The 42,661-nt window shown below is 72.5% G+C and carries 38 protein-coding genes and 2 pseudogenes; 20 read left to right on the forward strand and 20 right to left on the reverse strand.

From position 1 onward, the window contains the following. The 3 genes from EAO70_RS27715 to EAO70_RS27725 all read right to left on the reverse strand — a co-directional run. On the reverse strand, positions 1 to 601 hold a 601-nt coding region (locus EAO70_RS27715; RefSeq protein WP_148005623.1), incomplete at its 3' end, for a GNAT family N-acetyltransferase. 33 nt (positions 602 to 634) lie between these two features. Then, positions 635 to 1,531 carry an alpha/beta fold hydrolase gene (locus EAO70_RS27720; RefSeq protein WP_187284071.1) on the reverse strand — a complete coding sequence of 299 codons (897 nt, stop codon included), beginning with the start codon at positions 1,529 to 1,531 and terminating at the stop codon, positions 635 to 637. A 251-nt stretch (positions 1,532 to 1,782) separates the two neighbouring features. Then, positions 1,783 to 2,253 carry an ATP-binding protein gene (locus EAO70_RS27725; protein WP_410091444.1) on the reverse strand — a complete coding sequence of 157 codons (471 nt, stop codon included), beginning with the start codon at positions 2,251 to 2,253 and terminating at the stop codon, positions 1,783 to 1,785. 172 nt (positions 2,254 to 2,425) lie between these two features. Here EAO70_RS27725 and EAO70_RS27730 point away from each other — a divergent pair, with 172 nt between their 5' ends. Continuing rightward, the gene (locus tag EAO70_RS27730) at positions 2,426 to 2,788 is read left to right on the forward strand and encodes an STAS domain-containing protein (RefSeq protein ID WP_315986251.1); all 363 of its coding nucleotides are present in this window, start codon (positions 2,426 to 2,428) and stop codon (positions 2,786 to 2,788) included. Between the two features lie 20 nt (positions 2,789 to 2,808). Here EAO70_RS27730 and EAO70_RS27735 read toward each other — a convergent pair whose 3' ends face one another. Further along, complete coding sequence (locus EAO70_RS27735) at positions 2,809 to 3,990, reverse strand: spore photoproduct lyase family protein (RefSeq protein WP_187284072.1); 1,182 nt, start codon at positions 3,988 to 3,990, stop codon at positions 2,809 to 2,811. 322 nt (positions 3,991 to 4,312) lie between these two features. On the opposite strand from EAO70_RS27735, the gene EAO70_RS27740 reads away from it, so the two are divergent. From EAO70_RS27740 to EAO70_RS27765, 6 genes are read left to right on the forward strand one after another with little or no spacing between them, the layout of a single operon-like run. Next, entirely contained in the window at positions 4,313 to 5,161 is an 849-nt protein-coding gene (locus tag EAO70_RS27740) for an STAS domain-containing protein (protein WP_148005625.1), read from the forward strand. Further along, the gene (locus EAO70_RS27745; RefSeq protein ID WP_148005626.1) at positions 5,158 to 5,535 is read left to right on the forward strand and encodes an STAS domain-containing protein; all 378 of its coding nucleotides are present in this window, start codon (positions 5,158 to 5,160) and stop codon (positions 5,533 to 5,535) included. Before EAO70_RS27740 ends, EAO70_RS27745 begins: the two co-directional genes overlap by 4 nt. Continuing rightward, the gene (locus EAO70_RS27750; protein ID WP_148005627.1) at positions 5,532 to 5,954 is read left to right on the forward strand and encodes an ATP-binding protein; all 423 of its coding nucleotides are present in this window, start codon (positions 5,532 to 5,534) and stop codon (positions 5,952 to 5,954) included. The genes EAO70_RS27745 and EAO70_RS27750 overlap by 4 nt, the downstream gene beginning before the upstream one ends. Beyond that, positions 5,942 to 7,003, forward strand: coding sequence for an ATP-binding SpoIIE family protein phosphatase (locus EAO70_RS27755; RefSeq protein ID WP_261993085.1), 1,062 nt, complete (start codon positions 5,942 to 5,944; stop codon positions 7,001 to 7,003). Before EAO70_RS27750 ends, EAO70_RS27755 begins: the two co-directional genes overlap by 13 nt. Continuing rightward, complete coding sequence (locus tag EAO70_RS27760; protein ID WP_410091447.1) at positions 7,000 to 8,832, forward strand: ATP-binding protein; 1,833 nt, start codon at positions 7,000 to 7,002, stop codon at positions 8,830 to 8,832. Before EAO70_RS27755 ends, EAO70_RS27760 begins: the two co-directional genes overlap by 4 nt. A gap of 11 nt (positions 8,833 to 8,843) precedes the next feature. Continuing rightward, positions 8,844 to 10,511, forward strand: coding sequence for a fused response regulator/phosphatase (locus EAO70_RS27765; protein WP_261993087.1), 1,668 nt, complete (start codon positions 8,844 to 8,846; stop codon positions 10,509 to 10,511). 17 nt (positions 10,512 to 10,528) lie between these two features. Here EAO70_RS27765 and EAO70_RS27770 read toward each other — a convergent pair whose 3' ends face one another. After that, positions 10,529 to 10,885, reverse strand: a complete 357-nt coding sequence (locus EAO70_RS27770) for an STAS domain-containing protein (protein ID WP_261993088.1) — start codon at positions 10,883 to 10,885, stop codon at positions 10,529 to 10,531. A gap of 481 nt (positions 10,886 to 11,366) precedes the next feature. On the opposite strand from EAO70_RS27770, the gene EAO70_RS27775 reads away from it, so the two are divergent. Together EAO70_RS27775 and EAO70_RS27780 are read left to right on the forward strand one after the other, a co-directional pair. Beyond that, positions 11,367 to 15,464 (forward strand): SpoIIE family protein phosphatase, encoded by a 4,098-nt coding sequence (locus EAO70_RS27775; RefSeq protein WP_261993097.1) that lies wholly within the window; start codon positions 11,367 to 11,369, stop codon positions 15,462 to 15,464. Then, a complete protein-coding gene (locus tag EAO70_RS27780; RefSeq protein WP_148005630.1) occupies positions 15,461 to 15,793 on the forward strand; it encodes an STAS domain-containing protein in 333 nt (110 codons plus the stop codon). The genes EAO70_RS27775 and EAO70_RS27780 overlap by 4 nt, the downstream gene beginning before the upstream one ends. A 67-nt stretch (positions 15,794 to 15,860) precedes the next feature. On the opposite strand, the gene EAO70_RS27785 is transcribed toward EAO70_RS27780, so the two are convergent. From EAO70_RS27785 to EAO70_RS27800, 4 genes are all read right to left on the reverse strand, one after another. After that, on the reverse strand, positions 15,861 to 18,179 hold the full coding sequence (locus tag EAO70_RS27785; RefSeq protein ID WP_187284073.1) for a PP2C family protein-serine/threonine phosphatase: 2,319 nt from the start codon (positions 18,177 to 18,179) through the stop codon (positions 15,861 to 15,863). A gap of 111 nt (positions 18,180 to 18,290) precedes the next feature. After that, positions 18,291 to 19,418 (reverse strand): hypothetical protein, encoded by a 1,128-nt coding sequence (locus tag EAO70_RS27790; RefSeq protein WP_148005632.1) that lies wholly within the window; start codon positions 19,416 to 19,418, stop codon positions 18,291 to 18,293. Between the two features lie 214 nt (positions 19,419 to 19,632). Next, on the reverse strand, positions 19,633 to 19,941 hold the full coding sequence (locus EAO70_RS27795; RefSeq protein ID WP_148005633.1) for a hypothetical protein: 309 nt from the start codon (positions 19,939 to 19,941) through the stop codon (positions 19,633 to 19,635). A 163-nt stretch (positions 19,942 to 20,104) separates the two neighbouring features. Beyond that, a complete protein-coding gene (locus EAO70_RS27800) occupies positions 20,105 to 20,446 on the reverse strand; it encodes a hypothetical protein (RefSeq protein WP_261993089.1) in 342 nt (113 codons plus the stop codon). Positions 20,447 to 20,567: 121 nt separating this feature from the next. Here EAO70_RS27800 and EAO70_RS27805 point away from each other — a divergent pair, with 121 nt between their 5' ends. Both EAO70_RS27805 and EAO70_RS27810 read left to right on the forward strand, forming a co-directional pair. Further along, positions 20,568 to 21,428, forward strand: coding sequence for a PhzF family phenazine biosynthesis protein (locus tag EAO70_RS27805; protein WP_148005634.1), 861 nt, complete (start codon positions 20,568 to 20,570; stop codon positions 21,426 to 21,428). A gap of 145 nt (positions 21,429 to 21,573) precedes the next feature. Further along, positions 21,574 to 22,371, forward strand: a complete 798-nt coding sequence (locus EAO70_RS27810; protein WP_148005635.1) for an SGNH/GDSL hydrolase family protein — start codon at positions 21,574 to 21,576, stop codon at positions 22,369 to 22,371. A gap of 118 nt (positions 22,372 to 22,489) precedes the next feature. On the opposite strand, the pseudogene EAO70_RS27815 reads toward EAO70_RS27810, so the two are convergent. Continuing rightward, positions 22,490 to 22,608 (reverse strand): annotated as a pseudogene (locus tag EAO70_RS27815). Positions 22,609 to 22,890: 282 nt separating this feature from the next. Beyond that, entirely contained in the window at positions 22,891 to 23,289 is a 399-nt protein-coding gene (locus tag EAO70_RS27820; protein ID WP_261993090.1) for a hypothetical protein, read from the reverse strand. A 260-nt stretch (positions 23,290 to 23,549) separates the two neighbouring features. On the opposite strand from EAO70_RS27820, the gene EAO70_RS27825 reads away from it, so the two are divergent. The 4 genes and pseudogenes from EAO70_RS27825 to EAO70_RS40475 all read left to right on the forward strand — a co-directional run. Continuing rightward, on the forward strand, positions 23,550 to 24,329 hold the full coding sequence (locus EAO70_RS27825; protein WP_148005637.1) for a restriction endonuclease: 780 nt from the start codon (positions 23,550 to 23,552) through the stop codon (positions 24,327 to 24,329). Between the two features lie 174 nt (positions 24,330 to 24,503). Further along, complete coding sequence (locus EAO70_RS27830) at positions 24,504 to 25,244, forward strand: hypothetical protein (protein WP_148005638.1); 741 nt, start codon at positions 24,504 to 24,506, stop codon at positions 25,242 to 25,244. 104 nt (positions 25,245 to 25,348) lie between these two features. Further along, complete coding sequence (locus EAO70_RS27835) at positions 25,349 to 25,855, forward strand: DinB family protein (RefSeq protein WP_148005639.1); 507 nt, start codon at positions 25,349 to 25,351, stop codon at positions 25,853 to 25,855. A gap of 183 nt (positions 25,856 to 26,038) precedes the next feature. Next, positions 26,039 to 26,188: pseudogene (locus EAO70_RS40475) on the forward strand (peptidoglycan-binding domain-containing protein); the annotation flags it as partial. A gap of 96 nt (positions 26,189 to 26,284) precedes the next feature. On the opposite strand, the gene EAO70_RS27845 reads toward EAO70_RS40475, so the two are convergent. After that, complete coding sequence (locus EAO70_RS27845; protein ID WP_187284074.1) at positions 26,285 to 27,718, reverse strand: multicopper oxidase family protein; 1,434 nt, start codon at positions 27,716 to 27,718, stop codon at positions 26,285 to 26,287. A 373-nt stretch (positions 27,719 to 28,091) separates the two neighbouring features. Between EAO70_RS27845 and EAO70_RS27850 the strand changes: the two genes are divergently transcribed. Then, positions 28,092 to 28,310, forward strand: coding sequence for a hypothetical protein (locus tag EAO70_RS27850; protein WP_261993091.1), 219 nt, complete (start codon positions 28,092 to 28,094; stop codon positions 28,308 to 28,310). An 83-nt stretch (positions 28,311 to 28,393) separates the two neighbouring features. Here the strand turns inward: EAO70_RS27850 and EAO70_RS27855 are convergent, their stop codons facing one another. Then, the gene (locus EAO70_RS27855; protein ID WP_187284075.1) at positions 28,394 to 31,516 is read right to left on the reverse strand and encodes a helix-turn-helix transcriptional regulator; all 3,123 of its coding nucleotides are present in this window, start codon (positions 31,514 to 31,516) and stop codon (positions 28,394 to 28,396) included. Positions 31,517 to 31,902: 386 nt separating this feature from the next. Here EAO70_RS27855 and EAO70_RS27860 point away from each other — a divergent pair, with 386 nt between their 5' ends. Both EAO70_RS27860 and EAO70_RS27865 read left to right on the forward strand, forming a co-directional pair. Further along, the gene (locus EAO70_RS27860) at positions 31,903 to 32,754 is read left to right on the forward strand and encodes a DUF6426 family protein (protein WP_148005643.1); all 852 of its coding nucleotides are present in this window, start codon (positions 31,903 to 31,905) and stop codon (positions 32,752 to 32,754) included. A 206-nt stretch (positions 32,755 to 32,960) separates the two neighbouring features. Beyond that, positions 32,961 to 34,397 (forward strand): carotenoid oxygenase family protein, encoded by a 1,437-nt coding sequence (locus EAO70_RS27865; protein ID WP_148005644.1) that lies wholly within the window; start codon positions 32,961 to 32,963, stop codon positions 34,395 to 34,397. A 10-nt stretch (positions 34,398 to 34,407) separates the two neighbouring features. Here EAO70_RS27865 and EAO70_RS27870 read toward each other — a convergent pair whose 3' ends face one another. From EAO70_RS27870 to EAO70_RS27880, 3 genes are all read right to left on the reverse strand, one after another. Next, positions 34,408 to 35,331, reverse strand: coding sequence for an NAD-dependent protein deacetylase (locus tag EAO70_RS27870; protein ID WP_187284076.1), 924 nt, complete (start codon positions 35,329 to 35,331; stop codon positions 34,408 to 34,410). Between the two features lie 134 nt (positions 35,332 to 35,465). Next, entirely contained in the window at positions 35,466 to 36,662 is a 1,197-nt protein-coding gene (locus EAO70_RS27875) for a PP2C family protein-serine/threonine phosphatase (RefSeq protein ID WP_261993092.1), read from the reverse strand. Then, entirely contained in the window at positions 36,659 to 38,263 is a 1,605-nt protein-coding gene (locus EAO70_RS27880) for an ATP-binding protein (protein WP_261993093.1), read from the reverse strand. The genes EAO70_RS27875 and EAO70_RS27880 overlap by 4 nt, the downstream gene beginning before the upstream one ends. A gap of 118 nt (positions 38,264 to 38,381) precedes the next feature. Between EAO70_RS27880 and EAO70_RS27885 the strand changes: the two genes are divergently transcribed. Next, positions 38,382 to 39,173, forward strand: a complete 792-nt coding sequence (locus tag EAO70_RS27885) for a response regulator (RefSeq protein WP_187284077.1) — start codon at positions 38,382 to 38,384, stop codon at positions 39,171 to 39,173. Between the two features lie 142 nt (positions 39,174 to 39,315). On the opposite strand, the gene EAO70_RS27890 is transcribed toward EAO70_RS27885, so the two are convergent. Then, complete coding sequence (locus tag EAO70_RS27890; RefSeq protein WP_148005647.1) at positions 39,316 to 39,594, reverse strand: GlsB/YeaQ/YmgE family stress response membrane protein; 279 nt, start codon at positions 39,592 to 39,594, stop codon at positions 39,316 to 39,318. 236 nt (positions 39,595 to 39,830) lie between these two features. Here EAO70_RS27890 and EAO70_RS27895 point away from each other — a divergent pair, with 236 nt between their 5' ends. Further along, entirely contained in the window at positions 39,831 to 40,127 is a 297-nt protein-coding gene (locus tag EAO70_RS27895) for a hypothetical protein (RefSeq protein WP_148005648.1), read from the forward strand. A 115-nt stretch (positions 40,128 to 40,242) separates the two neighbouring features. On the opposite strand, the gene EAO70_RS27900 is transcribed toward EAO70_RS27895, so the two are convergent. The 3 genes from EAO70_RS27900 to EAO70_RS27910 form a co-directional block, all read right to left on the reverse strand. Continuing rightward, positions 40,243 to 41,022, reverse strand: coding sequence for an isocitrate lyase/phosphoenolpyruvate mutase family protein (locus EAO70_RS27900; RefSeq protein WP_148005649.1), 780 nt, complete (start codon positions 41,020 to 41,022; stop codon positions 40,243 to 40,245). 158 nt (positions 41,023 to 41,180) lie between these two features. Next, positions 41,181 to 41,555: a VOC family protein gene (locus tag EAO70_RS27905; RefSeq protein ID WP_148005650.1), complete on the reverse strand. Its 375-nt coding sequence runs from the start codon at positions 41,553 to 41,555 to the stop codon at positions 41,181 to 41,183. Positions 41,556 to 41,683: 128 nt separating this feature from the next. Further along, positions 41,684 to 42,445, reverse strand: coding sequence for a DUF4239 domain-containing protein (locus EAO70_RS27910; RefSeq protein ID WP_148005651.1), 762 nt, complete (start codon positions 42,443 to 42,445; stop codon positions 41,684 to 41,686). Between the last annotated feature and the right edge of the window lie 216 nt (positions 42,446 to 42,661).

Below are 42,661 nucleotides of genomic sequence, written 5' to 3' on the forward strand. Positions count from 1 at the left end.
GGGGACGTGCGATGACGACGTCGGGGTGTCGCCGCTGCGGCGGAGGCTTGCGCCGGTCCTCCCATTCCGGGGCGAGCCAGTCGAAGACCAGGTGGTTGTGCCGGCGGCCTTCCTTCAGGTCGACCTCGCGGAAGAGGCCCTGGTGGCTCATTCCGAGACTGACGTAGAGGCGCCTGGCGCTGGTGTTGTCCTCCCGGCACATGCACCAGAACCGGTGCCGCCCGAGGTCGTCGAAGCAGAAGGCCGCGGTGAGTTGGGCCGCTTCGGCGCCGGCGAGGGGCAGGTTGCGCGCCCTCGGGTGCAGCACGAGCGAATGGACGTACGCGCTGCTCCTGCCCTCCAGGTTCACGGCCACGCTGCCGACGAGGACGTCGTCGTGCTGGGCGATCGCCAGGTGGTAGGTCCTGCGGTCGGGCGCGGCGGCCGAGAGCCGGGCTTGGCGGAGGGCTTCCGCGGCCTGCTGCCGCGTCATCGGTTCCGCGGTGAGGAAGCGCGTGGCGTCGGGGTCGCCCCACATCTCCGCCGCCCGGTCGAGGTCGTCCTCCGCCAACTCCCGCAGTACGACGAACCGTCCGCGCCGGTGCGCGGCCGCCCTAACCACGGGCGACCGGCCTGCGGAGGCACGGGAGTGGCGTCATGTGAGCTGCTCCAACCGTTCGGACGCGTCGAGCGGACGGCAGTGCGGGACGGTCTCGCCACGGTCGCCGAGGTGGGAGGCCACGATCTGCCCGTACAGGTCGGGGCGTTCGACGTGGATCATGTGGCCCGCGTCCTCGACGACGGTGAACCTGCCGTGCGGGTAGCCCATGGCCAGCCGGTGGGCTTCGTGGGGTGGCGTCAGGATGTCGTTGACCCCGGTGAAGACCAGTACCGGCGCTTCGGGCAGGGACGGTGCCGGGAGGGTCGTCGGGAACCACTGGCGGTAGAGGTGGCTTCTCAGGTCTTCCATGACGGCGGGGTCGAGCGATCCGATCCGGTCCCGGAACTGCGGTACGGGGCCTTGGTGCCCTGTCGCGTCTTCGTTCGCCGCCGGGCCGAAGAACAGGCGGGTCGCCACGTCGAGGAGTGTGGCGCGGTCGCCGCGGTCGCTGGCGACCTCGGCGCTCTGGAGCCCGGCCTTGAGCTGCGGGCCGGGCCAGGGCCCCGCGCACACGCCGGAGAGGACGACCCGGCGGACCTCCGGCCGGGCCTCACGCAGCATGTGCTGGACGACGAAGCCGCCGAGGCACTGGCCCACCAGGTCGTAGCGCGCGAAGCCCAGGCGGTCCACGGCCTGCCAGGCCGCCGCGGCGAGGAAGGAGGCGTCGTAGGACGCGGGCAGCGGGTCGGCCGCGCCGAAGCCCGGCAGGTCCACGGTGACGACCGTGGTGCGGGGCGGGAGGGCCTTCTCCAGTCTCCGGGCCCATCCGTGGTTGCGGTGCAGCGCGCCGCCGAAGAGGAAGACGGGTGCGGCGGTGTGATCGGGCCGGCGGTTGACACGGCAGGAGTAGCGGAAGCCCTCGTGCTCGAGCCGCAGGGTCTCCTCGCTCACCGGACCTCCCCGGGGGCGGACGGTGCGGCGGTGGCGGCGGCCGGCGCGTGGCGGCGGGCGGTCGGTTCCCAGGATGCGGCCGCACGGGGGGAGCGGCAGTGCCGTGTGGGCATGCGGGTGACGCTGGGGACGTTCATGCAGCGCCAACGAAAGTGATCCACAAAGGGATACGGGTGGCCGGTGTCCAGTCCTCGCCACGCTCGGTGATCTCGCCGCGGGGACGAGGCGCCGCGGAGTGTGACGACGAGGCCCTAGGCCGGGCTGGTGGCTCCCGTCAGGGACAGCAGGGCGGTGATGCGCTTGCCGTCCGGTCTCGGCTCTATGGACAGCCGGTCGGCGAGGGCCTGGATGATCTCCATGCCGTGCTGGCCGATCCGGCCGGGGTCGACGCCTCGCACCGCCGGGACCGCGGGACGGGTGTCGCACACGCTCACCTCCACGCTGCCGGCGTGGATCCGCAGCTCCATGAGGACGGGGCCGGGAGCGTACTTGTGGGCGTTGGTGACGAGCTCGCTCACGACGAGTGCGGTGAGGTCGCGTACGCGCTGCGAGATCGGCAGGCGGTGCCGGGTTCCGGCCTCACCGAGGAAGGTCGCCGCGTGGTGACGGGCGTCGGCGATGCAGCCGGCGTCGTTGCCGTCGAGCGCGTAGGAGGCACAGTGCACCCGTCTGTCCGCGTGTCCGAGCTGCACGGTGTCGTTCGTGCCTTCGAGGGGTTCCACTCGCCTGCTCCGTCCTCTGCCCCGTCCACGCGCGCCGCCGCCGCGTGTCCGTTCGGCCGCCGGAGCGGCCCCGTTCTCGGGGGACCGTCCTGGTGTACGCGGCCTGCGCCGGTGGGGCAGAATCACCGGCGGGCCCACGCCCCGGTAGGTAAGAGTAGGCGCTGTGAGGGAGATGATGACCAGCAACGAGCAAGCGGACCGGACCGGCCGACTGTCCGTACAGCACCGTGTGGCCGACGGGGTCCGTGTGGTGAGTCTGACGGGAGAGATCGACCACACGACCAAGGACGTCGTGCGGGACGCTCTCCAGGCACGGGAGGAGACGTCACGCGTCGTGGCGGATCTGGAGCACGTGACCTTCCTGGACTCCAGCGGCATCAACGTCCTGATCTATGTGAACCAGCATCTTTCGGACGTGGGCGGATGGCTGCGGGTCGCCGCGGCGACACCGTCCGTGAACCGTGTCATAGAGCTGGTCGGCATCGACGCGGTCATCCCCTGTCACCGCAGCGTGGAAGAGGCCCTGAACAGCTGACGCGCCCGGAAGGGCCGGGCTCAGAAGGCGTAGCGGACCCGCAGCCACGGGGCGTGCTCCTGGATCAGTCGGATCAGGGTGTCGACGGCCTCGGCCTTGGTGGCGACGCGGTAGCGGACGTTCCAGCTGCCGTTCTCCGAGCGCTTGGGCTGCTGGATGTCCTGCCGCCACAGGACGTCCTCCGCGCGCGGGTGCCAGCCGAGGTTGACCTGGTGCAGGTCCTGGTTGTGGGTCAGCAGGATGATCTCCGCCGCCGCCTGGTCCTTCACCCGCCGCGCGAGCACGTCGTCCATGGTCCGCAGCAGGTCGGCCCAGGCCTGCTCCCAGCCGGGGCGGATGACCACCGGGGAGAGGTTGAAGTGGACCTCGTACCCCGCGTCCAGGAAGTCCGCGGCGGCAGCGAGGCGGTCCGCGACGGGACTGGTCCGGATGTCGAGGAGCCGGGAGTCGTCGGGCGGCATCACGGAGAACCGGATCCGGGTGCGGCCCCGGGGGTCGAGCCGTAGCAGGTCCGGGTTGACGAACTTGGTCGCGAACGACGCCTTGGCCGTGGGCCAGCGCCGGAACGCCCGGATCAGGTCCGCGGTGTTGTCGCTGATGAGGTCGTCGACGGAGCAGTCTCCGTTCTCTCCGACGTCGTAGACCCAGGCGTCCGGGTCGCACTGGTTCGGGGTGTCCTTGGGCCCCGCCTTCGCGATGTGGCGGCCGATGGCGGCGAGGACGCGATCGACGTTGGTGAACACGGTGATCGGGTTCGCGAACCCCTTGCGGCGGGGGACGTAGCAGTACGCGCAGGCCATCGCGCAGCCGTTGGAGAGGCCCGGGGCGATCCAGTCGGCGGAGCGCCCGTTGGGCCGGACCCCGAAGGACTTCCGCTCGCCCAGGACCAGGGTCTCCCGCTTGACCCTCACCCATCGCTCCACCTGGCCCTCGTTCCCGTGCAGGTGCGGAATGCGCCAGTGGGACTCGGTCTCGACGACCCGGGCCGAGGGGAACCTCGCGATGATCTGCCGCCCCCGCAGCGAGTCCGCGGCGGCGGGCTCGGCGTAGATCCGCTCCACGTCGAGCAGCCTGCGGGCCGTGGGCTCCTCGCGGAACCGGCGGTCGGCGGCGGCCTCCTCCGGCGCGGCGGCGGCCGCGAGGTCGCCCATGCTGAACAACCCGTCGGGCTCGTCGCCCGGCTCTCCGCCACCCTGCCGCATCCCGCGCCACCGCCCTCGTGCCATCCGCCGTGCCCGCGCGACCGCCCGGATGCGGCGGTCGCCCGGACGTCTGACCCCACCCTACGGAGATCGCGGGGGCCGGCCCGCGGGGACGCCGGGACTGCCCTCCCGCGTCGTGACATCACCGCGGAGATCGAGGGTAGGGAGGCGGGACGGTGTCTGCGCGCCGGTCTCCGGGCCGTGCGCCGGCGGCTGCGCGGGGCGGGGAGTGCGGGTCGGACGCGCACGCTCAGCTGGGCTTTCGGTGCCGTATTGTCGACCGGGATAGTTGAGGCTTTGTGGGATGCGGAGGGGTACTGGGATGGACAGCGCGGATGCGAAGCGGCTGCTGGACCTGATGTCGTCACGTCGTGCCGATTTGCTCGCGCGGTGGGAGGAGGACGTCGCGCGTTCCCTGCACGGCCGGCTGAGCACCGTCGAGCTCGGGCGCGAGCTGGGCGAGCTGTACGACGCGATCACCGAGGCCCTGGCGACCGGTGGGTTCTCCGGCCGCGGCGAGGGCTACACGGTCGTGCGCAGTCTGCTCGTCGAGCTGTCGCGCAGCCGTGCCCGGCAGGGCTTCACGCCCTCCGAGACCGCGGTGAGCGTCTTCGCTCTCAAGCGGGTCGTGGAGCCCCTGCTCGTCGGCGGCTCCGCCGACGACGTCCACGGTTACCTCGAGTTCGCGCGCCTGCTGGACGATCTCGGTCTGTTCACCATGGAGGAGTACGCGCGGACCCGCGAGGAGATCATCTCCGCGCAGTCCCAGCAGCTGCTGGAGCTGTCCACCCCCGTGGTGAAGCTGTGGGACGGGGTCGTGGGCGTACCGCTCGTCGGGACGCTGGACTCCGCCCGTACGCAGGTGGTCATGGAGAAGCTGCTCCAGGCGCTGCTCGACTCCAACTCCGCTCACGCGATCATCGACATCACCGGTGTCCCCGCCGTCGACACCCAGGTCGCGCAGCACCTCCTGAAGACCGTCGTGGCCGCGCGGATGATGGGCGCGGAGTGCGTCATCTCCGGCATCCGGCCGCAGATCGCGCAGACCATCGTGGGGCTCGGCATCGAGTTCGGCGACATTCCCACCAAGGCCACCCTGGCCGACGCCCTGCGGCACGCCCTCACGGAGATCGACAAGGCCGCCGCGACCCGTGCGGAAGGTCTGCTGTGAGCGATCGCGTACCGGTCCTGAAGATCGGGGACGTCCTCCTCGTCTCGATCCAGCTCGACCTGGAGGACCAGATGGTCCTGGACCTCCAGGACGACCTGTCCCAGCAGATCGTCGCCCACTCCGCGCGTGGGGTGATCATCGACATCTCGGCGCTGGAGATCGTCGACTCCTTCGTCGGCCGCATGCTGGCCACCACCGCGGCGATCTCCCGGGTCCTGGGCGCGGAGACGGTCGTCGTCGGCATGCGCCCGGCCGTGGCCATGACCCTGGTGGAGCTCGGACTATCCCTCAAGGGCGTCCGGACGGCGCTCAACCTCGAACTGGGCCTGGGGTACCTGCGGCGTTCCCAGGCGACACGGCCGGGCAGCCGGTGAGAGAGTATCCGGCCGACGCGGCCACCCGGGAAGAAGTCCTGATCCAGGCCAGCGGTGACGTGGTCAAGGCGCGTCAGGCCGTCCGGCTGCTGGCGCAGCAGGCGGGCCTGTCGCTCGTCAACCAGACCAAGCTGGTCACCGCGGCGAGTGAGCTCGGTCGCAACACGCTGATCTACGGCGGCGGCGGGCAGGCGCACGCGGCCGTCGTCCGCGACATGGCGCGGGTCGGGGTGTGGGTGCGGTTCGTCGACACCGGCCCCGGTATCGACGACATGGAGCTGGCGCTGACCGACGGCTGGACCTCGGGCAGCGGCATGGGCCTGGGGCTCAGCGGGGCGCGGCGCCTGGTCGACGAGTTCGAGCTCGTCTCGGTGCCCGGTGTCGGTACGACGGTGACCGTGCTGAAGTGGGCACGGTGAACCCGCCCGCCGTCGGCGCGACCACCGAGGCGGAGGACGTGGTCTGGCTGCGTCTCGACACCGCCCTGGGGGCCGTCGCGCGCAGGGAGGCCGCTCGCCTGGCGCACCGCGTCGGCATGTCCGCGGACCGTGTCGCGGAGGTGGAGCTGGCGGTGACGGAGGCCGCCACCAATCTGCAGAAGCACGCCCGGGACGGGGCCCTCGCGCTTCGGGTGGTGACCCTGCCCGACCGCGCGGCCGTCGAACTGCTCTCCCTCGACAGCGGTCCGGGGATATCGGACCTGCGGAGCGCGCTCCTGGACGGGACGTCGAGCAGCGGGACCCTCGGGGTCGGCATGGGGGCGATCGCGCGGTCCGCCGACGCGTTCGACGTGTACTCGGTGGCGGGCAGCGGCACGACGCTGCTGGCCCGCTTCTGGTCGGTGCGTGAGGACGACGGGTCGGCCGGGCCGGAGCCCGCCGTGGCCGGGCTGACGCGGCCGATCAGCGGGGAGACGGTGTGCGGGGACAGCTGGTCCGCGCGTACGGACCTGGCTGAGGGCGGCCCCGTCGTCACCGCGATGCTGTGCGACGGTCTCGGGCACGGGCCGCTGGCGGCCCTGGCGGGCGAGCGGGCCCGGGCCGCGTTCCGGGCGAACGCCCACCGGTCGCCGCAGGAGATCCTGCGGGCCATGCACCTCCAGCTGAAGGGGACCCGGGGCGCGGCCGTCTCGGTGGCCCGCGCCGACTTCACCCGGGGCACCGTCGAGAACTGTGGCGTGGGCAACATCAGCGCCTGCGTGGTGAACGGCGACAAGCGGCAGGGGCTCCTCTCCCTGCCGGGCATCGTCGGTCACCAGATGCCGGCCCCGCGCAGCTTCCAGGGGCGCCTCGACCCCGGTGCCGTGCTCGTCCTGCACTCGGACGGGCTGAGCGACCGCTGGTCGCCCGCCGACTTCCCCGGCCTGTTCCGAAGGCGCCCCTCGACCATCGCCGGTCACATCCTGGCCCAGGCCGGCGTACGGCGGGACGACGCCGGAATCCTCGTCGCCCGGGCGGCCACTCCGTGAGACCGGTCGATCCGTACGACGTGGGCGGCTGCACACTGTCCGTCGACAGGGACGTGTTTGAACTCCGGCGTCAAGGACAGTCGCTGACCAGAGCCCTGGGACTGGAGGGGCACGAACGAGTCCGCGTGGTGACGGTACTGAGCGAGGTGGCACGTGATCTGTTGGGATCCCCGGAATTCCGGGTCCTCCTGCGGGCGGCGCCCGGCTCCGGCCAGGCCGCGCAACTGGTCGCCCGCTTCACCTGGTCCGGCGCACGCCGCCCCGACGCCTCGACGCTGCGGGCCGCCGAGCGGCTGCTCGACCGGTGCACGTACACCACGTCGGAGGAAGGAAACACGCTGACGGTGGGACAGCGACTGCCTTCCTCGCAGGACCTCTCGCGCGAGCGTCTGGAGCGGATCCGCGAGCAGCTCCACGGTCCGTCCGAGTTCAGCATGACCGAGGAGCTGCGGTCGCAGAACCGGCTGCTCCTGCAGGCTCTCGAGGAGTCCAGGGCGCAGAAGGAGGAGCTGCAGCGGCTCAACGCGGAGCTGGAGGAGACCAACAAGGGTGTGGTCGCCCTGTACAGCGAGCTCTCGGCCGAGCTGGAGGAGACGAACACCGGTGTCGTCGCGCTCTACGCCGAGCTGGAGGACAAGTCGCGTCAGCTGCGGCTCGCCAGCGAGGCGAAGACGCGGTTCTGGGCGAACGTGAGCCACGAGCTGCGCGCCCCGGTGAACTCCGTCATCGCGCTGGCCCGGCTTCTCCTGGCGCCCGACGCCGATCCCACGACCGAGGAGCAGCGTCAGCAGCTCTCCTTGATCGCCGGCTCCGGGAGCACGCTGCTGGCTCTCGTCGAGGAGCTGCTGGACGTCGCCAAGGCCGAGTCGGGGCGTCTCGAACCCTCGGCCGTGGACACGGATCTGCGGACGATGCTGCACCAGCTCCGGGGGACGCTGGGGGGCATGGCCCACGAGGGTGTCCGCCTCGACATCCCCGATCTCGCCGATCCCCCGTACCTGGTCACCGACGACGTCATGCTGACCCGTGTGCTGCGCAACGTACTGTCCAACGGCCTCAAGTTCACGACCGAGGGCGAGGTCCGGCTCACCGTCGAGTGCGAGGAGCGGGACGGGGCGAGCTGGCTCGCCTTCACCACGACGGACACCGGCATCGGCATTCCCGTGGACGAGCAGGAGCAGGTCTTCGAGGAGTTCTACCAGGTCCGGGGGACGCATCAGCGCGGGCATTCGGGCACCGGACTGGGACTGCCGTACGCGCGCAAGCTCACCGCGATCCTCGGTGGCACGCTCTCGCTGAGCAGCGCACCGGGCGAGGGAACCGTCGTCCGGGTGGAGATCCCCGCACGTCTCGACGCCCAGGGCGGGGATCCGGCCGGGCGCGGGGGGCCCGGGGAGCCGGAGGCCGGAGCGTCGGCGGCGCTGGGTTCGCTGGTCGTCGTGGACGACGACGCGACCTTCCTCGACCTGCTGCGCCCGACGCTGGCGAGCGTGGCCCAGGACGTCACGGAGATCGCGGACAGCGCCCGTGTGCTCGACGTCGTCCGCGGCTCCCCGCCCGACGCGATCCTCGTCGACCTCGTGATGCCCCCGCCCGACGGGTACGCGCTGCTCACGGCCCTGGCCCGGGACCCGCTGACCGCCCGCATCCCCGTCGTGGTGCTGACCTCCAGCGATCCCGGCGAGGTGGACCGCACCCGGCTCACGCACGCGCGGTCCGTGCTGAGCAAGACGCACCTGACCCGTGAGCGCATCCTGCTCGCCCTGGGCCTCGCTCCGTCCCCCACCGGCCGGACGACCCCGGTGGACGACGCCGCCCCCGAGAGATGAAAGACCACCGCGTGATCCCCGATCCGTCCAGTCCGGACTACTCGGACAACTCCACCGCGACCGTCCTGGTCGTGGACGACAACCCGACGAACCGCTACGTGCTGCGGACGACCCTGTCCCGTGCGGGCCACGAGGTCGTCGAGGCCGAGGACGGCACCCAGGCGCTCGCGATGCTCCGGACCGGGGCGTCCCTGCCGGAGGTGACGATCGTCGACGTGCGCCTGCCCGACATGACCGGCTTCGACGTGTGCGAGCGGATCAAGGGCGACCCGGCGACCGCGGCGCTCCCCGTCATCCACGTCTCGGCGTCCGCGATCACCACCACCGACCGGACCCAGGGCCTCAACCGTGGTGCGGACGCCTATCTGACGGAGCCGATAGCTCCCGACGAACTCCTCGCGACGGTCGGGGCCACCCTGCGCTACGCCCGCGCCCGTCGGCGGGCCGAGCGGCTCGCCGACCGCCTGCTGCACCTGAACAAGGCCACGCTCCAGCTCTACAGCGCGGAGGACGCCGCCGAGGTCGCCCGGGCGGCGGCCGAGGGCGCGGCCGTCGTGCTGGGCACCACCGCCGTCGCTGCTCTCGTCTCCCCGCACGGCGACCCCCTCTCGGCGACCGGGAAGGGCGGCCCGGGCCGGCCCGCCGGAGTCCTCCCCGGCGTCGCCGAGGACGGGGAGCCGGTGCCGGAGGGCGGCGCCCTCGTCGACGTACGGAAGCTGTCCCTGGCCAAATCCCTCGGCGACCGCGCCGGCTCGCGCCTCTTCTCGATGGAGGCCGACGCCTGGCCGGGCTTCCCCGCCGAACACGCGGGAAGCGGACTCGTCGTGGCCGCTGCGCGGGCCAAGCCGGGCCGGCCGCCGGTCTGCCTCGTGGTCCCCGCCGACGCGGTCACCACCCCCGACGACTCCCAGCTCCTCACCCAGCTCGCGCAGGCCTGCGCACTCGCCCTGGAAGCCCTGCGCAGCTACACCCAGGAGCACGACCTGGCCCTGACCCTCCAGCGGAGCTTCCTTCCTGACTCCCTGCCGCGGTCCGTCCTGGCCGAACTCGCGGTGCGCTATCTGCCCGCCAGTGAGCACGCCGAGATCGGCGGCGACTTCTACGAGGCCCTGCCCACCCGGGGCGGGCTGCTGCTGGCCGTCGGCGACGTCGCGGGGCACTCCCTGGACGCCGCCATGCTGATGGGACAGGTCCGGCACGCCCTGCGGGCCTACGCGATCGAGGGCCACTCGCCGCAGGCGATCCTCGAGCGGGTGGAGAACCTGCTCGCCGCCGTGGAGGCCCGCCTCACGCTCACCCTCTGCATCGTCTTCATCGAGGCGAGCACCGGGACGCTGCACATCTCCAACGCGGGCCATCTGCCGCCGCTGCTCCGCTCCCCCGACGGCGGCGTGCGCTTCATTCACGACCACGGTCCGCTCCTGGGCCTGGGGCTTCCGCAGCCGGCCCCGGTCCAGGTGGCGGCGGAGCCGGGCGCCGTGCTCGTCATGACCACGGACGGGCTGATCGAGCGCCGTCACGAGGACATCGAGGCCTCCCTGAAGCGTCTGGCGGGCGCGCTCGGCGAGCTGCCCACCGACGTGGAGGACATCTGCGAGGGGCTGCTGGCCGCGTTCCCCCCGGACGGCGAGGACGATGTCGCGCTCATGGCCGCGCGCGTGACGGGCCCGCCCTGCTGACGGTCCCGCCCGTGTCCTCAGGAGGTGGGCCGGCCGAGGGCCTCCTCCACCGTCGGCACCAGGGTGAAGACCTGGTCCAGGCCCATGATTCGGAAGACGCGCGACAGGTCGTCGTTCACCCCGGCGATCTCCAGCGCGCACCCGGCGGCCCGCGCCCGCTGGTAGGCGCTGAGCATGACGGTGATGCCGGTGGAATCGCAGTACATCAGCTCGGTCAGGTCGAGGACATACCGCGTTCCAGGAGCGAATCCCTGCTCCTCGAAGGCGCCGGAGAGGAGCGAAGCCGAGTGGTAGTCGAGATCCCCGCTCACGACGAGGACGCGGGCACCCGAAGCGTCGTCCTGCGTGCTGACGGTGAGGACGTGGTTGGTCACCGGATCTCCTGTGCGGCTCAGGGCGTACGGATGGCGCGGGTGCGGTACCGCCTGTGCAGTGGCCGGGGAAACTCTGCCACGCGAACCGTGTACCCACACCAGTCTGTGCAATTGCAGGCTTATCCTACGGATCATGCGACGATCTCGCGGTGCCCGGCCCCCGCGGCACGCCGCGGCCGGCCATCCCGTCCCGACGCGCCACGGCACGGCCCGGGAGAACACCGGTCCCCGGCCGTGACCGCCGGGATCCGAGAAGCAGGGGCGTGCCCGCCCGCACACAGGAGGTCGGCCACCCGTGAGCGATGACAGCGACGAGACCCGGACCCCGCGGACCCCGGTGCACGAGGTGTTCGCGGCCGACGAGGCGATCGGCCGGGACCTCTCGGCGGTCGACTGGGACGCCACGCCCCTGGGCGCGCCGGAGACCTGGCCGCAGAGTCTGCGCACCGCGGTGAGCATCCTGTTGTCGTCGCGGTTCGCGATGTGGATGGCCTGGGGTCCGCGGCTGACGTTCTTCTGCAACGCCGCCTACCGTCGCGACACGCTGGGCGGCAAGTACCCCTGGGCTCTGGGCCGCCCGGTGAGCGAGGTGTGGGCCGAGATCTGGCAGGACGTCCGCCACCGCGTCGAGCACGTCCTCGCCGGCGGCGAGGCGACCTGGGACGAGGGGCTGCTGCTGTTCGTGGAGCGCTCCGGCTTCGCGGAGGAGAGCTACCACACCTTCTCGTACAGCCCGCTCCACGACGACGAGGCCCGGGTGGCCGGTGTGCTCTGCGTGGTCAGCGAGGAGACCGACCGGATCATCGCCGAGCGCCGTATGAGCACGCTGCGCGACCTCGGTTCGGACCCCCGTGCGCTGCTGACCGAGCGCGAGATGGTCGCCTTCGCCGGGCGACAGCTGGACCGCAACGACAAGGACCTGCCCTTCACCCTCACGTACCTCTTCGAGGACGACGGCTCGGCCCGGCTGGCGGCGGCCAGCGGCATCGCGGCCGGACACCCCGCCGCTCCCCCGCGGCTGGAGGCCTCCGACGCCTCGGCGCCCTGGCCGCCGCAAGGGCCCGGGCAGCAGGCTCCGGCGCTGGTCGCGCTGGACGGTCCGGCGCACACCGACCTGCCCGCGGGAGCGTGGCCCGCCCCGGCGACGCACGCCCTGGTCCTCCCCCTGCTCGGGCAGGGCACCGCCCCGTACGGCTTCCTGGTGGTCGGCCTGAACCGCTACCGGCCGCTCGACGACACCTACCGGGCCTTCCTCGAACTCGTCGCGGGCTACCTCGCCGCCGGGATCTCCCATGCCCGGAGCTACCGGGCCGAGCGGCAGCGGGCGGAGCAGCTCGCCGAACTCGACCGCGCCAAGACGGCCTTCTTCGCCAACATCAGCCATGAGTTCCGGACCCCGCTGACCCTGATCATGGGCCCTGTGGAGGAGCTGCGCGCCCTGGCCGCCGATGCGGGGACCGCCATGAGCGCCGAGCTCGACATGGTCCACCGCAACGGGCTGCGCCTGGGCAAGCTCGTCAACACCCTGCTGGACTTCTCCCGCATCGAGGCGGGGCGCATGCGGGCCCGCTACGAGCGGGTGGACCTGGGGACGGTCACAGCAGACCTCACCAGTGTGTTCCGCTCGGCCGTCGAGCGTGCGGGGCTGGGCTTCCGGGTCGACTGCGCCCCGCTGGACGCGGCGGTGTACATCGACCGGGACATGTGGGAGAAGGTGGTGCTCAACCTGCTGTCCAACGCGTTGAAGTTCACCTTCGAGGGGACGATCGACGTGTCGGTGCGGGCCGAGGGCGAGGAGGCGGTGGTGAGCGTCACGGACACCGGCGTGGGTGTTCCCGCCCACGAACTGCCCCGCCTGTTCGAACGCTTCCACCGCGTCGAGAACAGCCGCGCGCGCTCCGGCGAGGGCAGCGGCATCGGGCTCGCGCTCGCCCGGGAGCTGGTGGCCCTGCACGGCGGTTCGCTCGACGCGCGGTCCGTGGAGGGACAGGGAAGCAGCTTCACGATCCGCCTGCCCCTCGGCGCCGCGCACCTGCCGGCGGACGCGGTGGTTCTTCCGGACGCACAGGTACGGGCTTCGGCGGACGGACCGGACTCGGCTGACGGGCCGGCCTCGGCCGGCGTACGGGCCCCGGCGGACGTACGGGCGGAAACGCGCCCGACACAGGCGACCGGAAGTGCGGCGGAGCCGTACGTCCTGGAGGCCATGCGCTGGCTCGGCGAGACGCCCGACTCCGCGCCCGCCCCGCCCGGCTCCGCCGGGTCCACCGCGCGGCCGGCGGGCGCCGAAGCCCCGGCGGCGCCCGTCGTCTCCCACGTCCTCGTCGCGGACGACAACGCCGACATGCGTGAGTACCTCGTACGGCTCCTGTCCGGCGCCGGCTACGCGGTCCGTACGGCGAACGACGGGCTCGAGGCACTCGCGGCGATCCGCGCCCACACGCCCGACCTGGTCGTCAGCGACGTGATGATGCCCCGCCTGGACGGACTGGGACTCGTCGGCGCCCTGCGCGCCGACCCGCGTACCGCCGCGGTCCCCGTCCTCCTGGTGTCCGCCCGCGCCGGCCAGGAGGCGTCCGTCGAGGGGCTCGGCGCGGGCGCCGACGACTACCTCGTCAAACCCTTCGCGGCCGGCGAGCTGCTGGCCCGCGTACACGCCCATGTGGAGCTCGGACGGCTGCGCAACCACCACGCGCGCTGGCGGACCGCGCTCGTCGACTCCCTGCAGGAGGCGTTCTTCGTCTGCGACGAGACGGGCGCGGTCGTCGAGCTGAACGCCGCCTTCACCGGCATCCTCGGGTACGGGCCGGAGGGTCTCCCCTATCCTGCCGCTCCCCCGTGGTGGCCCGACGCGCAGACCGCCCCGGAAGAGCGGCGCGAGGTCGAGACCGCCTTCGCCCGGCTGACGACGACGGACCGTTCCCCGGGGCCTTCGACGCTGCCGCTCACCCACCGCGACGGGCACCGGGTCTGGGTGAGCGTCGCGGGCACGCGGCTCCAGGACCCCGACACCGGCCGCCGTGTCTTCGCGGGCACGTTCCGCGATGTCACGGCGGACCACTACGCCGGCCTGCGCGAGAGCGCGCTGGCCGCCGTCACCGCCCGCATGTCCCGGGCCGTGAGCCCGACGGACGTACTGGACCGCGCCCTGGGCGCGCTGCGGGATCTGTGGCAGGCCCGGCGCGTCACGGCCGTCGTGTTCACCGACGACGGTGTGCCCACCCTCGTCAGGGAAGAGAAGAACCACGAGGAGAGCGACGGGGCGGAGCCCGGCGCCGCGTCGCGGGGGCTTCTGTCCGCCCTGCGGGACCAGCCCCCGCTGACCCCCCTCACGACCGACGCCGGTACGGGCATCCTGCTGGAGCACCCCGAAGGCCTGCTGCTCCTCCGGGTCACGCCCGCTCGGGACCGTCCCTTCACCGGCGAGGAGGAGCTGACGCTGTCCCTCCTGGGCGGACACCTCGCCCAGTCCCTGACCCGTGCCCACCAGATCGACCAGGAACGCCGGACCGCGATCGCGCTCCAGGAGTCGATCCTCGGCCCCTCGCAGGTGCCCGAAGGCTTCGCGGTCCGCTACGAGCCGGCGAGCCGACCGCTCAAGGTCGGCGGCGACTGGTACGACACCTTCCCGCTGCGCGACGGCCGGACCGGCATCGTCGTCGGGGACTGCGTCGGGCGGGGTCTCGCAGCCGCCACGGCGATGGGGCAGCTGCGCAGCGCGTGCCGGGCGCTGCTCATGCAGAGCGCGGAGCCCGCGGAGGCGCTGTCGGCTCTGGACCAGTTCTCCACCGGCATCCCCGGGGCCTTCTGCACCACCGTGTTCTGCGGGGTGCTGGACGGCGCGGGCAACCTGACGTACTCCAGTGCCGGTCATCCTCCGGGCCTGCTGGCCCTCCCGGACGGCACCACCCGTCTCCTTGACCAGGGCCGGTGCCGTCCGATCGGTGTCGCGGTGGGCCGGCCCCGCCCGTCGGCCGTGTACGTGATCCCGGCCCGCTCCACCCTGATGCTGTACACCGACGGCCTCGTCGAACGCCGCCGCGTCCCTCTGACCCGGGGCATCGAGAAGGCCGGGCGAGCGCTCCGGGACGGCCGGGACGAGAACCTGGATCTGCTGGCGGGGGGCCTGATGGGGGAGTTGGCGCCGGAGGACGGCTACGACGACGACGTCGCCCTGCTGCTCTACCGCCGTCCCGCTCCGCTGAGCATGACGTTCCCCGCCGAGTCCGGGCAGCTCGCGCCGGTACGCCAGGCGGTGCGCGGCTGGCTCCAGGAGTGCGAGCTGCCCTCCGAGACCGCGCAGAACGTGCTGGTGGCGGCGGGAGAGGCATGTGCGAACGCGATCGAGCACGGCCACCGGGACGCGCCCGGTGACGCCGTGCACCTGCGGGCGGAGGCCACGGCGACCACACTGCGGCTGACGGTCACCGACACCGGCCGCTGGAAGACACCGGCACCCGGGGCGCATTCGCTCCGCGGCCGGGGCGTGAAGCTCATGCGTGCCCTGATGCACCAGGTCACCATCGTCCCCGGGCCGACCGGGACCACAGCCGACATGTATACGAGGATCACCCCATGACCACGCCTCTCACCCTCACGTCGAGACAGCGGCCCGACGCCCCCACGGTGCTGAAGGCCGTCGGTGAGATCGACATGAGCAACTCCGGTGCCCTGGCGTCCGCCCTGGAGGCCCTCCCCGACCGGGTCGTGGTCGACCTCACCGAGGTCGAGTACCTCGACAGTGCGGCCCTGAGCGTCTTCTTCGCGCACGCCGAGCACGTCGAACTCCTGGCGACCGGGCTCCTGTTGCCCGTACTGGAGATCTCCGGCCTGACCGGCCTCGTCACGGTCCGCGAGGTTCCGGCCGGCGCGGACCGCCCCGACGGGCCCCAGGCTCCGGAGGCGTGACGGACCACGGGAGCCCGGACGGAACGACGGCGGCGGACGGGGACGCGGTCGATGCCTCCCTCCCCCCTCACTGCCGTCGCGGATCGGTGCGTCTGGTCAGGGCGATGAGGGCGATGTCGTCGCCGGTGTCGTGCGTCCAGTGGGCGAGGCCGGTCATCAGGTGGGCGATCAGATCGCGCGGCCGGCTCGTCGGGGCCGTGAGCAGGCGCGGGATCACGGGGTAGAACGCGCCGGCGGCGTTGCGGGCCTCGCTGAGGCCGTCGGTGTGCAGGATCAGGACGGTGTCGTCGGCGAGGTCGAGGCGTACGGGGGAGGGGACGGTGTGCGGATCGAGACCGCCGAACCCCAGGGGAAGGAGGGCGGGCAGCGGCACTTCGCGGACGTCGTGGTCGGGGCCGACGGCCAGGGGAGGCAGATGGCCGCAGTTCAGTGCGTGGAGGTGGTCGCTGCCGTCGCGGTGTTCCAGCAGGAGCGCGGTGGCGAAGAGTTCGCCGTCCTGCCTAGACAGCGCGGCGCGGGCCAGGTGCCTGTCGAGACGGGCCGCGAGTTCGGTGAGGCCCTCCGTCTCGTGGGCCTGGCTGCGGAAGCAGCCCAGGATGTCGGCGACCGTCTGCACCGCCGGGAGGCCTTTGCCGCGGACGTCGCCGATGAGGACCCGCGTACCGAACGGGGTCCGCGCCACGTCGTAGAAGTCTCCCCCGATGCCGGTGTCGGCGGTGGCGGGCCGGTAAAGGCCGGCCGTCTCCAGCTCCCCGGTCCGGTCCGGCAGGGGCCGTAGGACCGCCTGCTGCAGGGCGGTCGCGGCGGCCAGCGCCCGGGCCAGGCGTTCGCTCTGGCGCCCGCGGGTCCAGACGGCGAGCCCGACGATCACGCCCGTCCCGGCGAACGCGGCGAGGGAGAGGGGGCGTTGCGCGTACCGTTCCTCGCTGACCACCGTCACCAGCACGTACTGGGCGACGGCCCCGCCCGCCACGGCGATGGCGACGGCCGAGCGTCCCAGCAGGACGGCGCCCAGGGCGAGGACGACGACCGTGATCCACAGCAGCTCCAGGATGCCGTCCCGGGTCGCGGGCGCGATCACCGCTTCGTAGGGGATCCCGGTGACGGCGGCCCCGCCGAGGACCACGGAGGCCGGATAGGCCGTGGCCGTCACACCGCGCCCCGACGTGGGCAGCTCCACCAGATAGCGGGTGACGACGGGGACCTGGGGCAGGATGACCCCGAAGCCGACCAGCACCGAGAGCAGAGCCGCGCACACGGTGGCCGCCGTGCTGTGCCCGTGCGGAAGGACCGGCAGGACGGCCACGCCGACGGCCGCCAGGGTCAGCCCGAGCGCCGCCGCGGGGCGCACCCCGATTCCGCTGCGGGCCGCGTACAGCCCGGCGACGGCGAAGCCGGCACCGAACCCCGCCCACGCCACCAGCGCCTCCCCCTGGGCGCCGCCCCGGTCGGTCAGCAGGACCAGCAGCACCGTCGCGAGCGCCGACTGCGCGAACCCCCAGACGCCCCCGGCCAGGACGGCCGCGCCGACGCGCGAGCGCGACTCCGCGGATGCGCGCCGCTCCTGCCGCCGCTGACGCGGCCGGTCCCGGAGGCCAACTCGGCCCGGCGAGCAGCAGTGCACGAGCAGCGCCAGTGTCCCCGCGAGGAGGGTGACCACTCCGGCGTCCAGCCAGCTGCGCAGCGGAGCGGCCTGGAGGAGGCCCCCGAGGAGTACGACGACGGGGCCGCCGACGGCGAAGGCGGTGGACGCACGCGGTGGCGGCCTCGTCGGCGGCCGTTCGTCCACCATGGTGCGGACGGCCGGCAGGAAGAGGCCCGCGGCGAGCAGGGGCGGGAGCCCCTCCGCCATGCGCCAGTTCCCGGCCCCGTCGACGGCGAGCACCAGGGCGACACCCGCGGCGAGCGCGAGCGCCAGGGCCGTGAAGGAGACCCCGACGACCCGGCTGAGGCGCCCGGTCGGGTGGAGTACGGGGGCCGAGGCCACGTACCCGGCCACCACGCCCATGATCGCGGCGCTCTCCACGGCCAGTCCCACGCCGTAGAGGACCGGGCTCACCGCCGTCACCAGGAGCAGACCGCCCAGGCACGTCCCGGGCAACGACCACAGGACGACGCGGCGTGCGCCGTGCACGTCCGCCGCCCGGCCCGCCCAGAAGAGCCCGGCCAGGGAAGCGCAGACGACGAGTACCTGGGCGAGGTCCTGGCCCCGGACGTCGATGCCGATGTCGGCGGCGGCGCGGGGCAGGGTGGCGTTGTGCAGGGTCGGCGCCAGCACCCCCAGGGTGAAACCCGTGACGAGGACGGCCCAGGCCGGCCCGGCTCCGCCGCCGTCGCGCCCGCCGGCCGCCCCGCGGGCGTCTTCCCCTGCTCGAGTCGGTCTCACCCGGAGATCCTGGCTCACGACCCCGGGCGGAAGCGTGCAGGGCACACCGACGACGGCGAGGTTGCCTCGTGGACGGTCAGTCCGGTCCCCGGCTCGCGGGTTCGCGTACGGTCAGCGCCGGATGCCCGCGTACGACGACGGGGAGATGCCGCCCTCGGCCCCCTCGGCGCCGCCGACCGTCCAGACGCGGCCCGCCTCGTCGGTCGTGGCGCCGTAGAGGAATCCGGCTCCGCGCGGGTTCTCCGTACGCTTCAGCCGGCCGTCGGGGCCAAGGGTCAGTATGTAGTTCCCGGCCGGGTTGACCTCGGGGTTCATGGTCTCCCCGACGATCACGGGACGGCCGGAGCCGTCGAAGGCGAGGTCGAACAGCTGGCCCGTCTCGGCGGGGGTGCGGACGACGGACCAGGTCCGGCCGTCGAACCGGATGACGACGGGGCGGCGCCACAGGTTCTCGTCCCGGATGTGGCCGACGGCCCAGATCTCGTTCGCGGACCGCCGCTCGATGCCGTCGTACATGGCGCCGTCGAGCTCGCTCGGCAGCGTCTGCTTGGTCCACGCCCTGCCGTCGAACCGTGAGACGCCGTCTCCGATGGCGAGGGCGACGCCGTCGGGGCCCACCTCCAGCTGGGAGACCCAGGTGAGCCCGGTGTCGGCGGGGAGCCGGCTCCAGCCGCCGCTGCCGTCGGCCCTGCCGCGGAAGAGGGCCGGGAGGTACTCGCCCGACGCGTCGGTGTACCCGCCGTGCACCCAGACCCTGCCGCGCGCGTCCACGTCGACGGCCGACAGCGACGTGTCCTGCGCACCCTTGGGAAAGGGCAGCTCGACCGCGCGCCATGCCTTCCCGTTCCAGTGCTGGAGCAGGGCGCGCCCCCGGTCCCAGTCGTCCTCGCCGACCGCTTCGTTCCGGGTGCCGACGGCCCACACCTGGTCGGGTGCCCCGACCGCGAGGTCGTCCAGGCGGCCGTGCTCGGCGGGCTGCGGGGGCGCCTGCCAGCGGGTGCCGGTCCAGCGCAGCGCGACGGGAGCGAAGGGACGGGTGGTCGCGTCGCTGCGCGCGCCGACGGCCCAGGTCGCGCCGCCGGCGGTCTCGACGTCGAACAGCACGCTGTCGTGGCTGCCGGCCGGGCTGACGTTCCGCCAGGTGTGCGTGTCCGCGGCGGCGGGGGCCGCGGCGACGCCGACGAAGGAGGCGAGGCCGACGGCGACGGTGGTGGCCGCACGGGGCAGGGAAAGGTTCATGAGCTGATTCCTCGCAGGGAGTCGGAAGTCATAGGTACTCTCACCTCTTTGACGCGCCGACCCACGGCGAATGTTTCATGCTTCCGCGCGGGGAATCATCGGGAGCCAGGGCGCGGGCCTCCACGACAACTCACTTGGCAGCGACTCTCCCTGACGTATCGCCAGCAACTTCTGGCGCCGCCCGGCGTGCTCCGGAGCCGCCCGCCCCGGCATGTCAGAGGTCGCTTTCCTGCCCGGTGACGGCCGGCGGGGCGAGTGCGGCGTCGGACTCCGCGATGCCCACTTCCCGGAGCGCGGCCGACACGAGCCTCGTCGCGTCCAGTTTCGCCTCGTAGCGGTCGGTCGACTCGACCTCGAGGCGGATGGCGAACGTGCCGTCCTCGTTCAGGGTCAGCAGGTTCACGCCCTCGCTCTCGCTCACGTCCGTGTGCTGGGGGGAGAGCTGCCGTTCGAGGGCGGCGCGCTCGGCGTCGGTGATGGCCGACGTGAAGGTGCCGGGAACGGTGATGACGAAGGTGGTCATGAAAGCTCCTCGCGTGGGACGGAGTACGAGCGTCGCGGTGCTTCCCTCATCCTCCGTGATGGCGGTGCTCCGGATGGCCACTGACATGGCATCCGGATCCGGTGATCATTCGGTACGTCGTGGTGTCGGTCTCAGGGCTGACGTGGTGTGGCGCGGTCACGCGTCACGAGGCGGCGTGATGGGTACGGGCATGGCCCAGGGTCGCGGAGGGCAGCACGCGCGCGTGGCCGGCGGCGGCGTGGTGCGCGGGCATGTCGCCCGGGGCGGTCTGGAGTCGTCGCAGCCAGACGGAGGCTGTGGCGAGCAGACCGACGAACACCCCCAGGAGGAGCAGGGCGACCCACATCTGGCGGGTTCCCGGATGGGTCCATCCGGTCCAGACGGCGGCTGCCGCCCACAGGAGCACGCCGGCCGAGTAGAAGCCGCGGACCCGCCGCAGCTGACGTACGGCCCGCAGTTGACGTACGGCCCGCAGGGACTTGAGGCGTTCGGTCTTCGTCGACATGACCGACCGTGTACCCCGATCTTCGCGGTCCATCAGCGGCGGACGGAAGCTGTTCGGCCGACCATGAGGAGGAGCGTCGCGACGCGGGGAATCACGCCGGGCCGTGCGTGGTTGCCCGTGCGTGAACTCCGTACCGGAAACCCCCGAGGTCCTGCACTACACCGCCTTCTCCGACGACCCCGCGGGAGGGAATCCCGCCGGGATCGTCCTCGACGCGGCCGGGCTCAGCGACGAGGAGATGCTCGCGATCGCCGCCGACGTCGGCTACAGCGAGAGCGCGTTCATGACGGGGGCCTCCTCCGCCGCGTACACCCTCCGCTACTTCAGCCCGAAGGCGGAGGTGCCCTTCTGCGGCCACGCCACCGTCGCGACGGCCGTCGCCCTCGGTGAGCGCGTCGGGCCGGGGGACCTCGTGTTCACCACGCGCGCCGGGACCGTGCCGGTCACCGTGACACGGCAGGACGACGGCACGCTGCGGGCCACGCTCACCAGCGTCGAGCCGCACGTCGAGGACATCGCGCCCGAGGATCTGGCCGAGGCGCTCGCCGCCCTCGACTGGCCGGCCGGCGACCTCGATCCGGCGTTTCCTCCCCGTGTCGCCTTCGCGGGCGCCCGCCATCTGGTCGTGGCCGCCGCGACCCGGGAGCGTCTCGCCGACCTGGCGTACGACTTCGCCCGCCTGGAGGCCCTGATGCACCGGCTCGACCTGACCACGGTGCAGTTGGTGTGGCGTGCTGACGCGGACACCTTCCACGTCCGCGACCCGTTCCCCGTGGGCGGAGTGGTGGAGGACCCCGCGACCGGGGCGGCGGCGGCCGCACTGGGCGCGTACCTGCGTGAGCTGGGGCTCGTACCGGAGGCGACCGTGCTCACCCTTCACCAGGGCGAGGACATGGGACGTCCGGGGGTGCTCACGGTGGAGCTGCGGGCGGGTGACCGGCGGATCAGGGTAAGCGGCGCGGGCACGCGCATCCCGGCCTGATCCGCGGGGCTCAGCCGTCGGGCGACATCCGCTGCCTCCGTTCGTACCCTCCCCGCCGCATATCCACCGGAACGACTACTCACTTTATTGAGTACCATGCGCTTCGGGTGCGGCACGCTGTTGTCGCGGGAGGAACGGTAGGCGCATGAGCAACGGGCAGTACGTGCGATACGTCGCGCTGGGCGACAGCCAGACGGAGGGTGTCGGCGACGGGGACGACGTCACGGGGCTGCGCGGCTTCGCGGACCGCCTCGCCGAGAGGATCGCGGCGGTCAGCCCCGAGGTGCGGTACGCCAACCTGGCCGTCCGGGGCCGGCTCGCCGGCCAGGTGCGTGCGGAGCAGCTCGGCCCCGCGCTCGCCCTCCGCCCCGACGTCGCCACGGTGATCGCCGGGGTCAACGACCTGCTGCGGCCCAAGTTCGACCCGGACGAGACGGCCGCGCACATCGAGGCGATGTTCGCGGCGCTCACCGGTGCGGGTACGCGCGTCGCGACCGTCACGATCCCCGACATCACCCGTGTCGTGCCCATCGCCCGGCCCGTCGCTCCCCGTATCGCCGCCCTCAACGACCGGATACGCGTGGCCGCGGCCCGGCACGGCGTCGCCCTCGCCGAGGCCGCTCCGCACGCGGCCGCCACCGATCCGCGCTTCTGGGCCGAGGACCGGCTGCACGCGAGCCCGCTGGGGCACGACCGGATCTCCGCGGCCCTCGCACACGCGCTGGGCCTGCCGGGCAGTGACGACTCGTGGACCCTGGAGCTGGGGCCCGACGCGGCCGCGACCGCCGGCGGGGTACGGATGGCGGCCGCCGAACTCCGCTGGGCCGCCGGGTTCCTGGGCCCCTGGCTGGTACGCCGCCTCCGCGGCCGCTCCTCCGGCGACGGCCGCACCGCCCGACGCCCGGAACTGCTGCCCGTGGGGATGCCGCCGGTCACCCGCTGAGGGACCGGGGCGCCGCTCAGCCGAAGCCGGACGGTCGCGGTCCTGTGCAAGTGCCGGGCGGGCACAGGACGGAAGTTCACGGTCCCGCGGGGAGGGTTCCCCGCCCTCAGGGCGGTTGCGGTGCCGACGGGATTCGAACCCGCGAGACAGACAGGGGCAAGGCCACCCCGTCTCCGTCACCCGCCGTGGAGGGGCCCTCCCCCACGGCGATCGCATTGGACCGCTCTGCCACGGCACGCAACCTGTGGGACCACGCGCAGCCCCACTGCCGCTCAGGATACTGACTACGAGCCGCGGCGCGCAGCGACGATCACCCTGCGGAAGGCGATCTACACGAAGTTCGGTGACCTCGGCTGGGACCGGCAGGAGCACCTCGAACATCACGCGTGCCTCCACGAGTTCTCTGAGCAGGCGGCTTCGGCGGGTCACGCCGTGGTCGAAGCGGTGTGGGCTTGAGACGTGTGGGGCGTGAGCGGTGTGGGCTTGAGACGTGGCGGGTGCCGGCCGTAGCCCGCCCCCCTACAGATGGTGACTCTCGTGGTGGATCCGCGCGTGCCACCAGGGGCCGGCTCTGTGCCACGGCTGGCGGTGGGCGAAGGGGTCGGGGAGGGTTCTGCGGCGTAGTTGCTCGTCCAGTCCGGTCACCAGGGCCGCGAGTTCCCGACGGGCGTGGCGTGGGAGACGGGACAGGGTGAGGGTCAGGACGTCCCGTGCTGCCGCCGGGTTCGATCCTCGCTCGCAGTCCGTGCAACCGCACACCGTCTTCTCCGGGTACAGGTACCGGCCCGGGCGGGCCAGGAACCACCGGATGCACCGCAGGGCGGCGGCGGTGTCACCGGGGCTCAGGCCCTCGTCCGGTGGACGGCTCGCCTCCGCTCGCAGGACCGCGGCGATCGCCGGTCCGGAGAGCCCGTCCACGCGGAAAGCACGGCGACCCGCGGTGGTTGCGTACGGGCCGTCAGTTCGCCACAGGTTTCGGAGTGCCAAGTTCTGCGCGCGGAGCGCGCCGGGCCGTCTACGCGGCATGAGCCTTTCGAAGGTTCGTCATACGGCGATCATGCCACGCACTCGACGACTCGGGCCGCGGAGGAACGGCCCAGCGCCCTCCCCCTCACATGTTTCGGTGCCCCGGGCACGGACAAACGGCAGGTCGACGTGTGATTGAGGGAGGGGTTCGCATGGACGCGACCAGCTGGGACAGAGATCCGGTCAGAAGAAGCCAGGGGATCGTCTGGCGCGACCTGGTGCTCGCCGTCGGACTCGTGGGGATATGTGTCGCCGGTCTGATGCTCTTCTTCAAGGCCGCCCAGACCGCCGGCAGCCGCGGCTCGGGGGTCGCCGCCGCCGTCCTCGTGGCGCTCGGGGCCCTCGCGGTGCTGTCGGTGGGGTTCTCCGCCGCCAAGAGGAGCGTGGCGTCCTTCTGGGTCCGCGGGCACGAGCGCAGCCACCCGCGGTACGACCTGGCCGCCGCCCCGCTCGCCCCGCCCGCTCCCGACGTCGACGGGGAGGCCCTGGACCACGCCGGGGTCGACGCGGACGGCTTCGAGCACACGGTGGCCGCCCTGTGCGCCAGGGACGGCTGCACCCCCGTGGAGGTGGTCGGCGGCGCCGGGGATCTGGGCGCGGACGTCATCGCGGTCACCACGGACGGCCTGCGTGTCGTCATCCAGTGCAAGCACTACGGACCGGACAACCGGGTGGGCTCCCAGGATCTGCAGCGCTTCGGCGGCACCTGCTTCACCATTCACGAGGCCGACGTGGCGGTGATGGTGACCACGAGCTCCTTCACCGCACCCGCCATCGACTACGCCGCCACGTGCGGGATCATATGCGTCGACGGCGACGCACTGGCCGCGTGGACCGACCAGGTCACGCCCGCGCCCTGGGAAGCGGAGACGGCCGCGCCTCAGACCGAACCCACCCTGATCGCCGACACCCTCGACCTCAGTCGACCCTGAGTCCACATCGGACTCCCGCATGTCGCCCGCCCCTGGCAGAGTGTGGGGCGGGCCGTTCGGCTCTCCGGGGGTGAGGGCCGCACCCCACGCCGGATGCTCCTCCGCGGCCGGCCGGCGGGACCGCACAGCCCGTGGACGCGACGGCCCATGAACGCTCAGGGAAGGAACCCGGGAATGTCCGATCATCTCATCGAGGATCTGGTCGCGGACTCGGTCCGGGTCCTGGACCAGCACGGCCAGGGCGACGACTCCGGTCTCCGCGACCAGATCGCCGTCCTGTACGCCTTCGAGCGCGGCTATGACTGCTCGTTCACCAAGTTCCGCGTGATGGACACCCTGCTGCGCTGCGGGTACACGTACCGGTTCCCGATGGACCGACACCCCGACTACGCGGAACGGGCCGCCTACTTCGACGCACTGACGGAGTTCACCGGGCTGCGCGCGTACGACGAGGACGCTCCCGACTTCGACGGCTACCAGTCGTGGCTGGAGGACGGCTACGTGCAGCCGCCCCTCCTGTACTGCGACGCCGGTACCGGTCTGTGGCAACGCATGGTCGACATCGGCGAACTCCAGGGGCCCGACTCCGCCCCGCTCCGCCCCGTCCCCCTCATCGACGTCGTCCGCGACGTCGCCGTCGCGGCGGAGAAGGAGGAGGACCGCGACCTCATCGCCCTGTGGTACTCGTTCGGCTGCGAGAACCTCCTCGGCGGCCCTGCGGGCTGCCCGTTCGGCATCGACGAGGTCGCGGCCATGGCGTCGGTGCAGGAGCTGCACGCCGTCGTCCGCCGCACGGACACCCTCGCTCTCGCGGGGCGCTCCCCCTACGCCGCTCCGGTGGAGTTCGCCGACGTCGAGGATCTCGAAACCTGGTGGTGGCGCCATCCCGGACGGGGCACAGCCGGGCCTCTCTAGACCCTGACGCCCGCCCTCCCAGGAATGCGGGAAGCGGGAGGCGGGACGCGGCCGACGGCAAAAGCGCTCGACACGCGTCACCGTCCTCGGGGACGCTTCGCTCGATGACAAAGATCGACGACACACCTCCCGCGTGGGACGAGCGCACCCAGCTCTCCACGTTTCTCGACTACACACGTGGCACCGCTCTCGCCAAGTGCGAAGGCGTCTCCCCGGAGAACGCCCGCAAGGCGCTTCTGCCGGGGTCACCGCTGATGACCATGAGCGGAGTGATCAACCACCTCCGCTGGGTCGAGTACTACTGGTTCCAGGTCATCTTCCTCGGGGAGGAGGACCTGGCCCCCATGACCGACGAGGATCCCGACCGCGAGATGCGGATCGCCGTCGACTTCCCGCTCACGCAGCTGCTCGACGAGTACGCCGAACAAAGCGCCCGCTACCGCGAGTTGGCTGCCGGATACGACCTGGACACGAAGGCACGGGGAACCATCCGCAACGGGCTCCACGTCGACCTGCGCTGGATCCTGCACCACCTCATCGAGGAGACGGCCCGCCACAACGGCCACTTGGACATCCTGCGCGAGCTGCTCGACGGCACCACCGGGCGGTAGGGGGCTTGCTTCGCTTCGCTCGCGCGGGCTCGATGCGCGGGGCCCGGGGCCACGTCGCGGCCGTCCGTACCACCGACGCGCACCGTCGCCCCGCGGCCCGACACCACCGCGTCTCCGAGCCGTACGCCCCCGCCGGAGCAGCCGGACAGGCAGCTCCTCAAGCGAGGCAGCACCGGGCCGGAGGTCGAGGAGCTCCAGCGCCGGCTCAGACGGCTCCACCTGTACCGCGGATCGACCGACGGCGTGTTCGGCCCCCGTCTGGAAGCGGCTCTGAGCCTCTTCCAGAGCCTCCACGGCATCCCCGAGGAGAGGGGTGTGTACGGCCCGAAGACCCGCGCCGCCCTCCGGTCGGAGACGAGCCGCCGCGGCCGGGGCCACGGCCGGGGCGGCCCGGGCGGCCTCGGGCGAGGGAGGAACCGAGCTGGGGCGTCACGGTGCGACGTAGTCGACGGTCTGCATCATGCCGAGGTCTTCGTGCTGGAGCTGGTGGCAGTGGGCGATGGTGCGGCCGGTGAAGTCCTCGTAGGCGACCAGGAAGGTGACCGAGTCGCCCGGGGCGCCACCGGAGAGGCCGATCGTGTCGTGCCAGACCGGTGGGTCGAGGCGGAGGCCGTTGCGGTGGGTGAGGAGCACCGGGTTGGTGTGCAGATGGAACGGGTGGCTGTGCGCCGGCAGGGTCTCGTCGGTGCGGACGGTCCAGCGTTCGACCGTGCCCAGCGGCAGGGTGTGGTTGACCACGTTCGGGTCGAACAGGCCGTAGGCGGTGTCGCGCGTGAGGTCGCCGCTCGGATCGGCCGCAGGTGTCGCTCCCGTCCCCAGGATGCGGAAGGCGTTGGGGAAGGGAGCCGGGAAGACGCGTGCGTCGGAGTGGAAGAGCACCTCCCGGTCGGGTCGGCCGGCGTCCACGGCGTTCTCGTCCAGGAAGGGACGCCCCTGCGGCAGGACGTCCGGCAGTGGCATCGGCGGGACGACGGGGGCTCCGGTGACCTCGACGGTCATCAGCGGGCCGGTCACCCCGTCGGCATGCAGCTCGTAGCGTCCGGGGGTACCGCCGCGTACCAGGACGTCCGCGCGGTTGCCCATGGCCATCTCGATCCGGTCCTGCGCGACGGCCCGGGGGAACGTGATGCCGTCCTGCGCGATCTGGTGCATCGTCAAGCCGCCGCTCTCGCCCGTGAGCGTGAGCCGCAGGCCGGTGAAGGCGGTCGCGGCGACCAGGCGCCACCGCTGGACTTCGCCCGGGCGCAGCTGGAGGGTGGGATTGACGGCGCCGTTGACGGTGAAGACGGACGGGACGCCGTTCACCCAGTTGCCCGTGGTGAAGGCGGGGATCCGGCCGTCCTTGGGCTTGAGTTCGTTGATGCAGACGACGAGGTCGGCGGCGGCCCTGATCTCGGGGACCTCGTCGATGTCGCCCTCGACGATGACGACGCCGGCCATTCCGCCGACGATCTGTTCGGCGATGGCTCCGTGCAGGTGCGGGTGGTACCAGTAGGTGCCGGCCGGGTGGTTGTCGGGGACGTGGATCGTGGAGGTGTACCGGGGCTCGGGGCGCCCGGCGTCGGCCTCCTCCTGGGTGCGGGGGGCGAACTCGCGCAGCACGTTGTCGGCGTCCCCGCTCGGGGAGACGTGCATGCCGTGCGTGTGCAGGTTGAAGCTGTTGGGGTGGTGCGGGACGTTGTGGCCGCCGTCGTGGTGCGGGTTGGGCGGGAGGCCGTTGACGTGGGTCAGCTGGAGCACTCCGCCGGGCCGTACGCGCAGGGTCGGTCCGGGAACGGCTCCGTTGTACGCGCGGGTCGTCACGGACCCGTGGCCCGGGACGGACACCTCGGTGAACCGGACGTCGAGGGTCTGCTCGGTCACCGGCGCCGACTGCCCCGCGGCGGATCGGGGCGAGGTGACGGCAGGCTGGGGGAACGGGGTCGGGGCCTTGCCGCGCCGGGCGGCCGGTGGCTCCCGGAAGGCCAGCGGAAGGCTTGCCAGGGACAGCGATGTGAGCAGCGTTCGACGACTCACTCCACGAATGTTTCGCACAGGCGGAATATAGGAGAAACATCCGTTTTGTCCGCGCGGCTCACCGTGATTTTGCGAGTTCCAGGCCTTCCTGTCCCGCGAAGCAGCCGAGTCAGTGCGGCGAGTTCGGGCGGCGAGGTATCCCGGCCGAGTCGAAACTGAACAGTAGTCACCTGCGACGGGCGCGTGCATACTCGGCTCAGGTCTACACGGGGAGATGGTCATGGCGTTCGTCGTACTGTTCGGGATCCTGGGCGGGCTGGTCCTCCTGTCGATCGTCACGCTCCTCAGGCGCAGTCAGAATCGGACCGATTCCGCCGAGGGGCTTCGCATCGAGGAAGAGGCCCGGCTGCAGGCGGGTCGCGACCGCGTCTCCTTCAGCACGATCGCGATGCACAACGCGCCGCCCTCGGCCAGCGACGCCCACCACCGGCGTCGCTGAGACCTTCGGATCGCCCACTCGACGCCCGGTCTCACCCACGGACCGGGCGTCATCGGCGTGCCCACCCTCGTACCCGTGCGCCGCTAGCCGGGGACAGCCGGGCCCAGTGCCCTGGCCAGGGCGGTACGGGACGTGACGCCCAACTTGCGGTAGGCGCTGCCCAGATGGGAGTCGACGGTGCGGTGGCTGAGGAAGAGACGTTCGGCGATCTCCCGGGACCGCAGTCCCTCGGCGGCCAGGTCCGCGATCTCGCGCTCACGCTCGCTCAGCACGGACCGGAGATCCACGGACCGGGGATCCACGGCTCGCTCTTCGAGGGGCGGCGCGGGAGGGACGGACCATGGACTGGCGGATGAGTTCCCGTCGGCCACGGGGCCGGGGCCTGATCGGAGGCCCTGGTTCAGCCGGCGGTCCGCGTCCACGCCAGGGTCCCCGTCCATCCGGTGGCCCGCCTCTCCCTCATGGCCCGCGTCCATCCGGTGGCCCGCCTCTCCCTCATGGCCCGCGTCCTTCCGATGGCCCGCCCCCATCCCCGCGCGCACCCGAGCCACCTCCTCCGCGACCAGGGCCGCACCACAGGGGCGGGCCAACTCCTCGGCCCGTGCCAGGACGTCCAGCGCCGCGGCCCGACCGCTCACGGCCAGGGTCGCAGGGGCCATGGAGACCAGCGTCCACGCGTGCTGCACGGGCAGCCCGCCGCCGCGGAAGCCCTGGGCCGCCCGTTCGAACAGCTCCAGCGCCGCGACGTGTTCGCCGCGCACCGCGCGCACTTGGGCGCTCACCCGGTGGACGCACGCCCACTGCAGCGCCAGACCGAGGCGACCGGCGTCGGCCTGCGCGTCGGCGAGCAGTGCCTCGGACCCCACGATGTCACCGCGGCTCAGGGTGGCGGTCGCCATCAGGGCGAGCAGCGAGGGCCGGAAGGCGGGCTGAACGTCGGGCAGGCCGTCACCGCCCCCGCCGTCCAGGAGCGTCCGCAGGCACCCCGCGCCGTCCCCGCCGAGCAGCTGCGCGTGCGCCAGCAGGCTGATGGCGGAGCTGGCCCACCAGCCGCGGCCGAGGACGGCGGTGTCCACCGCCCTCGACGCGAGCGCGACCGCATCCTCGGTGTGCCGCCTCCCCCGGGACCAGACCAGCGTCATCGCGCGCATCGCCGTCGCCAGGGTCACCACGTCGGGAGCGCCGACCGCGCGCGCCAGCTCCCCCGCCTCGGTGGCCCGGCGCTCCGCGTCGTCGAGCCGGCCGGCCCACTGGTCGATCATGGTCAGGCCGAGGAGCAGATGGGCGCGTATGTGCTTCTGCGCGCCCCCGGTCGCCGCGTCCAGTCCCCGCTGGAGGTGGCGGCGGGCGTCCGGGAAGCGTTCGAGGTACAGCTCCGCGCAGCCGAGGAGGGCGAGGACGTCCGGGGTCCGGCCGGCCACCCCGTCCGGCAGGGCGTCCACCAGCGCGGCGCCGCGGGCGACTTCGGGTGCCGCCCGCGCGATGTCGCCGGAGAACGTGTCGCAGAAGGCGATGAGGACCGCCAGCGCAGCCGCGGTGGAGGGCCCTGCCTCGGTGCGCGCCCGGGCGGCCTCCCCGAGCAGCGGCCGGATCCGGTGGTGCGTGCCGCGCAGGACGTGCACCAGCCCGTACGCGTAGATCAGCTCGGTGGCCTCGGCGGACAGGACGGCGGGCAGCGGTCGGGGCAGCAGCTCCATTCCCGTACGGGCGATGGCCTCGGCCTCGTCGTAGCGGCACAGCAGCCGCTCGGCGTCGGCGCAGACCGCGTACGCCTGGAGCAGCAGTCCGGAGACCGGGCGCGCGTCGCCGCTGCCGCCCGGACCTGCGGCGAGGGGTGCGCCTCTGGAGAGGAGGTCGTGGGTGAGGGCGCGGGCCTCCCACAGACGTCCGGAGGCGATCAGCGCCCTGCCGTACGCCAGCTCCCACCGCGCGCGTTCCTCGGACCGCCGGCCACGGGCCGACCGTGCGTCCAGGGCGAGTCTCAGCCAGCGCGCCGCGATCGCGGGCGAGCTGGTCACCGTCTGCGCGGCCCCGTCGGCGAGCACCCGGGCCACGGCGACACCGTCGGTGTGCAGCAGGTGCTCGGCGTGGCGGGCCTGTTCCGCAGCGGGCGCGCCCCGCTCCGTGGCGATGCGCAGGGCGCGCCGGTGGGCGGCCGGCAGGAACGACAGCTCGCAGGCGGCGTGCGCGACGTGTCCGACGACCGGATGGCGGAACGCCAGCCGCCGGCCCCGGCCCGTGGGACGGAGCACGTCGGCTCTGACCAGCTCCGCGCACGCGTCGAGGCCGGCCCCGGTACGGAGCCCGGCCACGCGGGCGACCTCCACCGGGTCGAACGTCCCGCCGAGTACGGCCGCCGCCCGGAGGGCCGACCGGGCCGGTCCGCTCAGCTCGCCGAACTCGCCGAGGAGGGGCGCCGCCTCGCGCAGGAGACGGGGCTCGTCCTCACCCGCCCGGTCCGGCCACGTCTCGGGGTCGAAGCCGGCGGCGACCAACAGCCGCAGGTACCCCGGCAGTCCCTGCGCGGCGGCGTGCAGGGCGGCCGACGAAGCGGAGGTTCGGTCCCAGTGTCCGTGCGGCGGGGCCGTCGCCGCGTCCTGGCTGTCGGCTCCGGGAGGTACGTGGGCGGAACGGGCCCAGGCGTCGACGAGCGTCGCCGCCACCGCCGCGCTCAACGGCCCCGCCTGCACCCGCACCACGCCGTCTCTCCGTACGCCGAGGTCGAGCGCTTGCAGCAGGGCGGGCGGACTCTGCCGCGGTCGGTGCGCCAGCACCAGGACGAAGGGGGTGGAGGGAGAGGGCGACGAGGAAGAGGAGATCATCCGCAGCACGACCTCAAGGGAGGCGGGATCGGCCCGGTGCAGCTCGTCGACCACGAGTACGCCACCGGCCGCCTTCCGCCGGACCAGCTCGCACCATCCAGCGGGGGACGGCGCCTCGGGCAGCGCCGAGGCCTCCGCGACGTCGCGGAAGACCTCGTACGGCTCGTCGCCCGAGCGGAGCGCACGGGCCCAGAGCACGGGCAGCCCGCGCCGGGCCGCCTCGTCGGCCAGCTCGCAGGCCAACTGGGTCTTGCCCGAACCTGGTTCCCCCACGATCTCGACCACGGCCCCCCGGCCGTGTCCCAACCCGTCCAGCACCTGGGCCAGTCGCGCCCGCTCCACTTCGCGCCCCGCCAGTGCCCCGCCCTCCATCGGTAACGGCACGACGCACACCGCCCCTCTCCCCTGTGGCCTCTCCCTGCCGCGGATCACACGTGACAGGGTCGCACCGCGCTCCCGGGACATCCCCGGCCCCAGCTTTCCGATCAAGGTAGCGGGCCCCACTGACAGCGGTCTGCCGGCGCCCGCGACGCAGGTCGGAGCGGGTCGCGCGCCCCTCTCGCGCCCTTCTGCGGGTCGCGTGCCCTTCTCGCCTTCTTCCCCCGTCCCGGCCGTCGACGCCGTGCCCACCCGGGATCCTCGACGCCCGGTCACCGTCGTCGCCGTGCTCCGTGCCCCGTAGTCGGTTGCGTAGTTCTACGGCTGTGCGCGGCAGGGTCGCCGGGAAGACTCCCGTGCCGTCAGATCGATTCCCCGACCTGGGAGAACCTGTGAAGTTGAGAGCCATGGCGGCGACGGCCGTACTCGGCGCCGTCGTCCTGACCGGCGTGCCGGCGGTCGCCGTCCCCTTCACCGCCTACGCCTGTGACGGATCCACCCTGTGCCAGGACGAGGACACCGGCGAGGAAGGCGGTGGCGGCGACTGGGGCGGTGGTGACTGGGGTGGCGGCGACTGGGGTGACTGGGGTGGTGACGGAGGCGGCGGCGAAGGAGGCGACGACGGCGACTGGAGCGACGATCCCAGCGACCCGGGCGACTCGGGGAACCCCGGCGACGGCGACCCCGGCGATCCGGGGAACGGCCCGTCCGATCCGGGCGGCCCGGGAGTGGAGATCGTCGACGGGCCGCTCGGCCGGCCCATCGACGCGACCCTGCCCGAGGTCGTCGTCACCGGGCACGCGGTCCGTCCCTCCGTTCCCGCCGGTCCCGGCATCCCCACGGTCCACGGGGGCGGCCTCAGCGGCGCGGGCCCCCTGGTCACGGTGCACAGCCGGGGCCGGGTGTGGGAGGAGCGCGGCAAGTGCTACCGCAACCAGTCCGGCAGCGTGGAGGCGAAGTACAGCAGCGGCGTGACGTACGCGCTCGCCACCCAGACGAGCACGAACATCTCGGCGACCGCGCTCCAGGTGCTCACCGCCCAGCTGGGCACGCAGCTCAACACCACCCTCAGCGCCACGTACAACACCGAGTTCACGCTCAAGCCGGGTGAGTCCTGGGCCGTGTACGTCGAGTACCAGACCAGCGTCTACGCGATCACCACGTCCGACTTCTGGGGCAACTACTCGACCGAGTTCGTGAACGTCACCCAGCCCACCGGAGCCGTCACCGGCCGCGCCTGCTAGGTGCCGTACGTGGCCCCCTTACGGCTGAGCACGCACCGGCGATACGGCCCGATGGCCCGCGCCTGACCGACGAGGAGCCCGGCCGGCCGCCGCGACCCGACCCGTGGCGGGTCGCGGCGGACCGACCGGGGCACTGGCCCCATCCGCCGTGTCGCGTTTCACTGGAAGGTGCGGGAAACCGGCCCATCCCCGCTCCGGGAGGTTCCGTGAGCACGCACGCGTCGCCCCGTTTCGACCCCGCTCGCGTCCCCCACCTGCTGGGATCGTTCGCGCCGGTGACCGAGGAGGTGAACGCCGCGGATCTGGAGGTGACGGGCGAGATCCCGTCCGCGCTGGACGGCCTGTACCTGCGCAACGGCCCCAATCCGCGCTTCACGCCGATCGGCTCGTACCTCTATCCCATCGACGGTGACGGAATGCTGCACGGCGTGTGGCTCTCGGAGGGCCGCGCCCGCTACCGCAACCGCTTCGTGCGCACCCCCGCCCTGGAGGCCGAGGAACGGGCCGGGCACGCCCTGTGGGGCGGCCTGGAGTCGATGATCGTGCCGGACGCCGAGCAGGTGGGACCAGAGCTGGCGGGAACCTTCCGGGATCTGCCCGACATCAACGTCGTACGGCACGGCGGGCGGCTGCTGGCGCTCGCCGAGTCGGGCTGCCCGTTCCGGATCGGTGCCGGGCTCGACACCCTCGGCTCCGAGGACTTCGATGGGGCTCTGCCTGCCGGGATCACCGCCCACCCCAAGATCGACCCCGTCACGGGCGAGATGGTGGTCTTCTGCTACGCCCTGGAGCCCCCGTATCTGACCTGGTCGGTCATCGACCGCGACGGCATCGTGACGCGTGGCCCCACCCCCGTCGAGGGAGTCGACGAGCCGATGATGATCCACGACATGGCGCTGACCGCCCGCTACGCCGTGCTGGTCCTCGCCCCCGCCTTCTTCGATCTGGACGCGGCCATGGCGGGCGGCTCGTTTCTGGCCTGGCGGCCGGAGCGGGGTACCCGCGTGGTGCTGATCCCCCGCGACGGCGGACCGCCGCGCGGGGCGACCGACGAGGCGTTCTGGCTGTGGCACACCGTGAACGCCTACGACGAGGGGCCCGGTGCGGACGACCCGGTCGTCCTGGACTTCGTGGAGTGGAGCCGGCTGACCGTCGGCAGTGCACCGGTGGCGGCGAAGGACCCGGTCCGAGGTGGTCTGACCCGCGCCCGCATCGACCCCGCGGCGGGCAGCATGACCCGCACCCTGCTGGACGACGCCCGAGTGGAGTTCCCTCGCATCGACGACCGTCTCATCGGCCGGCGCCACCGGCACACCGCGCTGGCCACCTCGACCGGACGGACGGACCTGCTCTCGGGCGAGTACGACGCCGTGCGCTTCCAGGACCTGCGGACCGGGGCCGCCCGTGTCTGGGATGCGGGCGACCTGTCGGTCGGGGAGCCCGTCTTCGCGCCCGAGCCGGGCACCGACTCCGAGGAACGCGGCTACTGGCTCACCTTCGCCACCGACCGCACCGACGGGTCGAGTTGGTTCCTGGTGATGCCCGCCGAGGACCCGGCGTCCGGGCCAGTGGCACGGGCCCGCATCCCCGTCCGGGTTCCCCTGGGCCTTCACGGCTGCTGGCTGCCGACCGAGGGCGGCTGAGCGCCCCTGATCACTGGCCGCCCGCCCCTCCCCCGGCCTCCGCACCGTGCGGGTGGACGGGAACGTCCAGGCGGGCGGCCACTCCGGTGAGGGCCGCCCCCAGGGGCAGGGCCACACGGGTGACCGCGTACCGGTCGCCGCGGGTCGGATCCTGGTTGACGATCAGCACCGGCTTCCCCGCCTCGGCCGCCTGCCGGACGAACCGGAGGCCGCTCATCACGGTGAGCGAGGACCCGAGGACCAGCAGAGAGGCCGCCTCGCGCACCAGCTCACGGCAGCGCTCCACCCGCCGCGGAGGGACGGCTTCGCCGAAGAACACCACGTCGGGCTTGAGGATCCCGCCGCAGACCGTGCACGGCAGCACACGGAAGTCCCCGACCTGGTCGTCGCTGAGATCGGCGTCGCCGTCCGGGTTGATGCGGGCCGCCCTCGGCGCGAAGCCGGCGTTGGCCTCCTCCAGCCGCAGGGCGAGGTCCACGCGCCGGCTGAAGGCCCCGCAGGTGAGGCAGACCACCCGGTCCAGGCTTCCGTGCAGCTCCACGACGCCGTCACTGCCGGCCGTGCCGTGCAGGCCGTCGACGTTCTGGGTGATCACTCCCGAGAGCAGGCCGTACTGCCCGAAGGCGGCCACGGCCAGGTGCCCCGCGTTGGGCAGGGCGCGGCGGAAGGTGCGCCAGCCGAGGTGGCTGCGCGCCCAGTACCGACGGCGGGCCTGGGCGTCCGCGGTGAACTCCTGGTACGTCATCGGGGTGTGCCGGCTCAGGCTTCCGCCCTCGCCCCGGTAGTCCGGGATGCCCGACTCGGTGGAGATGCCCGCTCCACTGAGCACCAGCACACCGCCGGCGTCCAGTGCGGCGACGACCGGCTCCAGGTCGGTCGTGCCCGGCGGCAGGTCCTCGGTGGGGGTCCAGCTCAACGTGGGGCGCATACGCATGCCCCCAGGGTACGGAGCCTGCCCCGGGCACGTATCCGTACCTCCGCGGCGTATGCCGTACGTCCCGCTACGCCTCCGCAGCGCGTGCCGCCCGGCCCCGCGACGCCTCTGCCCGACGGCGCCCCCGCCCCCGTTCAGTGACCGGTGTTCCAGTCGAGCCTGAGCACGGCGACGTCGTCCGTGTGCCGGGCCGCGTTGAGCGCCCGGGCTTCCTTGATGAGGCGGTCGAGGTGGGCGGCCGGATCGTTCGGGGGCAGTTCGTGGATGATCCGCAGAAGGCCCTCCACACCGAGCCGCTCACGGCCCGAGCCGTGGTGCCCCTCGGAGAGGCCGTCGGTGTAGATGGTCAGCGCGCCGGCCGGCGGGAGGGGAACGACCGTGGCCGTCCAGGTGCCGAGCTCGGGCACGAGCCCCAGGGCCGTGCCGTGCGTCGCCGGGACCTCCCGGGTGCCCTCGGCCGTGGTGAGGAGGGGACGGTGATGGCCGGCGAGATGGAGGGTGGCGGTCGCCGCCCTCTGGTCGAGGGTGATGATCGTGCAGGTCGCGAAGAGCATGTCGGTGCCGCACTCGGCGACGAGCACGCGCTCCATCAGCCGCAGCAGCTCAGGTCCCTGGTGCCCGCCCAGGACGAGGGACCGCCAGGCGATGCGCAGGCACACGCCGACGGCCGCGGCATCGGGCCCGTGCCCGCTCACGTCGCCGACGACCGCGTGCAGCAGTCCGTCGTCGCCTTCGACGACGTCGAGGAAGTCCCCGCCGAGCAGCGCGCCCTCCGCCCCGGGCAGATAGCGGCTCGTGACGGTGACGGCGGAGGTGCCGAGGATGGGCGGGGGCAGCAGGCGCCGTTCCAGCCGGGCGTTCTCCTCGGCGCGCAGCCGGGTCTTCTGGGCCTGAGCGGCGGCCCGCTCGGTCTCGCTGCGGTAGACGGCGTAACGCAAGGTCCGGTGGAGCAGCTCGGCCTCGACCCGGCCCTTGACGAGGTAGTCCTGGGCACCGGCCGTCATCGCCTCCGCTCCGGCCTGCTTCTCGGACAGGCCGGTGAGCACGATCACAGCGGTGTGCGGCGCGATGGAACGGACGGCGACGACGGCCTCGGTCCCCGAGATGTCGGGCAGGTGCAGGTCGAGGAGGACGCAGTCGATGGTCCGGGCGGCGAGTTCGTCGCGGGCCGCCGCGAGGGTGGTCCTCGTGGTGAGCTCGAAACCCAGCCCGGTGTCGTAGAGCAGCTCCTCGACGAGCAGGGCGTCGGCCGCGTCGTCCTCGATGAGCAGGATGCGGTACGTGGGGTGGGTGGCCACGTAGCCGTCGGCGGCCGTGGAGGAGACGGTCACGGGGTCTGGTCCCCTTCCGCGCGCGCCGTCGACGACTCGGCGAGGAGCTCCGCCGTCGCGGGCCGGGGCGTCGCCAGGGTGAACGTGATGCGGGCCCCGTCGTGGTGCTCGGTGTCCACGGCGATGGCGCCGCCGTGGAACTCGACGATCTTCTTGCACATCGCGAGCCCGATGCCGCTGCCCTTGTAGGCCTCCTTGGTGTGGAGCCGCTGGAAGATCACGAAGACCTTCTCGGCGTACTCCGGAGCGATGCCGATGCCGTTGTCGGTGACGGCGAACCGCCACAGCTCGCCGTCCCGCTCGGCGGAGACGTGGATGCGGGGTGCCGTGTCGGGGCGGTGGAACTTGACGGCGTTGCCGATGAGGTTCTGCCACAGCATGCCCAGCTGGGTGTTGTCGGCGGTGAGGGACGGAAGCGGGTCGTGGGTGATGGACGCCCCGGTCTCCTCGATGCTCACGCTGAGCGAGGACAGCGTCCGCTCGTGCACGGCTTCGAGATCGACGCTCTCCAGTTCGCGGTGGACCCGTCCGACCCGGGAGAAGTCCAGGAGGTCGTTGATGAGCACCTGCATGCGGTTGGCGCCGTCGACCGCGTAGTCGATGTACTGGTCGGCCCGCTCGTCGAGCCGGCCTCCGTAGCGGCGCTGCAGGAGCTGGGTGAAGCTGGAGACCTTCCGCAGGGGTTCCTGGAGGTCGTGCGAGGCCACGTAGGCGAACTGCTCCAGCTCGGCGTTGGAGCGGTGCAGGTCGGCGGCCTGGGCGTCGAGACGCTGTCGCGCCTCCTCGGTGAACGCCAGCTCCCGTACGAGCCGGCGGCGCATCGACTCGATCTCGGAACTCAGCTGCCGCAGGTCCGCCGGACCGGTCGCGACGATGGGGTGATCGAAGTCACCCGCCGCGATGACGCGGGCGTCCGTGCCCAGCCTGTCCAGAGGTCCGGTGATCCCCCGGCGCAGGCCCTCGAAGACCAGGACCGCGAGGACGAGGATGACGGCCGCGATCGTGCTGAACACCCAGTTGCGCAGCAGCATGGTGCTCCGCAGGTCGTCGGCCGCCTGTGCGCGCTCCGTCCGTAGCCGCTCCTGCTGCTCGCCGAGTGCGACGCGAAGCGCGTCGAAGGCCTGCTTGCCCTCGGTGGCCTGGCTGGTGGCCAGGGGAGAGGGCGAACCGACCGGTGCGGCGGCGATGGGCCGGGCGATCTGCTTCTGCCACGTGTCCGCGGCGTCCTGGACGCTCTGGAGATCCGCCAGGCTGTCCGCTTCGCCCCGGAGCAGCTCCCGGAGCTGGGCGGTGTACGTGGCCTGGTCGGCCAGGCCACGCCGGTAGGGATCGAGGCTCACGGAGGCCCCGGTGAGGCCGTAGCCGCGGATCCCGGTCTCCTGGTTGAGGAGCGCCGACTCCAGCTGGAAGGCCGTGGTGAGGGCGGGCGACTTGACGTTCACGAGGTCGTCGCTGATCGCCGCGGTGCGCCCCAGCACCCAGGCTCCGGTGAGCCCGAGCAGGGTCAGAACCGTCAGCGAGGCGGCCACGCCCACACGCAGCCAGCGGCGCGTGGTCCAGGTGGTGAACCTGCCCACGCGCGATCCAGCGCTTCCGCTCATGCCGAGAACCCCTCCGATGGTGACCGCCTCCATTCGAGAGGGGCGGCAGCGCATACTGTAGAGGGCGCCGGACAACGATTGTTGTCGCAGGGTCGGATCTGCGCCTACAGTTCCCTTCATGCCTGGCAGGAACTTCGTTCTGCGCACGACACCTGACGAGACGGCAGCCGTCGCGAAGACGGCCGTCGCTCACCTCGCGCGACGTCTTGCCCTCCAGCTGTTGGAAGAAGTCCCGTCAGCGCCGGAAGGAAGGCCGGCCGCGGACCGCGATTCGGCGGAGGCACTGACCATGCTGCACCTGCTGGAACACGTCCAGCAGGCCGCTGAGCAGCTCCAGCGGAATGCGGCCCGGTCCGCAGCCCGTGCGGGTGCCGGTTACCCGCAGATCGGGGCTGCATGCGGGATGACGCGCCAGGGCGCCCGACGCCGCTGGCCGGGACTCTTCGACCATTCCGACGACGCACCCATGGAGCACCCGATGATGACCACGCCCGTCCAGCCCTTCGACGTCCTGCTCGTCGAGGACGACATGGCCGACGCCATGCTCATCGAGGAAGCCCTCTCCGAGCGCGGCGCACGGAACCTGGTGCAGGTCACCGACGGCGTGGCCGCGCTCGAACACCTCCGTACGCCCGGCACCCCGCGCCCCGACCTGATCGTCCTGGATCTGAACATGCCGCGGATGAACGGAAGGGACCTGCTCAAGGTCCTGAAGACGGACCCCTCGCTCCAGGCCATCCCGGTCGTCGTCCTCACCACCTCGTCCGCCCCCGACGACGTGACCGGCGCCTACAGCAGCCACGCCAACGCCTACGTGACCAAGCCGGTCAACCTGGACGAGTTCGAGGCCGCGGTCCAGAGCATCGACGCGTTCTACCTGGACACCGCCACCCGGCCGCCCCGCGGCTGAAACGTCCGAGAGCGGGTGGCGTASTACGCCACCCGCTCTCGCGGAAACACCCGGACCAGGATCGGTACGCACCCGCGTCACTGTGCCGGCCAAGCTCGCCGAGTCGAGGGCCCCGACCCGGCCGATGCGATCAGCGGATCGCTCAGGCGTGACGGTGGTGCCGCTTGTTGCCGGTGAGGACCCGGTAGAGGGCCAGGAGAATCACGGAGCCGACGATGGCGGCGACCCAGGTGGACAGGTCGAAGAACCCGTCTATGGAGTCGACGCCGAAGATGACCTTGCCGAGCCAGCCGCCGAGCAGGCCGCCCGCGATGCCGATCAGCATCGTGATGATGATGCCGCCGGGGTCCTTGCCCGGCATCAGTGCCTTGGCGATGAAGCCGGCCAGCAGTCCGATCAAGATCCAGGCGATGATGCCCATGCGCTTCTCCTACCTCGATGATGTGCGCGGTGTCGAGTGGCGTATTCGCCTTGTCGGGGATTTCAAACACGCCGACTTTCCGAGCCACTCCGCGTCTCCGCGCGCCTCCCCCGTTCCTCGGCGTCAGGCATGACCGTGCCGTGGGGAAGGTGTGCGCGCAGGTGTGGGAGTGGTGTTTGTGCCCCGCCCTCGGGGGCACACGGGGTCTGACAACCACAGAGCGGAAAGAGGTCGGCGTGTTCATCAGCCACGAATCGGAGAACGGCGTACTGCGCGTGGTCCTGCTGCGCGATCTCGACGTGTCCACGCGAGCCGCCGCCGCGGTGCAGGTGGAAGGGCTCCTCTCCGCGCACCAGCCCCGGCAGGTCCGGTGGCAGTGGCCCACGGCCAGCCCCTCGTCCGCTTCGCTCAGCATCCTCGCCCGTGCCCGGAGGCTCTGTGACGACCTGGGCATCTCCCTGACGATCGCCGACGCCGCGGCCCCGGTCCGTACGGAATCGCGGGCCTCGGCCGCGGAACCTGTCGCCGTGTGAGACGCCCCGGACCCCCCCCTCCAGGTCCGCGGGCTCGCCGATCACGCGACACGGCGCCCCTCTCACCGGGTTTGTTCGCCTGGTGAGAGGGGCGCCGTCTTGCGCGGGCCGGGCCCTAGCCGCGCTCGCCGCCGTCGGTTGCCCACGGCTTGAGCATGTCCCTCATGGCGTCCGCCATCGCGAACTGGAGCAGCGGACCGTAGGTGATCCGGCCGATGCCGAGGCGACGGAACCTCTCCACGTCGTGCTTGACGGGATGGGCCGTGGCGTTGACGGGCACGGTGACGGCTTCCACCACCGCCGCGAGCAGGCTGTCGTCGTCCTGGATGCCCACGGGATAGACGCTGTCGGCGCCCGCCTGCTGCAAAGCGCGCAGGCGCTCGACGACCTCCGGGAGGACCTGGGACGGATCCTCCGCGCCGAGGAACAGGTCGGTGCGCCCGTTCAGCCAGACCGGGATCCCGGCGTCGTCGGCGGCCGCGCGCAGTCCCTCGACGAAGGCCGCGTGCTCCTTGGTGCTGCGTACCCGTCCGTCCTGCGAGTGGACGGTGTCCTCCAGGTTGAGGCCCACGCCGCCGACTCCGGTGAGGCCGGCGATGAGATCGGCCGGTTCCTGTCCGTACCCGGCTTCCAGGTCGACGGACACGGGGACGTCCACGGCCGCGATGATCGGTCCGACGGCGGCGAGCACCTCCTCGAAGGTCTGCCCCTCGTGGTCGGCGGCTCCCCGGGAGTCGGCGAGCGGGTGGCTGCCGATCGTCAGAGCGGGGAACCCGGCGTCGACGGCGGTCCGTGCGGACCAGACGTCCCAGACGGTCGGCAGCACGAGCGGCGCGTACTCGGCGTGCAACTCCGCGAGTCGGCGGGCACGTTCCACAGTGGTTTTGAGATCCATGACGGCGACGCTACTCCTGCGGAGCCGCGAACGACGTGACGGCGGGGCGCTCGACGGCCGAGCGGCACCCCCACCCCCCACCGGCCGCCGGACCGGCCGGAACGCGCGGCGGGGCACCGGGGGTGCCGGAATCGGCACCCCGGCGCCCCGGGCGCGGGTCAGTGGACGCAGAGGCAGAACGGATGGCCCGCGGGATCCGCGTAGACCCGCCAGTTGGCGCCCGGCCTGATCTCGTCCGTCCGCTCGAGGACGGTGGCGCCGAGCGCGACCGCGCGCTTCTCCTCACCGTCGAGGTCGTCCACGTCGAAGTCCAGGTGGACCTGCTGCGGTCGCTTCTGGTCGGGCCACTCGGGCGGCTGGTAGCCGTCCACCTGCTGGAAGGCCAGCGGCGTTCCCTCGAAGCCGTGTACCTCGATCCAGTCGGGAGCGTTCGGGTCGGCGACGACCCGGCCGCCGAGCAGGTCCGCGTAGAACTGGGCGAGGCGTACGTGATCCTCGCAGTCCAGGGCGATCGCCTGCAGTTTCCGAATCATCAGGTGCACTCCTCGTGGTTCGACGACACGTTCTGCCGGGCGGCGGGCCGACGTCGTGGCGGCGTCGCCCGGCATGCGACGACTTCCCTGCCGCCGCCCGCTCATGCGCCCGTCGGGGTGCTCCCCGCTCAGACCTGGGCGGTGAGGAGGTCGCTCAGGGGCTGGGCGGAGTCCGTCCCGGAGTGGCCGAGGGGCGCGTCGAAGCTCCAGACGAGGAAGAGCAGGAAGACCACCAGGGCGCTGAAGGCGGTGGCCAGCAGCAGTTCGCGCGCCGAGCGGCGGATCTGCAGGGTGTAGAGGAGGCCGAGGGTGATCAGGGCTCCGGCGACGAGGCCGAACCAGAGCGCCGGGGGCAGGGTCGTACCGGACGTGTCGAGTCGCTGGTGGCGGGCGTCGTCGGCGGCCGCCACCTGGTCCAGGAGCGGCTGGTAGGCCTGGGCCTGGAGTTCGTCCGCCGGGGTGCGGTGGGCGATGTCGCTGCGGATCCGGCCCAGCAGTTCGGCACCCTTGTCATCGACGGGCAGGTCGTCCTTCAGCGCGGGCCATTCGGCGGTGATCGCGTGCAGGGCGTAGGCGTCGATGTGGTCCTTGATCTGCGTCCGGAAGGCGGCGGGGTAGACGTCCAGGCGCTGATCGATCTCGTAGAGGGCCTGCGCCTCGCGCTGGACGGTGTCCTCGGCCGCGGTGCGGGCCTCCCACACGCCGGCGATCGCCAGTCCGAGGACGATGGCGTACACGACACCGACCATCATGACCATGTACTCCAGCACGTCCGGCGTCTGGGAGGTGTCCTCGTCGACGGCCACGCGGCGGTGCCGCAGGACGGTCGCCGTGACGACGAGGACACAGACCAGGATCGAGGCCAGTGTGTAGACGAGCCATTCCGGCATTGCACAACTCCAGGACGAGCGAAGCGATGTGTACGAGAGCGATGTGTACGAGGGGGCGGGCGCGGCGGGCCGTTCGAGGGCCCGGCGGCCGTACGGGAGGCGGCTGGACGGATCGGGCGGTCTCAGCCGCGGCTGCGGCGTCGGGATCCGGGCCGTAGGGCGGCGGCGGCCAGCACACCCGGCAGGGTGACCACGACCGTGGACATGGCCATGGAG

This window comes from Streptomyces sp. adm13(2018) (assembly GCF_008042145.1).
In the GTDB taxonomy this organism is placed as follows: Bacteria; Actinomycetota; Actinomycetes; order Streptomycetales; family Streptomycetaceae; genus Streptomyces.

Coding starts and splice junctions, on each gene's coding strand:
- EAO70_RS27835 (WP_148005639.1), top strand. CDS start 25,349: ATGACAAAGATCGACGACACACCTCCCGCGTGGGACGAGCGCACCCAG.
- EAO70_RS27890 (WP_148005647.1), bottom strand. CDS start 39,594: ATGGGCATCATCGCCTGGATCTTGATCGGACTGCTGGCCGGCTTCATC.
- EAO70_RS27830 (WP_148005638.1), top strand. CDS start 24,504: ATGTCCGATCATCTCATCGAGGATCTGGTCGCGGACTCGGTCCGGGTC.
- EAO70_RS27900 (WP_148005649.1), bottom strand. CDS start 41,022: ATGGATCTCAAAACCACTGTGGAACGTGCCCGCCGACTCGCGGAGTTG.
- EAO70_RS27740 (WP_148005625.1), top strand. CDS start 4,313: ATGGACAGCGCGGATGCGAAGCGGCTGCTGGACCTGATGTCGTCACGT.
- EAO70_RS27880 (WP_261993093.1), bottom strand. CDS start 38,263: ATGAGCGGAAGCGCTGGATCGCGCGTGGGCAGGTTCACCACCTGGACC.
- EAO70_RS27800 (WP_261993089.1), bottom strand. CDS start 20,446: ATGTCGACGAAGACCGAACGCCTCAAGTCCCTGCGGGCCGTACGTCAA.
- EAO70_RS27870 (WP_187284076.1), bottom strand. CDS start 35,331: ATGCGTATGCGCCCCACGTTGAGCTGGACCCCCACCGAGGACCTGCCG.
- EAO70_RS27910 (WP_148005651.1), bottom strand. CDS start 42,445: ATGCCGGAATGGCTCGTCTACACACTGGCCTCGATCCTGGTCTGTGTC.
- EAO70_RS27905 (WP_148005650.1), bottom strand. CDS start 41,555: ATGATTCGGAAACTGCAGGCGATCGCCCTGGACTGCGAGGATCACGTA.
- EAO70_RS27810 (WP_148005635.1), top strand. CDS start 21,574: ATGAGCAACGGGCAGTACGTGCGATACGTCGCGCTGGGCGACAGCCAG.
- EAO70_RS27850 (WP_261993091.1), top strand. CDS start 28,092: ATGGCGTTCGTCGTACTGTTCGGGATCCTGGGCGGGCTGGTCCTCCTG.
- EAO70_RS27885 (WP_187284077.1), top strand. CDS start 38,382: ATGCCTGGCAGGAACTTCGTTCTGCGCACGACACCTGACGAGACGGCA.
- EAO70_RS27730 (WP_315986251.1), top strand. CDS start 2,426: ATGATGACCAGCAACGAGCAAGCGGACCGGACCGGCCGACTGTCCGTA.
- EAO70_RS27795 (WP_148005633.1), bottom strand. CDS start 19,941: ATGACCACCTTCGTCATCACCGTTCCCGGCACCTTCACGTCGGCCATC.
- EAO70_RS27780 (WP_148005630.1), top strand. CDS start 15,461: ATGACCACGCCTCTCACCCTCACGTCGAGACAGCGGCCCGACGCCCCC.
- EAO70_RS27825 (WP_148005637.1), top strand. CDS start 23,550: ATGGACGCGACCAGCTGGGACAGAGATCCGGTCAGAAGAAGCCAGGGG.
- EAO70_RS27790 (WP_148005632.1), bottom strand. CDS start 19,418: ATGAACCTTTCCCTGCCCCGTGCGGCCACCACCGTCGCCGTCGGCCTC.
- EAO70_RS27775 (WP_261993097.1), top strand. CDS start 11,367: ATGTGGATGGCCTGGGGTCCGCGGCTGACGTTCTTCTGCAACGCCGCC.
- EAO70_RS27735 (WP_187284072.1), bottom strand. CDS start 3,990: ATGCGGCAGGGTGGCGGAGAGCCGGGCGACGAGCCCGACGGGTTGTTC.